At 68.0% G+C, this 55,208-nt stretch carries 57 protein-coding genes and 2 tRNA genes (2 of these 59 cut by a window edge); 23 read left to right on the plus strand and 36 right to left on the minus strand.

The annotated features are described in order from the left end of the window. Positions 1–424: the beginning of a GGDEF domain-containing protein gene (locus MJ605_RS04895; protein ID WP_243039917.1), read on the minus strand. The gene continues 1,301 nt to the left of window position 1, outside the view; 424 of the gene's 1,725 nt are visible here — the first part of the coding sequence; it begins with the start codon at positions 422–424; its stop codon lies beyond the left edge, outside the window. Between the two features lie 248 nt (positions 425–672). On the opposite strand from MJ605_RS04895, the gene MJ605_RS04900 reads away from it, so the two are divergent. Beyond that, the gene (locus MJ605_RS04900) at positions 673–1,230 is read left to right on the plus strand and encodes an NADPH-dependent FMN reductase (protein WP_243039918.1); all 558 of its coding nucleotides are present in this window, start codon (positions 673–675) and stop codon (positions 1,228–1,230) included. Between the two features lie 171 nt (positions 1,231–1,401). Here MJ605_RS04900 and ppk1 read toward each other — a convergent pair whose 3' ends face one another. Together ppk1 and MJ605_RS19335 are read right to left on the minus strand one after the other, a co-directional pair. Continuing rightward, positions 1,402–3,588 carry a polyphosphate kinase 1 gene (gene ppk1, locus MJ605_RS04905; protein ID WP_243039919.1) on the minus strand — a complete coding sequence of 729 codons (2,187 nt, stop codon included), beginning with the start codon at positions 3,586–3,588 and terminating at the stop codon, positions 1,402–1,404. A 271-nt stretch (positions 3,589–3,859) separates the two neighbouring features. Then, the gene (locus MJ605_RS19335) at positions 3,860–4,633 is read right to left on the minus strand and encodes an AraC family transcriptional regulator (protein ID WP_243039920.1); all 774 of its coding nucleotides are present in this window, start codon (positions 4,631–4,633) and stop codon (positions 3,860–3,862) included. A 126-nt stretch (positions 4,634–4,759) separates the two neighbouring features. Between MJ605_RS19335 and MJ605_RS04915 the strand changes: the two genes are divergently transcribed. Beyond that, positions 4,760–5,986, plus strand: a complete 1,227-nt coding sequence (locus MJ605_RS04915; protein WP_279237371.1) for an MFS transporter — start codon at positions 4,760–4,762, stop codon at positions 5,984–5,986. Positions 5,987–6,055: 69 nt separating this feature from the next. On the opposite strand, the gene murB is transcribed toward MJ605_RS04915, so the two are convergent. The 6 genes from murB to amaB all read right to left on the minus strand — a co-directional run bounded on the left by murB (position 6,056) and on the right by amaB (position 11,618). Beyond that, positions 6,056–7,096: a UDP-N-acetylmuramate dehydrogenase gene (gene murB / locus MJ605_RS04920; protein ID WP_425600966.1), complete on the minus strand. Its 1,041-nt coding sequence runs from the start codon at positions 7,094–7,096 to the stop codon at positions 6,056–6,058. Further along, entirely contained in the window at positions 7,086–8,129 is a 1,044-nt protein-coding gene (locus tag MJ605_RS04925; RefSeq protein WP_243039921.1) for a quinone-dependent dihydroorotate dehydrogenase, read from the minus strand. The genes murB and MJ605_RS04925 overlap by 11 nt, the downstream gene beginning before the upstream one ends. Further along, the gene (locus MJ605_RS04930) at positions 8,126–8,893 is read right to left on the minus strand and encodes a class I SAM-dependent methyltransferase (RefSeq protein ID WP_243039922.1); all 768 of its coding nucleotides are present in this window, start codon (positions 8,891–8,893) and stop codon (positions 8,126–8,128) included. Before MJ605_RS04930 ends, MJ605_RS04925 begins: the two co-directional genes overlap by 4 nt. Before the next feature lie 3 nt (positions 8,894–8,896). Beyond that, a complete protein-coding gene (locus MJ605_RS04935) occupies positions 8,897–9,670 on the minus strand; it encodes an SDR family NAD(P)-dependent oxidoreductase (RefSeq protein WP_425600967.1) in 774 nt (257 codons plus the stop codon). Further along, a complete protein-coding gene (locus tag MJ605_RS04940) occupies positions 9,667–9,987 on the minus strand; it encodes a hypothetical protein (protein ID WP_243039924.1) in 321 nt (106 codons plus the stop codon). Before MJ605_RS04940 ends, MJ605_RS04935 begins: the two co-directional genes overlap by 4 nt. A 95-nt stretch (positions 9,988–10,082) precedes the next feature. Continuing rightward, positions 10,083–11,618, minus strand: a complete 1,536-nt coding sequence (gene amaB, locus MJ605_RS04945) for an L-piperidine-6-carboxylate dehydrogenase (RefSeq protein ID WP_243039925.1) — start codon at positions 11,616–11,618, stop codon at positions 10,083–10,085. Positions 11,619–11,842: 224 nt separating this feature from the next. Between amaB and MJ605_RS04950 the strand changes: the two genes are divergently transcribed. Further along, positions 11,843–12,298 (plus strand): hypothetical protein, encoded by a 456-nt coding sequence (locus tag MJ605_RS04950; protein WP_243039926.1) that lies wholly within the window; start codon positions 11,843–11,845, stop codon positions 12,296–12,298. A gap of 108 nt (positions 12,299–12,406) precedes the next feature. After that, positions 12,407–12,483: transfer RNA gene (locus MJ605_RS04955), tRNA-Arg, on the plus strand. A gap of 58 nt (positions 12,484–12,541) precedes the next feature. Here MJ605_RS04955 and MJ605_RS04960 read toward each other — a convergent pair. Next, positions 12,542–13,177: a response regulator gene (locus tag MJ605_RS04960; RefSeq protein ID WP_243039927.1), complete on the minus strand. Its 636-nt coding sequence runs from the start codon at positions 13,175–13,177 to the stop codon at positions 12,542–12,544. A 229-nt stretch (positions 13,178–13,406) separates the two neighbouring features. Between MJ605_RS04960 and MJ605_RS04965 the strand changes: the two genes are divergently transcribed. Further along, positions 13,407–17,765 (plus strand): ATP-binding protein, encoded by a 4,359-nt coding sequence (locus tag MJ605_RS04965; protein WP_243039928.1) that lies wholly within the window; start codon positions 13,407–13,409, stop codon positions 17,763–17,765. Between the two features lie 32 nt (positions 17,766–17,797). Here MJ605_RS04965 and MJ605_RS04970 read toward each other — a convergent pair whose 3' ends face one another. Both MJ605_RS04970 and MJ605_RS04975 read right to left on the minus strand, forming a co-directional pair. Further along, positions 17,798–18,517 (minus strand): CC0125/CC1285 family lipoprotein, encoded by a 720-nt coding sequence (locus MJ605_RS04970; RefSeq protein WP_425600968.1) that lies wholly within the window; start codon positions 18,515–18,517, stop codon positions 17,798–17,800. Between the two features lie 192 nt (positions 18,518–18,709). Next, positions 18,710–19,183: a pilin gene (locus MJ605_RS04975; protein WP_243039930.1), complete on the minus strand. Its 474-nt coding sequence runs from the start codon at positions 19,181–19,183 to the stop codon at positions 18,710–18,712. Positions 19,184–19,446: 263 nt separating this feature from the next. On the opposite strand from MJ605_RS04975, the gene MJ605_RS04980 reads away from it, so the two are divergent. Then, positions 19,447–19,764 (plus strand): ArsR/SmtB family transcription factor, encoded by a 318-nt coding sequence (locus tag MJ605_RS04980; RefSeq protein WP_425600969.1) that lies wholly within the window; start codon positions 19,447–19,449, stop codon positions 19,762–19,764. A 46-nt stretch (positions 19,765–19,810) separates the two neighbouring features. After that, on the plus strand, positions 19,811–20,869 hold the full coding sequence (locus MJ605_RS04985; protein ID WP_243039931.1) for an alkene reductase: 1,059 nt from the start codon (positions 19,811–19,813) through the stop codon (positions 20,867–20,869). Positions 20,870–20,974: 105 nt separating this feature from the next. Here the strand turns inward: MJ605_RS04985 and MJ605_RS04990 are convergent. The 21 genes from MJ605_RS04990 to MJ605_RS05090 form a co-directional block, all read right to left on the minus strand. Then, positions 20,975–21,060: transfer RNA gene (locus tag MJ605_RS04990), tRNA-Leu, on the minus strand. A 25-nt stretch (positions 21,061–21,085) separates the two neighbouring features. Further along, positions 21,086–21,664 (minus strand): cysteine dioxygenase family protein, encoded by a 579-nt coding sequence (locus MJ605_RS04995; protein ID WP_243039932.1) that lies wholly within the window; start codon positions 21,662–21,664, stop codon positions 21,086–21,088. Between the two features lie 67 nt (positions 21,665–21,731). Continuing rightward, entirely contained in the window at positions 21,732–22,832 is a 1,101-nt protein-coding gene (metX, locus tag MJ605_RS05000; RefSeq protein WP_243039933.1) for a homoserine O-acetyltransferase MetX, read from the minus strand. Next, on the minus strand, positions 22,829–23,878 hold the full coding sequence (locus MJ605_RS05005; RefSeq protein ID WP_243039934.1) for a tetratricopeptide repeat protein: 1,050 nt from the start codon (positions 23,876–23,878) through the stop codon (positions 22,829–22,831). The genes metX and MJ605_RS05005 overlap by 4 nt, the downstream gene beginning before the upstream one ends. Next, positions 23,875–24,288 carry a cytochrome c-type biogenesis protein gene (locus MJ605_RS05010; protein WP_243040028.1) on the minus strand — a complete coding sequence of 138 codons (414 nt, stop codon included), beginning with the start codon at positions 24,286–24,288 and terminating at the stop codon, positions 23,875–23,877. Before MJ605_RS05010 ends, MJ605_RS05005 begins: the two co-directional genes overlap by 4 nt. A gap of 95 nt (positions 24,289–24,383) precedes the next feature. Then, a complete protein-coding gene (locus MJ605_RS05015; RefSeq protein WP_243039935.1) occupies positions 24,384–24,929 on the minus strand; it encodes a DsbE family thiol:disulfide interchange protein in 546 nt (181 codons plus the stop codon). Next, entirely contained in the window at positions 24,926–26,899 is a 1,974-nt protein-coding gene (locus MJ605_RS05020; RefSeq protein ID WP_243039936.1) for a heme lyase CcmF/NrfE family subunit, read from the minus strand. Before MJ605_RS05020 ends, MJ605_RS05015 begins: the two co-directional genes overlap by 4 nt. Beyond that, positions 26,896–27,363 (minus strand): cytochrome c maturation protein CcmE, encoded by a 468-nt coding sequence (ccmE, locus tag MJ605_RS05025; RefSeq protein ID WP_243040029.1) that lies wholly within the window; start codon positions 27,361–27,363, stop codon positions 26,896–26,898. The genes MJ605_RS05020 and ccmE overlap by 4 nt, the downstream gene beginning before the upstream one ends. 20 nt (positions 27,364–27,383) lie before the next feature. Beyond that, positions 27,384–27,584, minus strand: a complete 201-nt coding sequence (gene ccmD / locus MJ605_RS05030) for a heme exporter protein CcmD (protein ID WP_243039937.1) — start codon at positions 27,582–27,584, stop codon at positions 27,384–27,386. Beyond that, positions 27,581–28,345, minus strand: coding sequence for a heme ABC transporter permease (locus MJ605_RS05035; protein ID WP_243039938.1), 765 nt, complete (start codon positions 28,343–28,345; stop codon positions 27,581–27,583). The genes ccmD and MJ605_RS05035 overlap by 4 nt, the downstream gene beginning before the upstream one ends. A 5-nt stretch (positions 28,346–28,350) precedes the next feature. Then, complete coding sequence (gene ccmB, locus MJ605_RS05040) at positions 28,351–29,037, minus strand: heme exporter protein CcmB (RefSeq protein ID WP_243039939.1); 687 nt, start codon at positions 29,035–29,037, stop codon at positions 28,351–28,353. 140 nt (positions 29,038–29,177) lie between these two features. After that, positions 29,178–29,816, minus strand: a complete 639-nt coding sequence (ccmA, locus tag MJ605_RS05045; RefSeq protein WP_243039940.1) for a cytochrome c biogenesis heme-transporting ATPase CcmA — start codon at positions 29,814–29,816, stop codon at positions 29,178–29,180. A gap of 66 nt (positions 29,817–29,882) precedes the next feature. Next, on the minus strand, positions 29,883–30,293 hold the full coding sequence (locus MJ605_RS05050) for a DUF3293 domain-containing protein (RefSeq protein WP_243039941.1): 411 nt from the start codon (positions 30,291–30,293) through the stop codon (positions 29,883–29,885). Further along, positions 30,286–31,686 carry an FAD-dependent oxidoreductase gene (locus tag MJ605_RS05055; protein WP_243039942.1) on the minus strand — a complete coding sequence of 467 codons (1,401 nt, stop codon included), beginning with the start codon at positions 31,684–31,686 and terminating at the stop codon, positions 30,286–30,288. Before MJ605_RS05055 ends, MJ605_RS05050 begins: the two co-directional genes overlap by 8 nt. A 138-nt stretch (positions 31,687–31,824) precedes the next feature. Beyond that, a complete protein-coding gene (gene phbB / locus MJ605_RS05060) occupies positions 31,825–32,586 on the minus strand; it encodes an acetoacetyl-CoA reductase (RefSeq protein ID WP_243039943.1) in 762 nt (253 codons plus the stop codon). A gap of 104 nt (positions 32,587–32,690) precedes the next feature. Further along, positions 32,691–33,176, minus strand: coding sequence for a polyhydroxyalkanoate synthesis repressor PhaR (gene phaR / locus MJ605_RS05065; protein WP_243039944.1), 486 nt, complete (start codon positions 33,174–33,176; stop codon positions 32,691–32,693). Positions 33,177–33,265: 89 nt separating this feature from the next. Further along, positions 33,266–34,819, minus strand: coding sequence for a DHA2 family efflux MFS transporter permease subunit (locus MJ605_RS05070; protein ID WP_243039945.1), 1,554 nt, complete (start codon positions 34,817–34,819; stop codon positions 33,266–33,268). Between the two features lie 19 nt (positions 34,820–34,838). Then, on the minus strand, positions 34,839–36,038 hold the full coding sequence (locus MJ605_RS05075) for an HlyD/EmrA/EmrK family protein (RefSeq protein WP_243039946.1): 1,200 nt from the start codon (positions 36,036–36,038) through the stop codon (positions 34,839–34,841). Continuing rightward, entirely contained in the window at positions 36,025–37,521 is a 1,497-nt protein-coding gene (locus MJ605_RS05080; RefSeq protein ID WP_243039947.1) for an efflux transporter outer membrane subunit, read from the minus strand. The genes MJ605_RS05075 and MJ605_RS05080 overlap by 14 nt, the downstream gene beginning before the upstream one ends. After that, positions 37,518–38,033, minus strand: coding sequence for a MarR family winged helix-turn-helix transcriptional regulator (locus MJ605_RS05085; protein WP_345779514.1), 516 nt, complete (start codon positions 38,031–38,033; stop codon positions 37,518–37,520). The genes MJ605_RS05080 and MJ605_RS05085 overlap by 4 nt, the downstream gene beginning before the upstream one ends. 106 nt (positions 38,034–38,139) lie before the next feature. Beyond that, positions 38,140–38,907 carry a TatD family hydrolase gene (locus tag MJ605_RS05090; RefSeq protein WP_243039949.1) on the minus strand — a complete coding sequence of 256 codons (768 nt, stop codon included), beginning with the start codon at positions 38,905–38,907 and terminating at the stop codon, positions 38,140–38,142. A 138-nt stretch (positions 38,908–39,045) separates the two neighbouring features. Between MJ605_RS05090 and MJ605_RS05095 the strand changes: the two genes are divergently transcribed. Together MJ605_RS05095 and MJ605_RS19395 are read left to right on the plus strand one after the other, a co-directional pair. Beyond that, complete coding sequence (locus tag MJ605_RS05095; protein ID WP_243039950.1) at positions 39,046–39,633, plus strand: glycine zipper 2TM domain-containing protein; 588 nt, start codon at positions 39,046–39,048, stop codon at positions 39,631–39,633. An 11-nt stretch (positions 39,634–39,644) separates the two neighbouring features. Then, on the plus strand, positions 39,645–40,097 hold the full coding sequence (locus MJ605_RS19395) for an outer membrane lipoprotein (RefSeq protein WP_425600970.1): 453 nt from the start codon (positions 39,645–39,647) through the stop codon (positions 40,095–40,097). A gap of 74 nt (positions 40,098–40,171) precedes the next feature. On the opposite strand, the gene MJ605_RS05105 is transcribed toward MJ605_RS19395, so the two are convergent. Both MJ605_RS05105 and ygfZ read right to left on the minus strand, forming a co-directional pair. Continuing rightward, entirely contained in the window at positions 40,172–40,606 is a 435-nt protein-coding gene (locus tag MJ605_RS05105; protein WP_243039951.1) for a cell wall hydrolase, read from the minus strand. 457 nt (positions 40,607–41,063) lie between these two features. Continuing rightward, positions 41,064–41,864: a CAF17-like 4Fe-4S cluster assembly/insertion protein YgfZ gene (ygfZ, locus tag MJ605_RS05110; RefSeq protein ID WP_243039952.1), complete on the minus strand. Its 801-nt coding sequence runs from the start codon at positions 41,862–41,864 to the stop codon at positions 41,064–41,066. A 127-nt stretch (positions 41,865–41,991) separates the two neighbouring features. On the opposite strand from ygfZ, the gene MJ605_RS05115 reads away from it, so the two are divergent. The 14 genes from MJ605_RS05115 (at position 41,992) to lpxK (ending at position 54,968) form a co-directional block, all read left to right on the plus strand. Beyond that, complete coding sequence (locus tag MJ605_RS05115) at positions 41,992–42,159, plus strand: DUF1674 domain-containing protein (RefSeq protein WP_243039953.1); 168 nt, start codon at positions 41,992–41,994, stop codon at positions 42,157–42,159. Between the two features lie 85 nt (positions 42,160–42,244). Continuing rightward, positions 42,245–42,640 carry a succinate dehydrogenase, cytochrome b556 subunit gene (gene sdhC, locus MJ605_RS05120; protein ID WP_243039954.1) on the plus strand — a complete coding sequence of 132 codons (396 nt, stop codon included), beginning with the start codon at positions 42,245–42,247 and terminating at the stop codon, positions 42,638–42,640. Further along, a complete protein-coding gene (gene sdhD, locus MJ605_RS05125; RefSeq protein ID WP_243039955.1) occupies positions 42,637–43,050 on the plus strand; it encodes a succinate dehydrogenase, hydrophobic membrane anchor protein in 414 nt (137 codons plus the stop codon). The genes sdhC and sdhD overlap by 4 nt, the downstream gene beginning before the upstream one ends. A gap of 5 nt (positions 43,051–43,055) precedes the next feature. Further along, positions 43,056–44,843 carry a succinate dehydrogenase flavoprotein subunit gene (gene sdhA, locus MJ605_RS05130; RefSeq protein ID WP_243039956.1) on the plus strand — a complete coding sequence of 596 codons (1,788 nt, stop codon included), beginning with the start codon at positions 43,056–43,058 and terminating at the stop codon, positions 44,841–44,843. A 91-nt stretch (positions 44,844–44,934) separates the two neighbouring features. Continuing rightward, positions 44,935–45,717 (plus strand): succinate dehydrogenase iron-sulfur subunit, encoded by a 783-nt coding sequence (locus MJ605_RS05135; protein WP_243039957.1) that lies wholly within the window; start codon positions 44,935–44,937, stop codon positions 45,715–45,717. A 150-nt stretch (positions 45,718–45,867) separates the two neighbouring features. Beyond that, the gene (locus MJ605_RS05140; protein WP_243039958.1) at positions 45,868–46,116 is read left to right on the plus strand and encodes an FAD assembly factor SdhE; all 249 of its coding nucleotides are present in this window, start codon (positions 45,868–45,870) and stop codon (positions 46,114–46,116) included. Continuing rightward, the gene (locus tag MJ605_RS05145; RefSeq protein ID WP_243039959.1) at positions 46,088–46,534 is read left to right on the plus strand and encodes a protein YgfX; all 447 of its coding nucleotides are present in this window, start codon (positions 46,088–46,090) and stop codon (positions 46,532–46,534) included. Before MJ605_RS05140 ends, MJ605_RS05145 begins: the two co-directional genes overlap by 29 nt. Positions 46,535–46,622: 88 nt before the next feature. Continuing rightward, positions 46,623–47,870 (plus strand): lipoprotein-releasing ABC transporter permease subunit, encoded by a 1,248-nt coding sequence (locus MJ605_RS05150; RefSeq protein WP_243039960.1) that lies wholly within the window; start codon positions 46,623–46,625, stop codon positions 47,868–47,870. Further along, entirely contained in the window at positions 47,863–48,573 is a 711-nt protein-coding gene (gene lolD / locus MJ605_RS05155; protein WP_243039961.1) for a lipoprotein-releasing ABC transporter ATP-binding protein LolD, read from the plus strand. Before MJ605_RS05150 ends, lolD begins: the two co-directional genes overlap by 8 nt. Before the next feature lie 95 nt (positions 48,574–48,668). Further along, positions 48,669–50,963 carry a DNA internalization-related competence protein ComEC/Rec2 gene (locus tag MJ605_RS05160; RefSeq protein WP_425600971.1) on the plus strand — a complete coding sequence of 765 codons (2,295 nt, stop codon included), beginning with the start codon at positions 48,669–48,671 and terminating at the stop codon, positions 50,961–50,963. Between the two features lie 141 nt (positions 50,964–51,104). Then, positions 51,105–51,746: a MotA/TolQ/ExbB proton channel family protein gene (locus MJ605_RS05165; RefSeq protein ID WP_243040030.1), complete on the plus strand. Its 642-nt coding sequence runs from the start codon at positions 51,105–51,107 to the stop codon at positions 51,744–51,746. A gap of 3 nt (positions 51,747–51,749) precedes the next feature. Beyond that, positions 51,750–52,181 (plus strand): ExbD/TolR family protein, encoded by a 432-nt coding sequence (locus tag MJ605_RS05170; protein WP_243039963.1) that lies wholly within the window; start codon positions 51,750–51,752, stop codon positions 52,179–52,181. Further along, the gene (gene msbA / locus MJ605_RS05175; protein WP_243039964.1) at positions 52,178–53,956 is read left to right on the plus strand and encodes a lipid A export permease/ATP-binding protein MsbA; all 1,779 of its coding nucleotides are present in this window, start codon (positions 52,178–52,180) and stop codon (positions 53,954–53,956) included. The genes MJ605_RS05170 and msbA overlap by 4 nt, the downstream gene beginning before the upstream one ends. 10 nt (positions 53,957–53,966) lie before the next feature. Beyond that, positions 53,967–54,968, plus strand: coding sequence for a tetraacyldisaccharide 4'-kinase (gene lpxK, locus MJ605_RS05180; RefSeq protein ID WP_243039965.1), 1,002 nt, complete (start codon positions 53,967–53,969; stop codon positions 54,966–54,968). A gap of 30 nt (positions 54,969–54,998) precedes the next feature. Here the strand turns inward: lpxK and MJ605_RS05185 are convergent, their stop codons facing one another. Continuing rightward, a protein-coding gene (locus MJ605_RS05185) for a glycine zipper 2TM domain-containing protein (protein ID WP_243039966.1) crosses the window boundary here: on the minus strand, positions 54,999–55,208 show its final stretch. Its footprint extends 258 nt past the window's final position; 210 of the gene's 468 nt are visible here — the last part of the coding sequence; its start codon lies beyond the right edge, outside the window; it ends in the stop codon at positions 54,999–55,001.

A 55,208-nucleotide genomic window follows, 5' to 3' on the forward strand; every position in this document is an offset into this window, starting at 1 on the left:
GGATCGGCGCGGAAGCGGCCATGTTCGGAGTCATCCGGTAGGCGATGCGCCCATGGCCGTGCGCGGAGGCGGCGAAGTCGTCCAGCGACAGGGTGATGGCGGCGCCCCGGGCGTCGTACATCGTCACCGGCACCAGTGGCGGCGGGGCGATCGAGAGCACGCGCTCCTCGTCGACCAGTGGCGGCAGCGGCTGCAGCACCACCCAGGTGCCGTGCTGCTGCGAAGGGAAACGCTGCAGCCGATGGGGATCGAAGGCGGCCAGCTCGCCGCGATGGAACGCGGCCAGCACGGATGCCGGCGTGTCGCCCGGTTGCACCTCGCGGGCGGCGCCGGTAAAGGCGATGCCGGCGTGCGTGGAGGCAGGCAGCAGCAGGGCGAGGATGCACAGCATCCGCCACAGGCCATGCCTCGCTGTCGCAGCCATCCCCCTGCCCATCGCTTTCCCCTGTGACGCACTGCGTTCCCTTCCCAGAAGGCAGTGCGTATTGCCGTGTCGACTCCGGTCATGCCGCAGGGGCGCCCCCTGACTGGGCGGGTCCTGCCGGCCGGAAGCCTGGACGGTCGCCCAGCATGCCACAACGCCGCGGTACGGTGCGGTGGCCCCGCGATCACGGAGGATTAACCAGTGCGGCTGTCATGCTTTGAGCCTCCCTTTCCGACGGAGCACAAGGCATGAGCAAGATCCGCGTCGCCGTACTGGTGGGCAGCCTGCGCAAGGATTCCTTCAACCGGCAGCTGGCCCGGGCCGTGGAGAAGCTGGCGCCCGACGATTTCGGCTTCGAGCACCTGCGCATCGACAACCTGCCCCTGTACGACCAGGACTTCGACGGCGACTACCCCGCCGAGTGCAAGCGCCTGAAGCAGGAGATCGCGGCGGCCGACGCGCTGCTGTTCGTCACGCCCGAGTACAACCGTTCGATTCCTGGCGTGCTGAAGAACGCCATCGACATCGCCTCGCGGCCCTGGGGCACCAATTCGTTCGCGGGCAAGCCGGGGGCGGTGCTAGGCATCTCGGTGGGTTCCACCGGCACGGCGCTGGCACAGCAGCACTTGCGCAACGTGCTGGCCTATCTCGACGTGCCGACGCTGGGCCAGCCGGAGGTGTTCATCCAGCACAAGGAAGGCCTGATCGACGCCGAGGGCAACATCGGCGTGGAAAACACCCGCACCTTCCTGCAGGGTTTCGTGGACCGCTACGTGGCCTGGGTGAAGCTGCATCGGAAGAAGTAAGGCGACGTTGCCATGTTTGCGGGAGCGCACCCTGTGCGCGACCTCCTTTTGCCTCGGTCTCCATCGTTCGTCATCCTGGCCCTTGCCCCCTTTGGCGGGGTGCGCCGGGACGACGAGCCATGAGGCGAAAGGCGTCGCGCACAGGGGGCGCTCCCACAGGGTAGGCGGGTGTCAAACCTCGCTCGCCGCCCCGGTGCCGCACAGCTTGTCGAGCAGCTGCGTCTGCACGTTGCGCACCGGCTGGTTGGCGCTGGGCTTGGCGCGCACGTAGTGGCCATCGGCGTGCAGCAGCCAGGCGCTGGCGTTGTCGGCCAGGTACAGCTCCAGCTCTTTCTTCAGGCGGGCCTGCAGCTTCTTGCCCTCGACCGGAAAGCCGGTTTCCACGCGGCGGTCCAGGTTGCGCTCCATCAGGTCCGCGCTGGCGAGGTAGAACTGTTCCTCGCCGCCGTTGAGGAACCAGTAGACGCGGCTGTGCTCCAGGAAGCGTCCCACGATGGAACGCACGCGGATATTGTGCGATACCCCCGGCACGCCGGGCCGCAGGCAGCACATGCCGCGCACGATCAGGTCGACCTTCACCCCGGCCATGCTGGCCTTGTACAGCGCGCGGATCATCTTGGCGTCGGTGACGGCGTTGACCTTGATGATGATCTGCGCCGGCTTGCCCGCCGCCGCGTGCGCGGTTTCCCGCGTGATGAGTTCCAGCAGCGTCTTCTTCAGCGTGAACGGCGCATGCAGCAGCTTCTTCATCTGCAACAGCTTGCCCATGCCGGTGAGCTGGCTGAACAGCTTGTGCACGTCCTCGCACAGCGCCTGGTCGGAGGTGAGCAGGCTGTAGTCGGTATACAGGCGTGCGTTGCCGGTGTGGTAGTTGCCGGTGCCCAGGTGGGCGTAGCGCACCAGCTCCTCGCCCTCGCGGCGCTGGATCAGCATCAGCTTGGCGTGCGTCTTCACGCCCACCACGCCATAGATCACCATCGCGCCGGCCTGCTGCAGGCGCGAGGCCAGCGTGAGGTTGGATTCCTCGTCGAAGCGCGCGCGCAGCTCGATCACCACCGTCACTTCCTTGCCGGCGCGCGCGGCGTCCACCAGCGCATCGACGATCTCGGAATTGGCGCCGCTGCGGTACAGCGTCTGCTTGATCGCCAGTACGTTCGGGTCCTTGGCCGCCTGGTGCAGCAGGTCCACCACCGGCGCGAACGATTCGTAGGGGTGCAGCAGCAGCACGTTCTGGCGGCCGATCGCCGTGAACAGGTCCTCGGCCTTCTTCAGCGCCTTGGGAATCGCCGGGGTGAACGGCGGGTATTCCAGGTCCGGGTGGTGGGTCTTGCTGGCCAGCCCGAACAGGCGGGCCAGGTTCACCGGGCCGTTCACCTCGTACATCTCGGCGGCGGTCAGGCCGAACTGGCGCAGCAGGTAGTCGGTCAGCTCCGGCGGGCAATTGTCGGCCACTTCCAGCCGCACCGCATCGCCGAAGCGGCGGGAGTACAGTTCGCCGCGCAGCGCGCGCGCCAGATCCTCCACGTCCTCCGGGTCGATGGTGAGGTCGGCGTTGCGGGTGAGGCGGAACTGGTAGCAGCCGCGCACCGACATGCCGGGGAACAGCTCCTCGGTATGCGCGTGGATGATGGAGGACAGCAGCACGAAGCTCTCGTCGCCCTCGCTCACGTCGTCCGGCAGGCGGATCAGCCGGGGCAGCACGCGCGGCGCCGGCACGATGGCCAGGCCCGAGTCGCGCCCGAACGCATCGGTGCCTTCCAGCTGCACGATGAAGTTCAGGCTCTTGTTGACCAGCAGCGGGAAGGGATGCGTGGGGTCCAGCCCGATCGGCGTGATCAGCGGCCCCACTTCCTGGCGGAAATAGCGGCGCACCCACAGCTTCTGCTTGTGCGACCACTCGTTGCGCCGCACGATGCGGATGCCGTGGCGCGCCAGCTCGGGCAGGATGCGATCGTTGAGGATGGCGTACTGGCGCTCGATCTGCTTGTGCGTGATCTCGCTGATCTCGGCCAGTGCCTTGCGCGGCGCGATGCCGTCCGGCCCCACGATCTCGTGGTCGAAGGCGATCTGGCTCTTCAGGCCCGCCACGCGGATCTCGAAGAATTCGTCCAGGTTGCTGGAGAAGATCAGCAGGAACTTCAGCCGTTCCAGGATCGGCTTGCTCTCGTCCAGCGCCTGGTCCAGCACGCGGATGTTGAACTGCAGCTGCGACAACTCGCGGTTGATGTAGAGGCTGGGGTCGTTCAGGTCCGGCGCGGGCGTGGCCGCCTCGGTAACCGCGGGGGCAGGTTTGGCCGCGATGACGTCCGGGGCGTCGCTATCGCTGGCTTCGCTGGAACGAATGACGTCGTTGCTCATCGGCTCACCGTTCAGTGGGCGGGTGCGCATGCGATGCGCGGGTCCGCAAAGGGACATGGTACGGCGCCGATTGAGACGGGACCATGGCAGCGCCGTCGGTGACCGGGGCTGTCACGCGATGGACATGTTGCGCGGTTGGTTTGACGGATTCGTGACAGGGGGCGCTCCCACAATAGAATGCGCGCGCTTTTCTGTGGGAGCGCACCCTGTGCGCGACTAAAGATGCCAACCAGCCGTAAACGGCCTTCGCGCCCCCTTTGCCTACCCCCACTCACCCCCCAAGATACCGGCTCGGCGCCATCCCCAGCACGCGCCGGAACGCGGCGGTGAAGGCGCTGGGGCTGCCGTAGCCCAGGTCCAGCGCCACCTGAGTGATGGGCTCGCCGTTGCCCAGCCGCGTCAGCGCCGCCAGCAGGCAGGCCTGCTGGCGCCAGGCGGTGAAGCTCATTCCCGTTTCGGCGCGGAAGGTGCGCGTGAAGTGCCGGCGGCTCATGCCCGCGCGCTGGGCCATGCGATCGATCCTCGCCTCCTGTGAGGGCTGGTCCAGCAGCTCGCGGCACAGCGCGGCGAGACGCTTCTCGTGGGGCAGCGGCGCACTGAGCGGCAAGGCCGGCGCGCGGCGGATCTCGTCCAGCAGCAACGCCATGACGCGGCCGTCGCGGCCGTCCAACGCGTATTCCGCCGGCAGGTCCACGGCCACCTGCAACAGTTCGTGCAGCAGGGGCGACACCGCGATGACCTGGCAGTGCGGCGGCAGGGCGGCCGCGCGCGACGCCTCGGGCGTGACGTAGACGCTGCGGGTGGCGACCGGGCCGCCCATGTGCACCTCGTGCGCGATGCCGGCGGGGATCCACAGTGCGCGGCGCGGCGGCACCACCCAGCTGCCCTCGCTGGTGATGGTGGTGAGCACGCCGGTGGAGGCGTACAGCAACTGGCTCCGGCGGTGGGAATGGGCCGGCAGCACGTAGTGGGGCGGATAGTCGTTGCCCGTGGCGATCACATCGCGGGGCGTGTTGTCGTAGGCGTCGGCGCGGGCGTTACGCACGGGGTTGGCCCGGATTCGATAGAAAATGACCCATTGGCGTGTGCGGGCCGGAGCGAGTCACTTTAAGGTGGCGCCCCTGGCATCGCAAGCTGCGGCGCCTTGACGCACCCCATGACAAGAGTCCCCATGCAAACACGCGTTGAAGACTTGCCGCTGCCCACGGCACCCGCCGTCCGCGGCGAACACGGCACCGAGTACCGCATCCTGGGCGCGATCAGCTTTTCGCACCTGCTCAACGACATGATCCAGTCGCTGATCCTGGCCATCTACCCGATCCTGAAGAGCGGCTTCGACCTCAGCTTCGCGCAGATCGGCACCATCACGCTGACCTACCAGCTCACCGCCTCGCTGCTGCAGCCGGCGGTCGGCATGGTCACCGACAGGAAGCCGATGCCGTATTCGCTGCCGGTGGGCATGGGCTTCACACTGTGCGGCCTGCTGCTGCTGGCGGTGGCGCCGAATTTCGCCGTGCTGCTGCTGGCGGCGGCGCTGGTGGGCACCGGCTCGTCGGTGTTCCATCCCGAATCCTCGCGCGTGGCGCGCATGGCCTCTGGCGGCCGCCACGGGCTGGCGCAATCGCTGTTCCAGGTCGGCGGCAACGCCGGCGCCTCGCTGGGCCCGCTGCTGGCCGCCTGGATCATCGTGCCGCACGGCCAGGGCAGCATCGCCTGGTTCTCGCTGGCGGCACTGCTGGCCATCGCGGTACTGCTGCAGGTCAGCCGCTGGTACCGCGACCACCATGCCGTGCGCGGCAAGGGCAAGCCGCGGCACGCCGCGCTGGTACCGCTCACGCGCGGCAAGATCGCCTGGTCGCTGCTGATCCTGGGCACGCTGATCTTCTCCAAGTACTTCTACCTGGCCAGCATCAGCAGCTATTACACCTTCTACCTGATCCACAAGTTCGGCGTGTCCGTGCCGAACGCGCAGACCCACCTGTTCGTGTTCCTGTTCGCGGTGGCGGCCGGCTCGCTGCTGGGCGGACCCATCGGCGACCGCATCGGACGCAAGTGGGTGATCTGGGCCTCGATCCTGGGCGTGGCGCCGTTCACCCTGCTGTTGCCGCACGCCAACCTGTTCTGGACCGGCGCGCTCACCGTGGTGATCGGCCTGGTGCTGGCCTCGGCGTTCTCGGCCATCCTGGTCTATGCGCAGGAATTGATCCCCGGCCGCGTGGGCATGATCTCCGGCCTGTTCTTCGGCTTCGCCTTCGGCATGGGCGGCATCGGCGCCGCCGTGCTGGGGCATGTCGCGGATGCGCGCGGGATCGAGTATGTCTACGGGGTGTGTGCGTATCTGCCGCTGATCGGGGTGATCACGGCGTTCCTGCCGAACCTGGAGAGGAGGGAGGCGTGACGCTGGCGGGGGTAGCCTTCCTCCTTGCCCGTCATCCCGGTCTACGCTGGGGGACGGGGAAACCCGCCTTCAGACCACCACCGGCTCCGTCTCCAGCCCCACCCCGAACTTCTCCCGCACCTCGGCCATTACTCGCTGCGCGAACGCCCACAGTTCCGCACCGGTAGCCTGTCCATGGTTCACCAGTACCAGCGCGTGCCGGTTGGAAATGCCGGCGTCGCCTTCGCGCACGCCCTTGAAACCGCTGGCTTCGATCAGCCAGGCGGCGGAGAGTTTCCAGCGGCCGTCGGCGCCGGTCCAGGCCACCAGTTCCGGGTGTTCGCGCTTGAGCGCCTCGCCTACCGAGGCATCGACGATGGGGTTCTTGAAGAAGCTGCCGGCGTTGCCGATCACGGCGGGGTCGGGCAGCTTGCGGCTGCGCAGGTGCACCACCGCTTCGGCGACGTGGAACGGGGCTGGCTTGTCCACGCCCATGCGCACCAGTTCCTCGCGGATGCCAGCGTAGTCCAGGCGCAGTGCGTGGGTGCGGGGCAGGGCGAAGCGCACGGCGGTGACGATGTAGCGGCCGGGTTCGTGCTTGAACACCGAGTCGCGGTAGGCGAAGGCGCAGTCCCTGCGCGTGAGTATCGCCACGCGGCGCTCGCGCGTGTCCCAGGCTTCCACGCTCTCGACGAATTCGGCCACCTCGGCGCCGTAGGCGCCGATGTTCTGGATCGGCGCGGCGCCGACAGTGCCGGGGATCAGGATCAGGTTTTCCAGCCCCGCGTAGCCCTGGCCCAGGGTCCAGCGCACGAAGTCGTCCCAGCGCTCGCCGGCGGCCACGGCGATGCGGGTGACGTCGCCTTCCTGTTCCACCTGCACGCCGCGCGTGGCCATGGCCAGCACGGTGCCGTCGACATCGCCGGTGAGCAGCAGGTTGCTGCCTTCGCCCAGCACCAGCAGCTTGCCCTGGCGCACGGCGGGGAAGTCCAGCAGCTCGGGCAGCTTGGCGGCGTCGCGGACCTCGGCGAGCAGCCGGGCGCGGGCGTTGACGCGCAACGTGTTGCGCGCGCCCAGCGGGGCGTTCTCGATCAGCGTGTAGCCACCCATGTCCACGCGCTCAGCCACCATGGGCGACTCCCTGCTGGCGGCGGATTTCCTCCACGCATTCGGCGACCAGGGCGGGGCCGCGATAGACCAGGCCGGAATAGAGCTGCACCACCGAGGCACCGGCGGCCATCTTGTCTGCCGCGTCGCTGCCGTCGAGGATGCCGCCCACGCCGATGATGTCCAGCTTGTCGCCCACGCGCTGGCGCATGCCGCGCAGCACGGCGGTGGAGCGGGCGAACAACGGCTTGCCCGACAGTCCGCCCGTTTCATGGCCGTGCGGGTCGCTAACCACGGCGGCATGGTCAATGGTGGTGTTGGTGCAGACCACGCCGTCTACCCTGGCCGCCAGCAGCACCTCGGCGATGCCGTCCAGTTCCGCCTCGCCCAGGTCCGGCGCGATCTTCAGCAGCATCGGCTTGCGCGCGCCGCTCTGCGAGCCCAGGCGTTCCTGCGCCTCGCGCAGCGCCTCGACAAAGCGGCGCAGGGTGTCCTCTTCCTGCAGGTCGCGCAGGCCCTGGGTATTGGGCGAGGAGATGTTGACGGTGACGTAGCTGGCCAGCGCATGGACGCGCTCCAGGCAGAACAGGTAGTCGTCCACCGCCTTCTCGTTGGGCGTGTCCTTGTTCTTGCCGATGTTGATGCCGAGCACGCCGCGATAGCCGGACTTCTGCACATTGCGCACCAGCGCATCGACGCCGTCGTTGTTGAAACCCAGCCGGTTGATGACCGCCTCGTGGTTGGGCAGGCGGAACATGCGCGGCCTGTCGTTGCCCGGCTGCGGGCGCGGCGTGGTGGTGCCCACCTCGATAAAGCCGAAACCCAGCGCGCCGAGTGCGTCGAGATGGTCGGCGTTCTTGTCCAGGCCGGCGGCGAGCCCGACGGGATTGGGAAAGCGCAGGCCGAACGCGGTCGTCGGCAGCTCGGCCGGAGGCTTGGCGACCAGGTGCGCGAGGTTGCTGCGCCAGGCCACGTCCAGCCCGTACAGGGTCAGGCGATGGGCGCTCTCCGCATCGAGCGCGAACAGCAACGGGCGGATCAGCTCGTACGCGTTCAAGCCAGCGTGCCTACGTAGATGACGGTGTCGTAGTCGAAGCTGATGCGGCCATCGACCGCGCAGCGGTCGAACAGCTCGCGCAAGGCGCGCAGCATCGGCTCGTGCTGCGGATGGCCGGCGCGCGGCGCGTAGGAGGAGGACATCAGGCGTCCCTGCAGGCTGTCGTAGTCCAGCCACTGGCCATGGTCGAAGCGTCCCATGCCGCGATAGCCGGCGCCGAACCAGGCGCGCAGCTGCGGCTCGTCGCCGTAGCGCTCGGCCACGCTGGTGTAGTCGGTGCCGTAGGTCTTGAGCAGCGCCTCGTAGCCTTCCAGGAACGGCGTGCCGACCAGCCGCCGCGAGTTCCAGATGATCGCGGCCAGTCCGCCGGGCCGCAGGATGCGCTGGAACTCCCGCCGTGCCGCCGCCTGGTCGAACCAGTGGAAGGCCTGCGCCACGATGACCAGGTCCACGCTGCCGCCGTCCAGGCCAGTGGCGGTGGCGTTGCCATCGACGGCGCGGAAGCGCGGGTTGTCGCCCAGCCACTGTTCGGCGGCGCGGCGCATCGGCTCGTTGGGTTCCACCGCGGTCACGCGGTAGCCGCCATCGAGGAACAGCCTGGCGGAGATGCCGGTGCCCGCGCCGATGTCGGCCACGCGCCACTCGGGATTCACGCCGTGCTCGCGTTCCAGCCATTCCCGCATCGCCACGGGATAGTCGGGCCGGTAGCGCACGTAGTCGGCGACGCGGTCGCTGAAACGCTCGGTGGGCTTGAGGTCGGTCATGGGTCAGCCTGTCAGCAATTGGCCGCCGTCCACGCACAGCGTCTGGCCGGTGATCCAGCGCGCGAACGGCGAGGCGAGGAAAAGGGCGGCGTGGGCGATGTCCTCCGGCACGCCGTAGCGGCCGAAGGGAATCTTGGCCAGCGTGCGCTGGTACAGCTCGGGCGCCTCGCTGCGGCGGCGGTCCCACAGCCCGTCGGGGAATTCGATGGAACCAGGCGCGATGGCGTTGACGCGGATGCGGTGTTCCGCCAGCGACAGCGCCTGCGAGGTGGTGTACTGGCTCAGCGCGGCCTTCACCGCCGCATAGGCCGGCCCGCGCACCCCGGGATGGAACGCGGCGATCGAGGAAATGTGCAGGATGCTGCCATGGGCCGAGGCCTTCAGATGGGGCAGGGCATGGCGCGAGGCGCGCACGGCCGCCATCAGGTCCACGTTGAAGCCGGCCAGCCAGGCCTCGTCGGTATCGGCGAAGCCATAGCCGCTGGCGTTGTTCACCAGCACGTCGATGCCGCCCAGCACCTCGGCCGCCTCGCCGATATAGGCCTCGATGGCGGCGCCATCGGCAAGGTCGCAGGTGCGCGCATGCGCGGTGACGCCTTGCGCGGCGATGGCGCCGCGCACTTCATCCAGCGCATCCTGGCCGCGGGCGCACACCGAGACGGCGGCGCCGGCCTCGGCGAAGGCCAGCGCGATGCCGCGGCCGATGCCCTTGCTGCCGCCCGCGACGACGACGCGGTAGCCGCTGACACCGAGGGCGGACAAAGGCGGCAAGGTCATTTCGGTGCCGGGAAAACGACGTGGTGTACCAATACTGGAGATAGGATCAACGGGCTGAACAACAGCAATAGGGCGAGCAGGCTGTACTGCGTATAGGCCATGATCCGGGCCGCCTTGGCCAGTCCCTCGCCCCGCAGCAGGCCACCCGATGCGGTAATGATTTTCTGTGCCTTCCAGCCGGAGATCGAGGCGATGACGGATCCAGCCAGCGGCAGCACCATGGGAAGGACCGGATTGACCGGTCCGAGCACCAGCCCCATCACCGGCAGCAGCGTCCACGCGAGGATGGCGAAAACCAGGCTGTAGATCGCCAGCATGCTGTACGTCGGTGTTTCCTGTACCTGTCGTGCGCTTTCCATCGTCATACCCCCGTTGTCGATGTGATCCGCTTGCTGCCGTTGGCCTTGCCGTCTTACAGGTCGAACTTGATGCCCTGCGCCAGCGGCAGCGAGTTCGAGTAATTGATGGTATTGGTCTGCCGGCGCATATAGACCTTCCACGCATCCGAGCCGGACTCGCGGCCGCCGCCAGTCTCCTTCTCGCCGCCGAAGGCGCCGCCGATCTCGGCGCCGGAGGTGCCGATGTTGACGTTGGCGATGCCGCAGTCCGAGCCGGCCGCCGACAGATACTGCTCCGCCGATTTCAGGTTCTGCGTGAAGATCGCCGAGGACAGCCCCTGCGGCACGCTGTTCTGCTGTTCGATGGCCTCGTCCAGCGTCTTGAACGGCATCACGTACAGGATCGGCGCGAAGGTTTCGGTCTGCACCACCTCGTCGCTGTTCTTCACCCCGGTGACGAGGGTCGGCAGCACGAAGTTGCCCGGACGATCGCTGAGCGCGGCGCCGCCGGTGCGCACGGTGCCGCCGGCCGCCTTGGCCTTCTCGATGGCGGCGAGGTAGGCCTGCACGGCCTCCTTGCTGTTGAGCGGGCCCATCAGGGTGGTGGGCAGGGTCGGGTCGCCGATCTTGCTTTCCACCTGCTTATAGGCGGTGACCAGCTTGGCGGTGACGTCGTCGATGATCGACTCGTGCACGAACAGCCGGCGCGTGGTGGTGCAGCGCTGGCCGGCGGTGCCCACGGCACCGAACACGATGGCCGGGATGGCGAGCTTCAGGTCCGCGCTCTCGTCCAGGATGATGGCGTTGTTGCCGCCCAGCTCCAGCAGCGAGCGGCCCATGCGCCGCGCCACGCGCTCGCCCACCAGGCGGCCCACCCTGGTGGAGCCGGTGAAGCTGATGAGCGGAATGCGCCTGTCGTCCACGAAGGCCTGCGACAACTCGGTGCCGGCATCGTTGAACAGGAAGAAGATGTCGGGGAAGCCGCCGGCCTTCAGCGCCTCGTTGCAGATCCGCATCGTCGCGATGGCCGACAGGGGGGTCTTGGGCGAAGGCTTCCACACGCAGATATCGCCGCAGATGGCGGCCAGGAATGCGTTCCAGGCCCACACCGCGACCGGGAAGTTGAACGCGCTGATGATGCCGACCAGGCCCAGCGGGTGGTACTGGTCGTACATGCGGTGGCCCGGGCGCTCCGAATGCATGGTGTAGCCGTACAGCATGCGGCTCTGGCCCACCGCGAAGTCGGCGATGTCGATCATCTCCTGCACTTCGCCATCGCCCTCGGGCTTGATCTTGCCCATCTCCAGCGCCACCAGCGAGCCCAGCGCGTCCTTGTGTCTGCGGAGCGCCTCGCCGCACAGGCGCACGGCTTCGCCGCGACGCGGCGCCGGCGTGGTGCGCCATACCTTGAAGGCCGCCTGGGCGCGCTCGACGAGGGTCTCGTAGTCCGCCGCGCTGGAGGCATGCACCGTGGCGATTACCTCGCCGGTCGCCGGGTTGACCGGTTGCAGCGTGCCGGCGTCGGTGGTGCGGGACCACTCGCCGTTGCCCAGGTAGGTGCCCGACTGGGTGGCGCCGAGGCCAAGTGCGGTGAGGATGGCGTGGGACATGCGTGACTCCGGACCGTGGCGCGGCAAGGCCGCCAGTAGAGAAAACAGGCATTCTAGCAGGCCCCCCGCCATGGATCGCCTTGGCCGCCGGGCCATGCCAGAATCCCTGGCGTCGCCCCGGCCCGCGCCTGGATGCCATCCGGCGCCCCCGCTGGAACTTTTCCATCCATCAGCAAAGGATCTGTATGAAAAGGTTTGGCAGTGCGCTGACATTCGCAGTGGCGGTGGCATCGACCATTCCCGCTGCGGCGTTCGCCGGTGAGGTCGGGGATCCGGCCCTCCAGTCGTCGAAGCAAACATATGCGTTGACGCCCGGTTCCTCGGCCTATGCAGGATGGAGCGAATGGATACGGCAGCAGCAGGCGCGCAAGGATGTTTCGCCTGCGGTGAAGGGCGTCGGCCGCATCACCATCACGGCGGTATCGGATGGCGCCAGCGCGCCGGCTGCTTCGCCCGTACCCGTCATGCCGGACGTGGCGCCGGCGCCGCAAGGCTTGCTGCCGGCCGGCCTGCCTGCGGTGGGAACGACGGGGCAGCGGGTCACCATCTCGAACGAGATTCCGGACGGCGGCGAACAGCTCTGGACCTATGCCTGGGCGGACGCTCCCGGAGCCTGGGTATTGACGGGCCAGGGAGGCTGCGTGCAACCCCATTGTAGCGTCGCCATCGCCACCCGCTGACCTTGCCGGCGTGCTGGCGTGCGAAGGATCGGCGCCGTCGTGGCTCGCAGGCGCGGAAAGCCGCGTTCTTCTTCGGGGTCGCCATGTTTGTTATCCTTTCCGCTCGATGGCCCCGTGGCACAATTGGATAGCGCGCACCCCTCCTAAGGGTGAGGTTGTGGGTTCGAACCCCGCCGGGGCCGCCATCGATGCTTCGCACGACAAGAGACCGCCTTGGGGCGGTCTTTTCATGGACAGGCTCTCTCAGCCCAGCATGCCGTGCTCGCGGGCATAGGCGTAGACGCCCAGGTCGCTCTTGAGGCCGAGCTTGGACATGGCGTCCATCTTCTGCCGGCTGATGGTCTTGACGCTGCGGCTGAGCTGCGTGGCGATCTCGGACACCGTGAAGCCCAGCGCGAACAGACGCAGCACTTCCACCTCGCGCTTGGAAAGTACCGCCTGGACCGGAGCGGCGCCCGAGGCCTGGGCGGCATTCAGTGTCTTGCGGATGCCTGCGCCCAGGTAGCTTCGCCCGTGCGACACGGCCTGCACGGCCAGGGGCAATTCGGCCAAGGCATCGGACTTGCCCAGCAGGCCGCGCACGCCCGTCGCGAGAATGGCGCTGAGCACGCCCGCGTTGTTCACCATGGTCAGCACGATCAGGGGCAGCAGCGGCCAGCGGCGGCGTATCAGCCCCAGCATCTGCAGGCCGTCGGCCATCTCCCCGCCCGGCATGCTGAAGTCGGTGAGCACCAGGTCGCACGGATGGTCCTCGATCGCATCGAGCAGCTCCGCGGGCGAGCCGACGTCGGCGACCACGCTGGCCTGCGCACTGGCCTCCAGCACCATGCGCACCCCGTTACGCACGACGGGATGGTCATCCGCCAGAATGATGCGCATGGTCATGCCTTCACGATTCCGCTGCCTGCAAAAGTGCAAGGTTAGCCGATTCGACGTGGCAAGCAGATTAGGCGTTTTCCTACGCAATGCCGGGTGTTCTTCAGACGATTCTCATGGCAGATGGTGTAGCCGGCGCACTAGGCTGAACCTTTGCAGATCACGTTGGAACCTGGGCGCATCGATGGACGTATATACGGATTTATGCGGTGGCGCGTGGCCTTGCCGCCGGTTGCCGAGGGACAAGGAACGGCGGGGCTGGCGGGCGTATGGCCTGGCCCTTCTGCTGGCCTGTCTGGCCGGCGTGTGGGGGATCGCCCAGGCGACACAGGATGTTCCCGCACGCGGCGGCTCGGTATCGGCTGTCAGCGATCCGATAGACAGCCTGCTCTCCCTGGCGCCGGAGGAAGACGCATGGCGTCGCCAACATCCGGTGATCCAGGTGGGCGTCCTGGCCGGCGATCACCTGCCTGCCGAAACCTGGGTGGCGGGACGGCCCGATGGCTTTGGCGTGGACTACGCCCGGCTGCTTGCCGGCAAGGCCGGGTTACGGCTGAACTTTCATCCCTACAGCGAACCGGTGATGGTCGTCGGGACGGGCATGCCGTACGACCTGCTGACCGCGATGACGCCCGGCCAGGCGGCCGGGGCGGGCTTCGAGCTGCTCACGCCCTATGCCGCCGGCCGCATGGTCGCGGTGGCGCGCAAGGGCGACGAGCGTATCCACACGGAACGCGACCTCGCCGCCATGCGCATCGCCATCGCGAGCGATGCCCGTGACATCGCGGACGTGTTGTCGCGGCGCTATCCCCATGCGGTGCTGGTGGCCGCCGACGATGATCGCCAGGCACTGGACCTGCTGGCCTCCGGCCGTGCCGACGTCTACCTCGGCACGACCCTGTCGCGCATGCGCCTGTCGTTGCCCGACCGCCACGACGATGCCCTGGTCGTGCTGGAATCGCTGGAACTGCCGCCCCTGATGGTCGGCCTCGCCGTGCCGCGCGACCGCGGCATGCTGCTGGACATCCTGCGCAAGGCCGAGGCCGGCTTGTCCGCGGACGAGGTGACGCGCCTGCGCGCGCGCTGGGGCGTGCGCGCGGAGGCTGGGGCCGCGGCTTCCGTGCAGGCGCCGACCAGCGCCGAGCGTGACTGGCTGCACGGCTTGCCGCCGCTGCGCCTGGGGTTCGAGATCGACCGCTTCCCCTATACCTTCCTGGACAGCCAGGGCCAGTTGAGCGGCGTGGCGGCGGACTACGCGGAGATCGTGCAGGAAGCGCTGGGGCTGCGCGTACAGCCCGTGCCCGCCAAGGACTGGAACCAGCTCCGGCGCATGGTCCATGACGGCGAGGTCGACCTGGTGGCGGCGGCGACGCCCGACGACTTCAGTTCGCGCGACATGGTATTCAGCCGGGCCTACGAGCATTTTCCGCAGGTCATCGTGGCGCAGGTGCAAAGCCCGACCTTGTCGGGTCCGGAAGACCTGGCCCGCCGTACCGTGGCGGTACGCGAGGAGATGGGGTTGCTGTTCCGCCTGAAGGCGCTGTCGCCCACCACGCGCTGGCTATCGGTCGGCAGCGCCGAGGAGGGCATGGCGATGGTGGCGTCCGGCCGGGCCGATGCCTATGTCGGCGCCCTGCCGGTGGTCGATGCCCTGATTCGCGACCGCTATGCGGCCACGCTGCGCGTGACCGGGCCCGCGGATTTCGACCAGGATCTGTCGATCGGCGTGGTCAACCGCTACGAGCAGTTGGTGCCTCTCATCAACCGCGTGCTCACCGGCGTGTCGGACCGCCAGCGCCAGGCCATCCGCAGCCATTGGCTGACCGCGCAATACCACTATGGCGTGCCGTGGCGATGGGTGCGTACCGGCCTGCTGGCGGCCCTGCTGGTACTGGGGGGCATGGCCATCTCCTATTTCCGCCAGCGGCGCGCCATGCGCGCGCAGCATGCAGCGGAGCAGTCCCTGGCGGCCCAGCTGCGGTTCCAGCAGGCCCTGCTGGAAACCATTCCTTACCCGGTGTTCGTGAAGGACGACGCAGGGCGCTATATCGCCGTCAACCGCGCCTACGAGGCTATGTTCCATGCCTCGCGCGACGACCTGCTGGGTCATACCCTGGCCGAGACGCGGCATGTCGCCGGCCTGGATGCCGATGCCTTGCACGCCTCGGACATGCAACAGTTGGCCCGGGGCAGCGGCAGCCATCACGAGCTGCACGTCAGTCCCCCGGACGCTTCCGGCGGCACGCGCGACTCCCTGCTATGGCTGCACGTCTTCAATCGCGGCGGCGGGCAGGGCACCTGCCTGCTCGGCACCCTGGTGGACGTCAGCGAGCTGCGCAAGGCCGAGGCGCGCGCGCTCGCTTCCGAGCAGAAGCTGATCGACACCAACGAAAGCCTGCCCGGCGTAGTGCTGCGCGCGTGCTACATGCCGGATGGATCGAGCCGGTTTGACTATGTTGGCGGCGATAGCGAGGCCCTGTTCGGCCTGACCCACGGGGAACTCACGCAGGGGCGCCGCCGACTTTCAGACGTCATCCTCGAGGATGACCGGCCCGCGATGCGCCAGGCCGTCCAGCGCGCCAAGGAAGGCTTCGGGCCGCAAGGCGTGGAATACCGCATCGCCCTGCCGTCCGGCCTGCGATGGGGGCACGCCTCGTTCGGCCTGCCGCGCCGCGAGGACGACGGCACCGTCTTCTGCAGCATCTACTGCGATGACATCACCGCCGAGAAGGCGCAGGCGCAGGCCCTGGTCGAGGCCACCACCACGGCCGAGGCGGCGGTCGCCGCCAAGGGCGCCTTCCTCGCCATGATGAGCCACGAGATCCGCACGCCCATGGCCGGCGTGCTCGGCCTGATCGAACTGCTCGGCAAGACGGCGCTGGACCGCGAGCAATCGCACATGCTGGACATGGTGCGCGATTCGGCGAGCGCCTTGCTGCAGATCCTCGATGACATCCTGGACTTCTCGCGCATCGAGGCCGGGCGATTGACGCTGAGCGAGCATCCCTTCGACCTGCGGGCGATGACCGACGGCGTGCTCGGCCTGTTCGCCACGCTGGCGCGCGAAAAGGGCCTGGCCCTGTACGCCACGCTGGACTGGCGGCTGGCGGCGCAATACCGGGGCGACATGACACGCATCCGGCAGATCGTCACCAACCTCTTGAGCAATGCGCTGAAGTTCACTTCCAAGGGGCATGTCGAGCTGCATATGGAACTGCTCGAGGATGCCCCCGACGGGCAACGCATGGCCATTTCCGTCCACGATACCGGCATCGGCATCGCGCAGGAGCAGCTCGACCGGCTGTTCCAGCCCTTCGTGCAGGCCGACGCTTCTACCTCGCGCCGCTATGGCGGCACGGGACTGGGACTGACCATCTGCCAGCGGCTGGCCCACATGATGGAGGGCGAGATCCGCATCACCAGCTCGCTGGGCTTCGGCACCAGCGTGACGTTCGACGTGCGGCTGCCGGTGGCGCAGGCCCTGCGGCCGCAACCGGCGCTGGCCGGCAAGCGGGCGCTGCTGTGCACCGGCGACATCCTGCTGGAGCGCGAGCTGTCCAATACGCTGTCCGCGCTGGGCCTGTCCATCATCGGCGCCGACGCCAGGGACCTGCCCGAGAGCGACGCGCACAACGTCGATATCTACGTAGTCGATGCGGCCCTGGCGCGCGGCGGGGCGCTGCCTCCTGGTGTTCGCGTCATCCGCTTGCTGGATGCGCCCGATCCCCGCGGCTTTTTCGTGGAGGAAGGGCATGTCGCGCTCAGCGGCTATCCACTGCTGTGGCGCTCGGCCATGGAAGCCTGCCACACGGTCCTGGGCATCTCGCTGCCTGCCCGCCCGATGGTTCCCGGCGTGTCGCCGGTGCGCCACGCGGCGCGTATCCTCGTGGCGGAAGACCATCCGATCAACCGCGCCGTGCTCGGTCGCCAGCTCGATTGCCTGGGCTATGCGCATACCATCGTCGACAATGGCCAGGAGGCCTTGCGCACCCTGGCCAACGGCCATTACGACCTGCTGATCACCGATTGCCACATGCCGCTGCTCGACGGTTATACGCTGGCGCGCAGGATTCGCGAGGGCGAGGCGGGCAGCGATACGCACCTTCCCATCATCGCCTTGTCGGCGAGTGCGCTGCCGGAAGAGGTCGTGCGCTGCCACGAGGCGGGCATGGACGAATTCCTGGCCAAGCCCGTGCAGCTGTCCACCCTGGACGCCATGCTGTCCGCCAGCCTCGAAGGTCGTTCGCCCAAGGTCGGGCGGGAGACCCCGGAGGCCGACCCCGCCGTGGACGGGCGCCTACGCACCCTGAAGGAAGTCTTTGGTTCGGCACGGCAGGTGAGGGACCTGCTGCGAGGCCTGCTCGACACCACGCGCCAGGACCTGCGGGAGCTGGAGCACGCCCGCCTGGGCAACGACGCCGAGCGCCAGCGGGACATCCTGCACCGCATCCGGGGCGCGTTGCGGCTGGTGGACAACCAGTTGCCCGCCGGCAGCGGCAGCGTGGTGCAGCAGCGGGACGAACTGCTCCGCCACCTGCGGGCGCTCGAGGTCCTGCTGGCCCGGCTCGAATCGGGCATGGCCGATGCCTGACGCCGCCGGCATGTCGAATCCCGCCAGTCCGGTCAGTTCTGGATGGCCCGCAACGGGCGGCACGAACCGCCATCGCAATCGATCACCAGCGTGAACGTCGTGCAGGAGGCCTGGAACGTCGAGCCGCCCGTCGAGTGGACTTCGGCGCAGCCCTGCTGCGACGCGATCTGCTGGGCGGAGCGGACGACGGCGGCAATGTCCTGCACGGGCGCAGCCATGGCCATCCTGGATGCGGGAGTCTCGTCGGTTGCCGCCGGATTCGAATGCACCACGATGGTGGTCGAGTCGACGGGGCCACCCTTCATGCCGTACTTGGCGCGGATCGAGCGCGCTATGAAATGCGCATCGAAAAGATTCATGCCGGCCACCGGCTCGCGGAAGCATTTCACCAGCAAGACGGTATTCGGCGTCACGATCGGCACGGTATTGGAAAAGGCCCACGCGCTGTGCCGGCCCCAGCCCGCCGTGCCGATGGTGGCCGAACTTACCGTGGCGCTGTCGGCCTCGTTCATCACGCCGAAGTAATGGCAGCCCAGCTCCAGCGACTTGTCCGCCGCCCGCAGGATGGCGAAGTCCGAGGCGCGCTCCGCGCTGGTGAAGCCATTGCCGGCGAAATCGATCTTGAAGGTATCCGGCGACAGCGCCGTCTCGCTGAAACCGCCGCCAAAGCCCTTGGACTGATACGCCGTGGCGCAGCCGCCAAGCGCCAACGCCCATGCAAGCACGCAGGCGCGCACGATCCCCGTATTCATGGCTTCCCCCCTGGTTGCCTGGCTGGACCTCGCCGCTCGGCGAATCCATGCGCCGAACCTAGCAAACCAGGGCTACGCACCGTCACTGGCCAAATGGCCTCGGCTGGGTAGGTGGGGCGAGCATGCGCGGATCAATGGGCAGCCCATACGGACGCGAGCGGACCAAGCCGGAAACGTTGCTCAGCCGATCCGTCAGCCTCGACAATTGCTGGGCAGATACTTCATGAGCTGGGTGTCGGTGATGTTCGGGTTGTTGCACGTCCAGGAGATCGAGCCCTGGCTGGTTACCGCCGACAGGCCCAGTTGAAGGGTGGCGATGTGCGAATTGGCGTGTTGCGCACCCGTGTTATCGAAGCGTATAAGGATCATCCCTTGCCGTTCGGTCGCGTTGACGTGGCTGACGTACTTGCCCGAGATCAGCGAATCGTTGGGCAACCCCGCGGATGCCTGCGTCGAAGGAAAGTGCCCGTAGTTCGAGTAGTACTCGACGATGGCGGTCTTGGAGCCTTCCGCCAGCTCGAAGCCTTCGGCGACCTGCGAGCGGATCACATAGTCCTGGTAGGCCGGGATCGCGATAGCCGCGAGGATGGCGACGATCGCCACCACGATCATCAGTTCGATCAGCGTAAAGCCGGCTCCCTGGCGGGCCGTGGCTGGGTGCTTCATGGGATTCCCCCTGTGGAATACCGATGGCCTGAGCGCAGACCGGCGCCAAGTTTGCCTGAACCGCTACGTCAAAATGGGTGAAGGAGCACGCTTTTAGGCGGCGAGGGGAAGCATGGCAAGGTGTGCCTGCCGCAGGTGCATATCGTATTTGTACGATATATGATTCGCCGCATGACGATATACGACGCGGGTCCATCGAGACCGAAACCGCCGGGCGCATTGCACCCGGAAGGTTCGGTGCCCTCGTGCCCGATGCCTGCCCCATGCCAGCCCGTCTGACCCCCATGGACATCGACGCGATCCACAAGGCGCTGGCCAATCCGGTCCGGCGGGACATCCTGCAATGGCTCAAGGAGCCGGAGTCCCATTTCCCCGAGCAGGCGCATCCGATCGCCTATGGCGTCTGTGCGGGCCAGATCCATGGTCGTTGCGGGCTGTCGCAGTCGACGGTGTCGGCGCATCTGGCGACCCTGCAGCGCGCCGAACTCGTGACCACGCGTCAGGTCGGGCAGTGGGTGTATTTCAAGCGTAACGAAGACGTGATCCGGGCCTTCCTGGCCCATATGAACACCGGTCTCTGAGGCGCTAGCCGGACCGGGCAATCCCCGCATTCATTGGAAACGACACATGGCGAATCTTTTCGACCCCATCCAGATCGGCGACCTGACCCTGAAGAACCGCATATTCATGGCGCCGCTCACGCGCTCGCGCGCTGGCGAGGCGCGCGTGCCCAATGCCCTGATGGCCGAGTACTACCGCGAGCGCGCGTCCGCTGGCCTGATCCTGTCCGAGGCGACCTCGGTGACACCGCAGGGCGTCGGCTATGCCAACACGCCGGGCATCTGGTCGGACGAGCAGGTGGAGGGCTGGAAGCTGGTGACGAAGGCGGTGCATGAGGCGGGCGGCAAGATCTTCCTGCAGCTGTGGCACGTCGGCCGCATTTCCGATCCGATCTTCCTCAACGGTGAATTGCCCGTCGCGCCCAGCGCGATCGCGGCGAAGGGGCACGTGAGCCTGGTGCGTCCGGAGCGTCCCTACGTGACGCCACGCGCGCTCGACACCAGCGAAATCGCCGGTATCGTCGCGGCCTACAAGAAGGGCGCCGAGAACGCGAAGCGTGCCGGGTTCGACGGCGTCGAGATCCATGGCGCCAACGGTTACCTGCTGGACCAGTTCCTCCAGGACAGCACCAACCAGCGCACCGATGCCTATGGCGGCCCGATCGAGAATCGTGCCCGCCTGATGCTGGAAGTCACCGATGCCTGCATCGAGGTATGGGGCGCCAACCGCGTCGGCATGCACCTCGCGCCGCGCCGCGATGCCCATTCGATGGGCGACTCGGATCCGCTCGGCACGTTCGGCTACGTCGCCAAGGAACTGGGTAAGCGCAAGATCGCCTTTATCTGCGCACGCGAGGCCATCGGCGACGACAGCCTGGGTCCGCAGCTCAAGAAGCTCTTCGGCGGACCCTACGTCGCCAACGAATCGCTGACCAAGGAGACCGCCCAGCAACTGCTCGACCGTGGCGACGCCGATGCGGTCGCCTTCGGCAAGCTGTTCATCGCCAACCCCGACCTGCCGTTGCGCCTGGAACGCGATGCGCCGCTCAATCCCTGGGTATCGCAGACGTTCTATGCGGGCGGCGCGGAAGGCTACACGGATTATCCGTCGCTCGAAGTCGCCTGAGGCTTCGTTTCATGCCCGGAAAAGGCGCCAGCTTGCCTGGCGCCTTTTTCTTTCTTCGGTGGTGCTGCGGAAACGAAAAAGGCGCCACAAGGGCGCCTCAAACATTGGTACCGGTGATAGGACTCGAACCTACACTCTGTCGCCAGAAGCGGATTTTGAGTCCGCCGCGTCTACCATTCCGCCACACCGGCATTGCAGCCGTCGATTATGCCGGGTTCAGTGGACGGGGTCGAGTCCCAGCTGGCGGTCGGCGCGCTGGTAGTGGTCGTGGTCCAGGGGCTGGAAGGTGGCGCAGTGGGTCATGGGGCCGGAGTAGATGTGCAGGCTGACCGCCACGGCGTCGTCGCTGGGGTTGCGGATGGTGTGGTACTCGTGGGGCGGGATCAGGCTGCCGGCGGAGCCGGGGCCGGCCTGGATCGAGCCCACCGGCTGGAAGCGGTAGTAGCCGTCCTCGTCGGCCAGGCGCTCGTACTGCACCACTTCCAGCGCGCCGCTCCAGACACCTTCCACGCACCACATGCCGCAGTGATCGTGGATGGGCGTGCCCTGGCCCGGGCCCCAGGTCATCGCCACCACGCAGTAGCCGTGCTGTTCGCTGCGGTACAGTTCGCGGCGGGCGTAGCGGCCCTCGGCGGTCTCGAACACGCAGTCCGGCAATTTCACCTCCTGGCTGCGAATCAGTTTGCACAGGCTGTTGCGCAGGCTGTCGGTGACGGCGCGGGTATCGTCCTGGACCACGGCGGCGTCGATGGCGTCGATCAGTTGGCGGGAACCGGGGAAGTCGAGGGTGAGCATGGCGTTCTCGGGCTGCGGTGCTGCCGGGCCATCTTAGCAGCGTGAACCCAAGGGCGCCGAAGGCCGTTCAGAGTTGGCCGAGAAAGCCGCCGATGGCGCGGCTGTAGTTGGGAATGTCGACCAGGAAGGCGTCGTGGCCCTGCGGCGAGTCGAGCGCGACGAATTCCACCTCGGCGCCCGCAGCGCGCAGACCGTCGGCGATCTGTTCCTGCTGCTCCAACGGGAACAGGATGTCGGTGCTGACGCCGATCACCATCGCCTTCTGGATATGGATGCGCTTGAGGCCTTCCATCACGCTGCCGTTGCCGTATTCGGCGATGTCGAACCAGTCGCTGGCGCGCGAGAGATAGAGGTAGCTGTTGGGGTCGAAGGTGTGCACGAAGCGTTGCGCATGGCCTTCCAGGTACGACTCCACCTCGAATTCCAGGCCGAATGGGTTGTCGTCGCGCCGTTCCGGGTCGAGGCGGATGCGTGCGAAGCGGCCGTTCCATTCCATCGCGGAGCGGTAGGTGATGACGCCGAGCTTGCGCGCGATGCTCATGCCGGCCTCGGGATAGTGCTCATGGTCGTAGTGGCCGTTGTTCCAGTGCGGATCGAGCCGGATCGCCTCGCGCTGCAGCGAGCGGATGGCGATGGCGAACGGCTGCGCCTGCGGTGCGGTATCCACGCTGATATGGGCACGCACGCTGCCCGGGTGCAGCACCATGTAGGCCAGCGCGCTCATGCCGCCCATGGAGCAGCCGATCAGGCAGGCGAGCTGCCCGATGCCCAGGCCGCTTACCGCGGCGTGGGCGGCGTTGGCCACGTCTTCCAGCGACAGCTCGGGAAAATCGAGCCGGTACGGCTCGCCGGTCGCGGGGTTGATCGAAGCGGCGCAGGTGGAACCCTTGTCGCTGCCCAGCGAGTTCACGCAGATGACGAACCAGCGGTCGGTATCGATGGCCTTGCCGGGGCCGATCATCGCTTCCCACCAGCCGGGCGAGGGATCCTCGGCGTTCGAGGCGGCATGCGCGCTGGGCGAGAGGCCGGTGAGGATGAGGATGGCGTTGTCGTGCGCCAGACTCAATTCGCCCCAGGTTTCATAGGCGACGCGGGCGCCGTGGAGTTCTCCGCCGCGCTTCATCGCAAAGGGCGAGGGCAGGGCGAAGTAGCGGCGCGCGTCGGTCATCGGTGAACCTTGTCGATGCTGATCTTGATCGGCGTGTGCGTGTCCACGGCCACCACGCCGGCATCGCCCTCCAGGTCGCCTGCCTGGGCGATGGCCTGGCCGCTCTTGCTGATGCGGGCGCCGACGAACACGCGCTGCGCCGAGGATAGTTTGAACTGGGGCGTCATGCCCATCGCATCGGTGAGCGTGACACTGGCGGGCAGGGTGTTGGCGTCCAGCCGCGCCACCGCCAGCGGCATCGGCGGGCCCTGCTCGGCGCGCGCATAGACGAACAGCGTATCGCCCGGGGCGAGCCTGTCCTTCAGCGCGGGCGACAGCGAGACCTGCACTTGCAGGGCGGGGCCCCTGGCTTCGTCGTTCGCGGGCTTTTCTGGCGTGGACGGCGTGCCACCGTTGGCGCGCGCGTCGGCGACGGCGATCTGTTCGGCCACGGCCTTGGCCACGTTGGAATCCGGGTCGAGCTGCGGTTGCAGTTGGCGCCAGGTAGCGGCCGCTTCGGTATAGCGGTCGTGCTGGAACTGGCTGATGCCCAGCAGCCACAGGCCGCGCTGGCTCTGCGGGTCGAGCTTGACGGCGCGTTCCAGCAGGTCGAGCGCGCGGCCTTCGATGCGGTGGTCGTCGCGTAGCATCGAGTCGGTCTCGGCCCAGCCCACCATGGCGGCGCTGTTGTTGCCGTCCAGGCCCAGCGCGCGGTCGTAGGCGTCGCGCGCCGCGGCCGGCTGGCGCATCACGGTGTAGGTCTGGGCCAGCAACAGCCAGCCTTGCAGGTCGGTGGGCTGCTGCGCCAGGTGCGCCTTCAGCTCGTCGACGGCCTGGTCGATGCTCATGTTCTGTTGGCGCGGCACGCCGTTGAGCGCTACCGGCGTGCCCACCGCGAGGTAGAGTCCCACTGCCGCGATGGGCAACAGCAGGGCCAGCGCCAGGGCCAGGACGAACACACCGCGCGAGCGGCCTTGCGCTCGTCCGTGACGCAGCAGCGGCAACAGCAACAGCAGCAGGGCCACGGCGATCATCACCGCGGCGATCACAAAGAAAGCCAGCTTCACCAGTCGTCCCCTTCGTCGGCCGGCCTGTCGTGAGCGACGGCGGCGGTGGCGCGTCCGCGCCGGCGCACCGTGACCACCACCGCAAGAGCCCCGGCGATCAGTATCGCCAATGGGCCGAACCACAACAGCAGCGTGCTGGACTGCACCGGCGGGTCGTACAGCACGAAATCGGAATAGCGGTCGACCAGGTACTGCTTGATCTGTGCGTCGCTCTTGCCCTGCTGCATCAGGTCGAACACCTCGTGGCGCAGGTCGCGCGCCAGGTCGGCGTTGGAATCGGCCAGGTTCTCGTTCTGGCAGACCAGGCAGCGCAGCTCGCGCGTGAGGTTCTGGAAGCGGACTTCCTGCGCGTGGTCCTTGAACGGCAGCGGGTCGATGGCCTGGGCGAACGACACGCCCGCGAACAGCATCAGCGCCACCTGTAGGAGCGCACCCAGGGCGCGATTTCGGCGATGACGCAGCGCGCGGCTGTCGCGCACAGGGGGCGCTCCCACAAGGAGCCGGGTCATGGAGCGGGCTCCTTGGCCAGCGCCGCGATGGCAGGCTTCAGTTCCCTGGCGATCACCTCAGGTGTCAGCGGGCCGATGTGCTTGTAGCGGATGACGCCCTTGCCATCGACCAGGAAGCTTTCCGGCGCGCCGTACACGCCGAAGTCGATCGCGGTGCGGCCTTCCTGGTCGGCGATCACCAGGTCGTAGGGATTGCCATGCTGGGCCAGCCAAGCCTTGGCGTCCTCCGGTGCGTCCTTGTAGTTGTAGCCGACCAGGGGCACGCCGATGGCCTTGCCCTGGGTCATCAGCACCGGGTGTTCCTCGCCGCAGGCGATGCACCAGCTGGCGAATACGTTGATGAGGTAGGGCTTGCCCAGCATGGCCTCGCGGCTCACCGTCCGCGCGGGATCGTCCAGCCTGGGCAGCACGAAGGCCGGCGCGGGCTTGTCGATCAGTGGCGAGGGCACCTCGCGCTGGTCGTGCTGGGTGTTCCACCAGATGCCGAAGCCGAACAGCGCCACCAACAGGAGAAAACCGAGGAAAGGCAGCAGCCGGCTCATGCGCGCGACTCCCGCAGCGCCGGCAGCGGCTCCGCTGCCGACTCGACCGCGCGTTTGGCGCGGAAGCGCCGGTCGGCGGCGGCGAAGAAGCCGCCCAGCATCATCAGCAGGCCGCCGGCCCAGATCCAGCGCACGAACGGTTTGTCGTACAGGCGCAGCGCCCAGGCGCCTTCGGGCTGATTGCGGTCCATCGGCTCGCCCAGCGCCACGTAAAGATCGCGGAACAGGCCGGGATCGATCGCCGATTCGGTCTGCACCTGGCCGCGCGAATAGGTGCGCTTCTGCGGGTGCATCACGGCGATCTCGCGGCCATCGCGCAGCACCGTCACCATGCCCTGGTCGCCCTGCCAGTTCGGCCCCTGGGTCTGCTGCACGCCGTCGAAGCGGAAGTCATAGCCGCCGATGCTGGCCACCTGGCCCGGCGCCATGCGCACGTCGCGTTCCACGCTCAACGCATTGGTCAGCAGCACGCCCGCCAGGAACACGCCCACGCCGGCATGTGCCAGCAGCATGCCGGCCATCTCCGCCGGATAGCGGCGGCCGGCCGGCATCTCGCGCCAGCGCTTGGCCACGTAGAGCAGGGTGCCGACGATGCACCACACCGCGGCGGCGGTACCGGCGATGGCTTTGGATTCGCCGTTGGTGAGCAGGCCCGCCACGATGGCGCAGGCGACCGTGGCAAGGCCGGCACGCCACAGCAGCTTCTTCAGCACCGGCATGTCGCTCCTGCCCCAGCGCAGGTAAGGGCCGAACGGCAGCAGCACCACCACCGGGATCATCAGCAGGGTGAACAGGAAGCCGAAGTAGGGCGGGCCCACCGAGACCTTGCCCAGGTTCAGCGCGTCGCCTACCAGCGGGAACAGCGTGCCCAGCAGCACCATGGCGGCGGCCACGGTCAGCATCAGGTTGCCGATGAGGATGGCGGTCTCGCGCGACACCACGCCGAACGGCTTGCCGCCGGCCACCTTGGGCGCGCGCAGCGCATACAGCAGCAGCGAGCCGCCCACCACGATGGCGAGGAAGCACAGGATGAACAGGCCGCGCCGCGGATCGGAGGCGAAGGCGTGCACCGAGGTGAGCACGCCCGAGCGCACCAGGAAGGTGCCCAGCAGCGACAATGAGAAGGCGAAGATGGACAGCAGGATGGTCCAGGCGCGCAGCCCGCCGCGCTTTTCCGTCACCGCCTGCGCGTGGATCAGCGCCGCGCCCACCAGCCACGGCATGAAGCTGGCGTTCTCCACCGGGTCCCAGAACCACCAGCCGCCCCAGCCCAGTTCCGCATAGGCCCACCAGCTGCCGGCCACGATGCCGGCGGAGAGGAAGCCCCAGGCCACGTTGGTCCATGGCCGCGCCCAGCGCACCCAGGCCTGTTCCAGCTCGCCGCCCAGCAGCGCGGCGATGGAGAAGGCGAAGGCCACCGAGAAACCCACGTAGCCCATGTAGAGCACCGGCGGGTGAAAGGTCATGCCGGGATCCTGCAACACCGGGTTGAGGTCGCCGCCGTCCGGCGGCATCGGCAGCAGGCGCAGGAACGGGTTGGAGGTGAACACGATGAAGGCGAGGAAACCCACTGCCACCAGCCCCAGCACGCCCAGCACGCGCGAGACGAACACCTCGGGCAGGTTTCGGCTCAATGCAGCCAGCGCCAGCGTCCACAGGTTGAGGATGAAGATCCACAACAGCAGCGAACCCTCGTGCGCGCCCCACACCGCGGCGATGCGGTAGTACCAGGGCAGGGCGAGGTTGGAGTTGTCGGCGACGTACTGCACCGAGAAGTCGAAGCGCAGGAAAGCCCACACCAGCAGCGCGAAGGCCATCGCCACGAACACCGCCTGTCCGGCGGCGGCGGGGCGGGCCACCGCCATCAGCGCGCGGTTGCCGCGCCAGGCGCCAAGCAGCGGCAGGATGCCCTGCGCCAGCGCGAGCAGCAGGGCGAGGATCAGGGCGAGCTGGCCGAGTTCGGGGGTCATAGCGGCTTGTCCTGTCCGGCTTCCTCGTTCACCTGCTTGCCGGCGTGCGCCTTGGCCATGGCGTCCTTCAGCTCCTTGGGCATGTAGGTCTCGTCATGCTTGGCCAGCACCTCGGTGGCGATGAAGCGGGCGTTGTCCATATGGCCGGTGGCGATCACCGACTGGTTGTCGCGGAACAGGTCCGGCAGGATGCCGGTGTATTCGACGGGCATCGTGCCGCTGGCATCCACCACGGTGAAGGTGACCTTCAGCGAGTCGCTGCTGCGCTGGATCGAGCCGGCCTTGACCATGCCGCCCAGGCGGAAATTCTTGTAGCTGCGCGCCTCGCCCGACTGCACCTGGCTCGGGGTGAACAGGTAGTTCATGTTCTGCTGCAGGGCGAATACGGTCAGCCCCACCGCGACGGCGGCGGCGGCGATCACGAGAAGGACGATGGTGAGCCTGCGCTTGCGGGTGGGATTCATCATGGTTGGGTGAGTGCCCCTCAGGGTGATGAAGGGTTGCGTTGCTGGCGCGCGGCCTGCCGTGCCAGGCGGCCGCGCAGCTCGCGCAGGTTGCGCCGGCGGCGCAGTCCCGGGCTGAGGTAGTCGGCGACCAGCACGACGAAGAACACCGCATAGGCCGGCCACACATAGGCGGCATAGCCGCCCATGGCAAGGAAGTGGTCCCAGGAGAACGACGTCATCGGCGGCCTTCCTGCGCGCTTTCGGCGATCTGGCGCACCCAGTCCTTGCCGCTTTCCATCGCCAGCAGGTCCGTGCGCACGCGGCCGAACAGGCTGGCGACGTAGTAGCACTTGGTGGCGACCATCATGGTCAGCAGCGGCCACAGCATGTCGCCGCTGATCTTGGAGGGGCCGAGGATGCGGATGGTGGAGCCCTGGTGCAGGGTGTTCCACCAGTTCACCGAGAAATGCACGATCGGCACGTTGATGATGCCGATGATGGCGAGGAAGGCCGCGGCGCGCGCGCCCTGGCGGCGGTCCTCGAAGGAGTGGTACAGGCCGATCACGCCCAGGTACAGGAACAGCAGCACCAGCTCGGAGGTGAGGCGGGCGTCCCAGGTCCACCAGGTGCCCCACATGGGCTTGCCCCACAGCGAGCCGGTGACCAGGGTGATGAAGGTGAAGGCCGCGCCGATCGGCGCCGATTCCATCGCCACCACCTCCGCCAGCTTGATGCGCCACACCAGCGTGATGAACGAGGCCACCGCCATCACGCCGTAGATGAACAGTCCCATCCAGGCGCAGGGCACGTGGATGAAGATGATGCGGTAGGCATCGCCTTGCTGGTAGTCGGCCGGCGCCAGCACCAGGCCGCCGTACAGCGCGATGGCGCCCAGCAGCAGGGCCAGCACCAGCGCCCAGGGGCGCAGGGCACCGGCGAAGCGGTAGAAGTTCGGCGGCGAGCTGAGCTTGTGCACCCAGAGCGGGATCCAGTTGGCCATAACGTTCAGGCGTCCAAGGCAATGCGGAGTGCGGCGGCGCAGGCCAGCGGCGCCAGCACCAGGGCCATGACCAGCGCGGCCCCCAGCCAGGCGATGGGCGCAAGCCACGGCAGCCCTTGTTGTGCCGCGGCGACGGCGCCGGCGGCGAAGATCACCACGGGGACGCACAGCGGCAGCAGCATCAGTGCCAGCAGCATACCAGAGCGCCGCGTGCCGGCCGTCAGCGCCACCAGCACCGCGCCGAGCAGGCTGAGCAGCGGCGTGGCCAGCAGCAGTGCATACAGCAGCACCGGCATCACCGCCGTGGGCAGGTGCAGCATGGCGGCCAGCAGTGGAGCGATTACGATCAAAGGCAGCGCGGTGGTAATCCAGTGAGCCAGGATCTTGGTGCCCAGCATCAGCGCCAAGGGTTGCGGCGAGAGCATCAATTGTTCCAGCGAGCCGTCCTCGATGTCGCCGCGGAACATCGCATCCAGCGCCAGCAGCATGGCCAGCAGCATGGTCACCAGCACCACGCCGCCAGCGATGCGCTGCAGCAGGGCCTCCTCGGGGCCCAGCGCGAACGGGAACAGGGTGACGACGATCAAGGCGTACAACACCGGCATCACGATGTCGCCGCGGCGACGCCAGGCCAGGGTGAGATCGCGGCGCAGCACGGCGGCGCAGGCGGTGGAAAGCCGAGGGCTACTCATGCGCCCCCGCATGCTCTGCTCCCTTCCCTGCCTGGCAGGGGAGGGCTGGGCTGGGGGCATCCAAGAGGTTGGCGAAAGGGCTCATCCCCTCCCAGCCGCTCCCTGCGCGCCGGAGGCGCACCATCGACACATCCCGAGTGCTACGCATGCATGCGCACCCGGGTCGGCTCGCCATCGAGGAAGCTCACCGCGCCATGGCTGGTCACCAATGCGGCGCCGCCCTCGGTGGCATGCATCGCCAGCAGGCGGTTCACCAATTCGATGCCGGTGCGGTCGAGGTTGGCGTAGGGCTCGTCCAGCAGCCACAGCGTGCCCGGCAGCAGCAGCAGGCGCGCCAGCGCGGCGCGCTTCTTCTGGCCGGCGGAAAGGCGGCGCACCGGTTCGTCCTCGTAGCCGGCAAGGCCGATGTCGGCCAGCACGCCGGGTACGTCGCGGCCCGCACGGGTGCCATAGAGGCCGGCGGCCACGGCGAGGTTCTCCCGTGCGCTGAGATCGGCCTTCAGGCCCAGGTGGTGCCCGAGGAACAAGGTATCGCCCAGGTGTTCCGTCCGGCGCCAGGGCTGGCCGCGCCAGCGCAGCTCACCCTCGTCCAGGTGCAGCAGGCCGGCAAGGATGCGCAGCAGGGTGGTCTTGCCGCTGCCGTTGTTGCCCTCGACCAGCGCCACCTCGCCCGCATGCAGGGAAAAGTCCAGCGGCCCGAACACGGGCTCGTCCTGGCGATGGAAGGAAAGCGCCCGCGCTTCCAACAGAACCGGGGCAGTGGCGGACAGGGAGGTCATCGCGCGATTGTCCGCAATGGCCGACAGGCTTGTCCATGCGGCGCTGTGCCGCCAGTGAGGGGCGGCCTACGAAAACAGTCGGAGCTGCGCCGGGCCGCCATCCTGGCCATGGACATAGCCATGCTGGCCGAAGCGGCGGGCCAGGGCATCGAAGTCCGTCCGGGCCGGACCTACCGCGAACAGGCTGTGCTCCCTCCATCCATCCTCGCCCACGCCGACCGCCGCGCGGATGGCCTGGATGCCGGCAAGTTCGCGCAAGGCTCGCAGCAATTGCCGCTGCGCCTGCCGGTTGTGCTGGCGCGGCTGTGGCCGGGAGCGGGGATTCCAGGCGGTGAGGAAACCCCACTCACGCGTACCCACGATGGGTCGCAGGGCGGCGGGCAGTGCCTGCCCGATCCGGATGCCGGCCCAGCCGCCGCCATCCAGGCGTACCCGGTAGTCCGTGCGCAGGAAGGCGGCGAGCAGGCGTTCATCCATGCCGCGTGTCGGGCAGCGGGGGCAGGGTGGCGCGCAGCGCGGCGACGGCGGCATCCAGGTCGATCGTGCCGGCGTCCGTGGAGCCCCGCAGCAATTGCTCCAGCAACTGGTCCTGCGCGCGGCCGCGCTCGTAGGCGTAGGCATAAGGCAGGTGTGTGAAGGTGACCATGCGGTAGCGCGCCATGAAATGTTGCGGCGCGCGCTCGGCCAGCCGCACGCCCAGCTCTCGCTTGGCGAGGAAGTGCGGGTCGGCCACCGAATCGCGCATCTCCACGTAGTTCTCCAGCGCCATCGCCGCGATGGCATTGCTGTTGGGCTGGCGGATGCGCTGGAACTCGGCGAACACCTCGGGCGCATCGTCCGGTGCCTCGGCGAGCAGGGCGGCCAGCACCACGGTGTCCTCGAAGCCGCAGTTCATGCCCTGGCCGTGGAACGGCACGATGGCGTGGGCGGCATCGCCCACCAGCAGTGCCCGGCCGCCCAGGTGCCAGCGATCGAGGTAGAGCGTGGAGAGCGTACCCACCGGGTGGCCGTCGTAGTCTGTCGCGAAATCGGGAATCAGCGGCAGCAGGTCTGGGAAGTCAGCCTCGAAGAACGCATGCGCCGCGCGCGCGTCGGGCAGGGTGGCGAAGCTCGGGTGGGCGCCTTGTGCCGGCAGGAACAGGGTGACGGTGAAGCTGCCCTCGGTATTGGGCAGGGCGATGCACATGTAGCCGCCGCGCGGCCAGATATGCAGCGCGTGCGGTTCCAGCGCGAACTGGTCATGGCCGCCGCTGCGGCCCACCAGTTCGGCGGACAGGCCGCCGGCCGGCGGGATTTCCAGTTCCTTGTAGGCGTGGCCCAGCGCTTCCACCCGCTCGCCGAGCGGCGCGTGGGCCTGCATGGCGGCGCGCAGGGCGGAGCCGGCGCCGTCCGCGCCGATCACCACTGGCGCGTAGAGTTCGCGCGTGGCGCCGTGCTCGTCCGCCAGCCGGATGCGGCCGGCATCGAAATCCGCGCCAGCCAGCGACTGGCCGAAATGGAAGCGCACGCCGGCGGCCTCGGCCGCGTCGAGCAGCAGCATGTTGAGCGCGCCGCGCGATACCGACCAGATCACCTCGCTGTCGTCCACGCCGTAGCGCAGCAAGCCGGAGCGGCCATCGCGCGCGTGCACCATGCGTCCGCGCATCATCACCGCGCGCTGCAGCACGTCCTCGGCGAGGCCCGCCTGACGCAGCGCGTGCAGTCCGCGTTCGGCCAGCGCCAGGTTGATCGAGCGCCCGCCCGCGAAACCCGCCACGCGCGGATCGGGGCGCTTCTCGAACACATCCACCTGGAAGCCGCGGCCGGCCAGTTGCTGCGCCAGCAGCGCGCCGACCAGGCCGCCGCCGATAAGGGTGATGGGATGCGCCATGTAGCTCCGCTATGGGTTGGCAGTCGCGTGGGCGCCAAGAGTAGCGGGTCGCGGGTCAGTCGCGCACAGGGTGCGCCCCCGCACAGGCCGAATATCCTGTGGGAGCGCACCCCGTGCGCGACCCAACCTCGCGCCAGTTCAGAAGCTCATGAAATACCCGCCGTTGACCGGCAGGTTGGCGCCCGTGATATAGCCGGCGTCGTCGGCGGTGAGGAAGGTCACCGCGCGGGCGATGTCGCCGGGCGCGCCCAGCCGGCCCACCGGGATGTCCGCGACGATCTGCGCGCGGATCTCGGCCGGCACTGCCGCCACCAGCGCGGTATCGCAGTAGCCGGGCGAGACGGTGTTCACCGTGATGCCCTTGCGCGCCGTCTCGCGCGCCAGCGCCATGCCGAAGCCGTGCACGCCGGCCTTGGCGGCGGAATAGTTGGTCTGGCCGAACTGGCCGGTCTGGCCATTGACCGAGCTGAGGTTGACGATGCGGCCGAAGCCCCGCGTGCTCATACCCTCGACCACGTTGCGGCACATGTTGAACACGCCATCGAGGTTCACCCGCATCAGCTCGTGCCATTGCTGCGGGCTCATCTTGCGCAGGCTGGTATCGCGGGTGATGCCGGCGGCGTTGACCAGGATATCGACGCTGCCGTGCGCAGCCTCGACGCGGCCGACCAGTTCGGCGCAGCTATCGAACTGGCTGACATCGCCCGGCTCGAAAACCACCGCACCATCGAGATCGGCCAGTTCGGTGCGGAAGGCGTCGAGGCGCTCGGCGCGCGCGGGCAGGTCCACGGCGATCACCCGGCGGCCGGCCTGGGCCAGCTGGCGGCAGATCTCGGTGCCGAGGCCGCCGATGCCGCCGGTCACGACGGCGACGCGCGGAGTGCGGGCGGATGGACTCATGTGAAGGACTCGTGGACATGCCGCAAGGCAGCACGTGTTGTGCCGCAGCGGCGCATGGACGGGAAGGGGGCCGGCGCACGCTGGCGCGCGCCGGCCGGGATGGCTTAGCCGGGCTTCTTGGTGCCGCCGCGCGGCGAGTGCACCTGGGTGGCGGCGTCGATCAGCCCGCGCTGCATGGTGCGCCAGGCATCCATGTTGCGCTCGGTCAGGTCGTTGAGCATGGACCAGGGCGTCTGGCCGAGCAGGCTGTTGAGCTGGGTGCGGAACTGCTGCTGCTGATCCAGGAAGACCTGGAGGCTGCGTTCCAGGTAGGGCCCCATGAAGCCCTGCAGGGAGTCGCCGTAGAAGCGGATGATCTGGCTGAGCAGTTGCGGCGACAGCATCGGCTGCCCCTTTTCCTCGTGCTCAGAGATGATCTGCAGCAACACCGAGCGGGTCAGGTCCTCACCGCTCTTGGCGTCCCGGACCTCGAAGGTTTCGCCGTCCAGCACCAGCTGGCGGACCTCTTCCAGCGTGATGTAGCTGGAGATCTCCGTGTCGTAGAGCCGGCGGTTCGGATACTTCTTGATGATGCGGATCGTTTGTGCCATGCGACACAAGCTAGCAGAAGGTATTGCGCCGCACCAGTGATCCGTGGCGAAGGTCATGCTGCACTCTTGAGTGCAGCAATCGTTAAAGATCAGTGACCTACCGCGCCGCCTGCCGAGCCGAATGGCGGCCTGGCCAGCCAGATCACCGGGATCAGCAGGATGAACAGGATGGCGCACAACCAGAAGATGTCGTTGACCGCCAGGGTCAGCGCCTCTCGGTTGACCAACTGGTCGGTATAGCCCAGGGCCTGCATCTGGCTCATGCCGCCGTGGGTCAGCTGCCTGAGGATCTGGCCGGAAGCCGGGTTGGCCGGGGCGACGTTCTCGGTCAGCGTGGCGTGGTGCTGGATGCCGCGGTGCTGCCACAGCGTCACGGTCACCGCGGTGGAGACACTGGAGCCCAGCGTGCGGAAGAAATTGGCCAGGCCGCTCGCGCTGGCGATCTCATTGGCAGGGAGACCGGCCAGGTAGATCTGGTTGAGCGGGATGAAGAAGCAGGGGATGGCGATGCCCATCACGAAGCGCGGCAGCACCAGGGTGGCGAACGAGGCGGAGCTGTCGAAGGTGGAGAACCAGTACGCCGTGGCGGCGAACACCGCGAAGGCGAAGGTCACCACCATGCGCAGGTCCAGTCGCTGCATGTTGCGGCCGAGGATGGGCGAGAGCAGGAAGGCGAGGATGCCCACCGGCGCGGTGGCCAGGCCGGCCCAGGTCGCGGTGTAGCCCAGGGTGGTCTGCAGCCACAGTGGGAACACCACGTTGATGCCGAAGAAGGCGAACATGCCCAGCGACAGCGCGATCACGCCGGCGGTGAAATTGCGCTGACGGAACAGGCCGAGCTCGACCACCGGATGCCTGGCGTGCAATTCCCACACCACCAGGAAGGTGAGGCAGACCAGCGCGACCAGGCCCAGCGCCGTAATCATCGGCGAGGCGAACCAGTCATGGTCGTTGCCGTTGTCCAGCATGAACTGCAGGCAGCCCACGCCCGCCACCAGCAGCACCAGGCCGACCACGTCGATGGGCGACTGGAATGTCCGGGTCTCGCGCTTGCGCAGCAGGGTCCAGGTGATCGCGCCGGCTAGCACGCCCACCGGCAGGTTGATGTAGAAGATCCACGGCCAGGAGAAGTTGTCGGTCAGCCAGCCGCCCAGGATCGGTCCGAAGATCGGCGCCACCACTACCGTCATCGCCCACAGCGCCAGCGCGATGCCCTGCTTGGCCTTGGGGTAGCTGGCCAGCAGCAGGGTCAGCGACAGCGCCACCATCGGGCCGGAACCGGCGCCCTGCATCAGGCGCGCGAACACCAGCATCGGCATCGAGGTGGCCAGGCCGCACAGCATGGAGAACACCACGAACAGCATCACCGAGAAGACGAAGGTCCTGACCTCGCCGAAGCGGCGCGCGATCCAGCCGGTGAGCGGCTGCATGATGGCGCTGGCCAGCGAATAGGAACTGATCGTCCAGGTGCCTTCGCTGGCGCTGACGCCCAGGCTGCCGGCGATGTGCGGCACGGCGACATTGACGATGGTCATGTCGAGCACCTCCATGAAGGTGCTGAACGCGACCGCGATGGTCAAAAGGACCAGGGCCGTGCCATGAAGCGGCGGCAGCGGCTTGGCGTCATCGGGGGAAGTGGCCATGGCGGGTTCCGTGGGCGGCTCAGTCGGCGCCGCGCTGGCTCAGATTGGCCTGGATGATCTTCTCGGCTTCCTCGTCCGCCTTGCTCGCCATCTGGTCGTAGACGGTGGTCTGGGCGACCGGCTGGCCGCTGCCGGCGGGCGCCATCATCGGGCCCTTGTCGTCGGTGATATCCACCGTGACCTCGGTCGACAGGCCCACGCGCAGCGGATGCTGGTCCAGCTCCCTGTCGTCCAGCGCGATGCGCACCGGCACGCGCTGGACCACCTTGATCCAGTTGCCGGTGGCGTTCTGCGCAGGCAGCAGCGAGAACACGCTGCCGGTGCCGGCGCCCAGGCCGATCACCTTGCCATGGAACTCTACGCTGCCGCCGTACACGTCCGCCTCGATCCGGGCCGGCTGGCCCACGCGGATGTGGCGCAACTGGTTCTCCTTGAAGTTGGCGTCCACCCACAGGTCGTGCAGCGGCACCACCGTCATCAGTTGCTGGCCCACCTGCACGCTGTTGCCCACCTGCACGCTGCGCTGTGCGACGTAGCCGGTCACCGGGGCATAGATGGCATTGCGCTGGGCGGCGATCCAGGCGGCGCGGAAGTTGGCGCGGGCCTGCTGCACCGCCGGGTTGGTGGCGATCTCGGTGCCCTCGATGGCGGCGTGCGCGGAGGCGGCCTGTGCCTTGGCGGCATCCAGCGAGGCCTGCGCCTGGTCGACCGCGTCGCGCAGGTGCTGCACCGTTTCCGGCGCCTCGGCCTGTGCCGCGACCAGCGGCAGGCGGCGGGCCAGGTCGGCCTGGGCCTTCTTCAGGTCCACCTGCGCCTTGGCGACCTGCGCATCGGCGCTGCTGGCCGAATCGGTCTGTCCCCGTACCTGGCGCACCGCCTGCGCCAGCGTGCTGCTGGCCTGCTGCAGGCGTACCTCGGCATCGGTGGGATCGAGCTTCACCAGTACCTGGCCGGCCTCCACGCGCTGTGTGTCGTCGGCCAGGATGGCCACCACGGTGCCCGCGACCTGGGCCGAGATCGCGACCTGGTTGCCGCCCACGTAGGCATTGTCGGTCCTCTCGCGCCTGGAGAACACGAACAGCCACAGCAGCACCCAGGTGACCGCCGCGAGGACGAACACCAGGGCGACGATCAGCAGGGCGCGACGGCGCTTGGCCGGGTCCTTGGCGGCCATGCCGCTGTCGTTGTCCTGCGCTTTGGCGGAATCAGTGGCGCTCATGCGGGGCGTCTCCGGGGAGGTTCGTCGGGGAGGAAGGGGACGTGTCGCTGGATACCTGGTCCGGCGCGGTGGCGCGGTAGCCACCGCCCAGGGCCTTGATCAGCGCGATGTCGGTGGACAGCGCCTGCGCGTGCAGGCTGACCTCGTCGTCCTGCTGCAGCAGCAATTGCGCCTGGGCGCCCAAGGTTTCGCGCCGGTCGCTCACGCCGCGCTGCACGCGCGACTGCGCGCTGGCGAGCAATTGCTGGTTGGCGGCGATCTCGCGGGCCTGCTCCTTGCGCCGTCCCGCTAACTGCTGGGCGGTGAGGCTTTGCGTGGCCACGTCGCGCGCGGCGCCCAGCACGGTGCCGTTGTACTGCGCCACGGCGGCCTCCAGCTGCGCCTTGCTCACGCCGTAGTTGGCCTCGAGCAGGCCGCCGGTGAAGATCGGCAGGTGCAGCGCGGGCGTCAGCCCGAACACGCGGCTGCCGGAATGGAACATCTGGTCGAGGTCGATGCTGGACAGGCCGGCCATCGCGCTGATGCTGACGTCGGGATAGAACTGCGCGCGCGCCACGTCGGTCTGGCGTAGTGCGGACTCGACCTGCCAACGGCTGGCGGCGATGTCGGGGCGGCGGGCGATCAGGTCCACGCCCACGTTGTCCGGCAAGCCGGCGGCGGCGGCGGGCAGCGGGCGGGGCCGCAGCGGCGGCAGTTCGGCCGGCGACACGCCGACCAGGCTGGCAAGCGCGGCCAAGCGGATGCGCGCCGAGCTTTCGATGGTTACCTGCGTCTGGCGCGCGGCGGCGAGCTGCGCCCGCGCCGACTGCACCGTGTCGGGGCGATCCACGCCCTGGCGCACGCGCAGTTCGGCGATGGCAAGCAACTGTTTCTGCGTCTCCACGGCCTGCCGGGCGATGCCGATGCGCGTCTGGTCGGCGAGCCAGCCGAGGTAGGTGTCGGCCACCGTGGTCTGGATGGCCAGTGCCGCCGCGCTGTGCTGCGCCTCGGCGGCGTGCGCCTGGTCGATGGCGGCCTCGATGGTGTTGCGCTTCTTGCCCCACCAGTCGAAGTCGTACTGCGCCTGCACGCCCAGGTCGCCCTGGTTGTACCAGGTGAAACCCAGGAACTTGGGCGGGATCAGCCCGGTATCGCTCAGGCGCTGGCGCTCGACCTGCGCGCTGCCACTAACGCTGAGCCCGGCCTGCGCGGTGGCGGCGCGGATCGACTGTTCGGCCGACGCCACGCGCGAACGCGCCTCGGCGAGATCGGGCGAGCCCTTCATGGCCAGGGCGATCAACTGGTCCAACTGGGGATCGCCGTACTGGCGCCACCACTGGGCGTCGGGCCAGCCGGCGCGGGCGGCCACGTCGAGTCCCGCCAGCGACACGTCGTCGCGGATGGCGGGGCGGTCCAGCTTCGCGGGAATCGAACAGCCGGCCAACGCCAGCGCGATGGCGCAGGCAAGCGCGGCGTGGCGACGAATCGGAACGCGTGGAGTCATGGACGGGAGTCCGTTGGCTGCAAGGAATCGAGGTTGAGGGCGACCTGGCGCAACAGGCGTTCCAGCGCGCGCTTGTCGGAGGCGCTCAGGGAGGCGAAAGCGCCCAGCACCTTGGGGAACAGCGGCGGGAGCATCTTGCGCACCAGGCGCTTGCCGGCCGGCGTGATGCTGAGCACGATGCGGCGCCGGTCCTGCGCGCTGGGCACGCGCGTCGCCAGCCCGGCTTTCACCAAGACATTGCCGATGCGCGTCATGTTGGTGGCGCCTTGCTGCGCGAACCCGCACAACTCGCTGGGCGTGGCGCCTTCCGGACTGCTGTACAGGATCATCAGCGTGCGGAAATCGCTGTCATTGAGACCATGCGGCTTGAGGTTGCTTTCCAGCACGTCGAGCAGCGAGCCGCCCACCAGCAGCAGCAGGCGGGTCATGCGCACTTCCTGCTGGGGCACGTCCGGCAGCATGCCGGCCACGCGGGCGATGCCGGCATCCATATGGTCCAGGCAGGTCTGCATCCGACTCATTTCATCAAAGAATAATTCGCTGGTGAACTATCAGGCTAGCACCGTGGCGGCGACGGGCACAAGCCTCCCCGCTGCGATGGGGCGATCGGGTTCCGCGTCAGGCGAAGCCGAACAGGCGGCGGGCATTCGCCGTCGTCGCGGCCGCGACATCCGCCTCGCTTTCCCCGCGAAGCCGCGCCACTTCGCGCAGCACCTCGGTGAGGTAGGCCGGTTCGTTGCGCTGCCCGCGATGGCCGGCGCCGGGCTGGTCGGGCGCGTCGGTTTCCAGTAGCAGCCGCTCGATCGGCATGCCGGCCACGATGCGACGAAGGCGTTGCGCCCGCTCGTAGGTCACCGGGCCGCCGATGCCGAGATGGAAGCCCATGTCCCACAGCCGCCCGGCCTGCTGCAGGCTGCCCGAGAAACTGTGCACGACGCCGTGCAGTCCGCCGATCCGCTTGATGGTGGAGGTGACCTCGTCCATGGCGCGTCGCGCATGCACGATCACCGGTAGGTCCAGTTCGCGCGCGATGCGCAGCTGCCTTGCGAAATAGTCCCGCTGCCGCTGGACATCCAGTTCGGGAAGAAAGAAATCCAACCCGATTTCGCCCACGGCGACGGCGCGATGCGCCTTCAATTGCGCGGGCAGCGCGTCGAGGTCGGCGGCTTGGTGGCGGTCGATGTAGATCGGATGCAGGCCATAGGCGGGATGAATGTGCGCGTGGCGCTCGCCGAGGTTTGCGATGCGTTCCCACGACGCCCGGTCGATGCCGGGCACCACGATGTGCCTGACGCCGGCCTCGGCGGCGCGGGCGAGCATGGCTTCGCCGTCGCCTTGGAAGCTGTCGTCGTCGAGATGGGCGTGGCTGTCGGTGAGTTCGAGCACAGATTGCAGGGTCCTGTCCCGTGAGAATGGCCGGCTTCGGTCTAAGCGAATATTCAGTGAATCGAGGGTTCAATGAAGCGCGTTCGGATCGAATCGGGCGGAAGCGGGGTGCTCCGCCGATCCAGACAGGAGAGCATTATGAGCAGGTTGGTCGTTTCAGCGCTGAATTTCGGACTTGGCGCGGCGCTGGTTCTTGGTCTTTCGGCATGCAACCGCGATGCGAATGCCGATGGCGGCGTGGGCGCCGCGCCGTCGGCGCAGGCCGCCGCCCAGGGCGGTCCCAAGTACGCCCGCGTGGTGAGCGTGACTCCGGTGCACGAGGCGCCCAGTGCGCCGCAGCAGGTTTGCCATGACGAGGTGGTCACCCAGCACAAGCCCGTGCAGGACACGCACCAGATCGCAGGTACGGCGATCGGCGCCATCGCCGGCGGTTTGCTCGGCAACCAGGTCGGCAGTGGCAAGGGCCGGACCCTGGCCACCGTGGCCGGCGCCGTGGGTGGCGGCTATGCGGGCCACGAGATCCAAGCCAACCACCAGCAGAACGCCACCGTTTCCAGCACGCAGCGTCGCTGCACCACCGTTCCCGGCAATGGAGGGGACAAGGTCGTGGCGTACGACGTCAGTTACGAGTACAACGGCGTTACCCGCACCGTGCGGATGGACCACGATCCGGGCGACAGGCTGCAGGTGCAGGAAGGGGTGATTGCCGTTTCCGACGCTCATTGAGGATTTACGCCATGCAAACACTGCTTAGACAATTGACTGTCATGGGCCTGGTCTTGGCCATCGCGCTGGTTTCCGGTTGTACGCCGCCGCCGCAGCGGCAGGTGGTCTACAGCGGTTATTCCAATCGTTGCGAGCAGTGCGGCGTGGTGAGCGACGTGCGGCAGATCCAGACCCAGAAGGGAGCATCGCCGCTGGGCATGGTCATCGGCGGCATCGCCGGCGGCGTGCTGGGCAACCAGGTGGGCGGCGGCAGTGGCCGGACCCTTGCCACCGTGGCCGGCGCGGTCGCCGGCGGCGCCGTCGGCAACCAGGTCGGCAAGAACGCCAGCGGCCCGGACATCGCCTGGCAGGTCACCATCAAGCTGGACGACGGGCGCTATGCCACGGTCACGCAGGCGGCCGATCCGCAGGTTCGTCCCGGCGACTACGTGCAGATCCGCAACAACCTGGTCTATCGACTCTGACGTAAAGACGTCTGGGCGTCCAAATGAAAAGGCCCTCTTGCGAGGGCCTTTTTTTATGCGCGATGGCGATGGCTTCAGTTCACCGCATAGAAGGCGTGATCGCCAATGGTCCTGACGATGCGTCGCGTCGACCAGGCGGGCGCGACGGCCAGTGTGGCGAAGTGATCGGCTTGCGGCACGTAGACCGTGCGTTCGCCCGTGGGCAGGCTCCAGTTGCTGATGGAGTCGCCGGCGATCTTCCATGCCTTGGTCCAGGAATTGAGATCGGTCACTTCGAAATTTTGCGCGGTCGTCGTCAACGCGAACTGACGCGGTGAGGTGACGACCTCACAGACGCTGCCGCCCCAGGTGCCGCGGTCGCGGCGACGGAGGGCGACTTCGGCCACGGCGTACTGGCCGATGGTCGACTCACTGCGTGCCTCGAGATATACCGTCGTGGCCAGGCAGGTCTGGTCCGCGAGGGGTTGGGGCAGCACGGACGCTAGCCACAACAGCATGGAAAGTTTCATTGTCTGCCTCCAGCGTGCTGTACGCGCGAGGCCGATGCGGCTGGCATCACGCGCCGTTGCGGTGGACGGGCGGGCAGGCCGTTCCACCTGGATTGAAACACCTCGGCCGAAACTTGTGGCCAGGCGGTTTGCCACGGGATTGTGGCCAGTCGAACGGCTGATCCGGTGCCGCTCTCAACTTGTCTGCTGCAAAGCACTGCTCGGGTACTGACCACCGAGTGGCTGCAACTGCATTCCGCACGAAGGCGGGGGATACGCCGGCATCGCTGCCGGGTCGCGCCGATCCGGACCCCTCCGGTTCGTCGCGTATGTCGACATCCATGGGCAGGGATGTCGTCGAATTGGCTGGCGGAGACTAGTGGCCGGTTTCCGATCTGGCAAGTGCCTGGCCGTTCAGGTTCACGTCGTGCTCACCTTTGCCGTGATGCGTTCGTGAAACCTTGCGCGGCCACGCGAGTCATGCCGGCCAACTCTCCGCGATGCGAAGAGAGACGTCCATATCGCCATGGCGCAATACGCTGGTTTCCAGCGAGTGAACGGCGTCGTCGTCGATCACCGCGAGTGCGGCGACATCCTTGTCGCCTGGGGCGACGTCGAGCAACTGGATGGCTGCCTTGTCGCCCTGGCGCAGCACGGTGCCTCCGGGCAAGGCTTGCGGCAATACGACGCAATGCATATGCCGCTTGAGTCCCCCGCGGTAATGCAGCCGCGCCACGATCTCCTGGCCGGGATAGCAGCCCTTGTCGAAGGCGACGGCCTGCAGGCGCTCCAGCGAAAGCGCGGGCGGCAACAATGCGCCCAGGACGTCGTCCGGCAGCCAGGGCCATCCCGCTTGGATTTGTGGAAGGCGCCAGGACGAGTCCGGATGCCCGGCGCCGGCGACCATGCTGTGGTCGCCGCAGCCGAGGATGTAGGCATCGCCTTCGCGGTCGAAGGCATGGGCCTCGAGCGCAGGGCCGGTGCCGAGCGTGCGTGCATCGAGGACGGTGAGCTTGACCTTGGCGCGGAACACGAAGCGCTGCAGCGACTGCGCCATCGATGCCGCGTCGCCGCCGCGCAGCAACAGCAGCAGGGCGTCGTCGGCCAGCCGGGCCAGGTGGAACAATGCCAGCACGCGTCCCTGGGCATCCAGCCACGCGCTGAACTGCCACCGGCCAATGGCCAGCGTGGGAACCTGGCTGCTGAACTGGGCCTGCGCGAACGCGTTGGTGTCGGCGCCTTCGATCAGCAGGATCTGTGCGGAGTGGTGAGTGGTCATAGGCGGACGAGGTGAGGGCGGCGCCGGCGCCATGCAAGAGTGGTCGGCCTACTGGCAGACGATCGCGTCGCCGTCAAGGTTGTGCTGAATTTACGCAAGTATTACGCTTCTGGGGCTTTCACATACCATGTCCGATACGTCCTCCCAACCAAAGTCCACGCCTGTTCCCGTCCCCGCGGAGCAAGCCGCCGTGCCCGCCGTTCCGGACGCGGAGAAGGCCTTGGTGGAGCGGCCGGCGCCCGACCCCACCCGCTACGGCGATTGGGAAAAGAACGGGCGCTGTATCGACTTCTGATCTGCCGCGCCGGCTCTGCGCCGGCGTCGTCGGATAAGGGGAAGAGCGGTAAAGGGCATCAGCGATTCCACCCAGGATAGCCGCCATGGCAAACACGCAACGACCGCTCTCTCCCCACATGGGCATCTATAAGTGGCAGGTACAGATGGTGACCTCCATCGTGCATCGCGCCACCGGCATCGCCCTTTCCGTTGGAACCCTGCTGGTGCTGTGGGGGGTGTTCTCCCTGGCCCATGGCGAGGACAGCTATAACCAGTTCAAGGCCTGCGTCGGCAGCCCGATCGGCCTGGTGCTGCTGCTGGGCTGGACCTGGGCGCTGTTCTACCACCTGTGCAATGGCGTCCGTCACCTGTTCCAGGACGGCGGCATGGGCTATGCGATCCCGCAGTTCGTCCGTTCCAGCTGGCTCTCCATCATTGGCAGCATCGTGCTGACCATCATCGTGTGGGCCTACGTCCTGACCTCCGGAGGCGCGGCATGAGCGAGAACGGCCAGCAATTCGACGTGCGCAGCCAGATGCGCAATCCCCTGAAGCGCGCCCGCGGCCTGGGCTCGGCGCAGTCCGGCGTCGGCCACTGGTGGACGCAGCGCGTCACCGCGACGGCGCTGGTGTTCCTCGCCCTGTGGTTCGTGGTGACCGTGCTGGGCGCGCTGCACGCGGACTATGCGACGGCGCGCAGCATCGTCGCCAAGCCGTGGAACGCGGTGCTGCTGGTGGCCTTCGTGCTCACCATGTGCTGGCACGCGGTGCTCGGCCTGCAGATCGTGATCGAGGACTACGTCCATACCCGCTGGAAGGAGGTCGCCCTCCTGGTGCTGGTGAAGTTCATTGCGGTACTCGGCACGCTGGCGACGTTGATGGCCGTGCTGCGTCTGGCGCTGGGAGCCTGAAGTCGATGGAAAGCTACAAGATCCAACAGCATAAGTACGACGTGATCGTGGTCGGCGCCGGCGGCGCGGGCCTGCGCGCCACCTTCGGCCTGGCCGAGAAGGGCCTCAAGGCCGCGTGCATCACCAAGGTGTTCCCGACCCGCTCGCACACCGTGGCGGCGCAGGGCGGCATCTCGGCCGCGCTCGGCAACATGGGCGAGGACGACTGGCGCTTCCACTTCTACGACACCATCAAGGGTTCGGACTGGCTGGGCGACCAGGACGCCATCGAGTACATGTGCCGCGAGGCGATCCCGGCCATCATCGAGCTGGAGCACTACGGCGTGCCGTTCTCGCGTACCGAGGAAGGCAAGATCTACCAGCGCCCGTTCGGCGGCATGACCACCCACTACGGCAAGGGCACCGCGCAGCGCACCTGCGCCGCCGCCGACCGCACCGGCCACGCCATCCTGCACACGCTGTACCAGCAGGCGCTGGCGCATGACGCCACCTTCTTCATCGAGTACTTCGCCATCGACCTCGTGTTCGACGAGGAGGGCGTGTGCCGCGGCGTGCTCGCGCTGGACATGAACGAGGGTACCTTGCACTTCTTCCGCGGCCACGCGGTGGTGCTGGCCACCGGCGGCTACGGCCGCGCCTACTTCAGCGCCACCTCGGCGCACACCTGCACCGGCGACGGCGGCGGCATGGTGCTGCGCGCGGGCCTGGCGCTGCAGGACATGGAGTTCGTGCAGTTCCACCCGACCGGCATCTACGGCGCCGGCTGCCTGATTACCGAGGGCGTGCGCGGCGAGGGCGGCTATCTCACCAATTCCAACGGCGAGCGCTTCATGGAGCGCTACGCGCCCAACGCCAAGGACCTGGCCTCGCGCGACGTAGTCAGCCGCGCGATGACCATGGAGATCCGCGAGGGCCGCGGCGTCGGCGAGCACAAGGACCACATCTTCATCAACCTGATGCACCTGGGCGCGGGCGTGATCCACGAGCGCCTGCCGGGCATCGCCGAGTCGGCGCGCATCTTCGCCGGCGTGGACGTGACCAAGGAGCCGATCCCGGTCATCCCGACCGTGCACTACAACATGGGCGGCATCCCGACCAACTACCACGGCGAAGTGGTGCAGAAGCGCGGCGACGACGTCGATGCCGTGGTGCCGGGCCTGTTCGCCATCGGCGAGGCGGCCTGCGTGTCGGTGCACGGCGCCAACCGCCTGGGCTCCAACTCGCTGCTCGACCTGGTGGTGTTCGGCCGCGCAGTGGCGCACCGCTGCGCCGAGATCATCAAGCCGAATGCGCCGCACAAGGACCTGCCGGCCAGCGTGCTGGACAAGGCGCTGGGCCGCTTCGACGGCCTGCGCCACGCCAAGGGCGAGCTGCCGACGGCGAAGATCCGCGCCGACATGCAGCGCACCATGCAGACCGACGCGGCGGTGTTCCGCACCGGCGACTCGCTGCGCGAAGGCTGCGAGAAGCTCTCGAAGATCTACGACTCCTTCCAGCACGTGGGCGTGAGCGACCGTTCGCTGGTGTGGAACTCCGACCTCACCGAGACGCTGGAGCTGTCCAACCTGCTGTCGCAGGCGGTAGCGACCATCTACTCGGCCGAGCAGCGCACCGAGAGCCGTGGCGCGCATGCCCGCGAGGACTTCCCGGACCGCGACGACGCCAACTGGCAGAAGCACACGCTGGTGTCGGTCGACGAGGCGGGCAAGGCGAATTTCGATTTCCGTCCGGTGCACATGTACACCATGACCAAGGACGTCGACGTCGTGCCGCCGAAGAAGCGTACCTATTGATCCAAGGCCGGAACCCTCGTGGTTCTTTCAATGTTGTACCGGCGCTCGCCAGGCGAGCTGTTACGGCAAGCACGAGATAAGTGAGGCAAACGTGGCCGAGTTTTCGCTACCCAAGAATTCCAAGGTCCAGCCAGGCAGGCATTACCCGGCGAAGGACGCCAAGAAGCCGCGCACCTTCCGCATCTATCGCTGGTCGCCGGACGATGGCCAGAACCCGCGCATCGACACGTACGAGGTCGACATGGCCTCGTGTGGCCCGATGGTTCTGGACGCGCTGCTGAAGATCAAGAACGAGATCGACTCGACGCTGACCCTGCGCCGCTCGTGCCGCGAAGGCATCTGCGGCTCGTGCGCGATGAACATCGACGGCACCAACACGCTGGCCTGCACCAAGGCCATCGCGGACTGCGCCTCGGGCGACGTGAAGATCTATCCGCTGCCGCACATGCCGGTGGTGAAGGACCTGGTGCCGGACCTGACGCATTTCTATGCCCAGTTCGCCTCGATCAAGCCGTGGCTGCGCACGCAGAGCCCGGCGCCGGCCGACAAGGAGCGCCTGCAGTCGCCGGAGGACCGCAAGAAGCTCGACGGCCTGTACGAGTGCATCCTGTGCGCCTGCTGCTCGACCAGTTGCCCGAGCTACTGGTGGAACGGCGACCGCTACCTCGGTCCGGCCATCCTGCTGCAGGCCTACCGTTGGATCGTGGATAGCCGCGACGAGGACACCGGCGCCCGCCTGGACGACCTGGAAGATCCGTTCAAGCTCTACCGCTGCCACACCATCATGAACTGCGCGCGCACCTGCCCGAAGGGCCTGAACCCGGCCAAGGCGATCGCGGAGATCAAGAAGCTGATCGTGGAGCGCCGGGCGTAAGCGCCGCGCTTTTCCCTCTCCCCTCCGGGGAGAGGGTAGGGTGAGGGGTGGGTGCTCGCGAAAGAGCTTCCATTGCCAAGACTGAGGCAAGATGGGCCCCTCACCCCGGTCCTCTCCCCGGAGAGGAAGAAAGCAGGAGGCAAAACCGCTATGGACGAAGCCCGCATCAAGCGCCTGCGCTGGCGTACCCGCCGCGGCACCCGCGAACTGGACGCGCTGTTCGGCGGCTGGCTGGAGGAGCGTTTCGCCGATGCCGACGAGGCCCAGCGCCAGGCTTTCGACGAATTGCTCGACGTGCAGGACCCGGACCTGTGGGACTGGGTGATGGGTCATGCTAAGGCCCACCGTGCCGACTGGCAGGCGATCATCGATGACATCCGCGCCCGCCATCGGCTTTGAATACCGGCCATCCCGCTGGTTGCGGCGCGTCGTGTGGCCGCTGGCCCTGCTGGCGCTGTGCTCCCTGTGGCTGAGCGCCGTGCCGATGGCTGCCAAGATCACGCTGTCGCTGGCTGCCGTCGCCGCGGTACGGCGCGCCCTGGCCCGCTTCGGGCGCACGGCCGTCAGCGCGGTGGGGTTGGGACGCGACGGCAACTGGACCCTGCATACCCGCGACGGCCAGGACGTGCCCGCCACCCTGGTGGGCCACCGCGTCCTGGCGAGCCAGTATGTGTGGCTATGGTTGCAGGCGTCGCAGCTGGGCAGGGTGCCGCTGCTGCTCGGGCCCGACAACAGCGATGCGGATATCCGCCGCCGCCTTCGCATGCGCCTGGCCGTCGCGGCGGCCGCCGAGGTTCCCAGGCACTCTTTCCGCTGAACGCGGTCCTACGGTTTGGCCGCGTCTCGGGCGATAATCGCGCCGACCGGGCGGCCCGCCCCCAAGAACTCCACAAGCGACCGCCCTAATGTTTCGACCGCTAGAGCTTTTCGTCGGCCTGCGCTACACCCGCGCCAAGCGTCGCAACCAGTTCATCTCCTTCATCTCCACCGTCTCCATCGTGTGCATCGCCATCAGCGTGACCGCGCTTATCACGGTGATGTCGGTGATGAACGGCTTCGACGACGAGCTGCGCTCGCGCATCCTCGGCGCCATCTCGCACGCCACGGTGTCGGGCATGCCAGGACAGAGCGTGCAGGAATGGCCGCGCGCGGTGCAGATCGCCGAGGCCAACCGGCACGTGAAGGGAGCCGCGCCCTACGTGGAGTCGGAGGCCTTCCTGCAGGCGCGCCGTTCCACCGGCGGCCTGCTGCGCGGCATCGAGCCGGCCGAGGAGCCGAAGGTATCGGACATCGACCGGCACATGGTCGAGGGCCGGCTGGATTCCCTCACGCCCGGCAGCTGGAACGTCGTGCTGGGGCGAGAGCTGGCGCTGCAGCTGGGCGTGGCGGTGGGCGACAAGGTGATCGTGGCGGTGCCCACCTTCAAGTCCTCGCCGATCACCGGCAGCGTGCCCAACCTGCGCTCGTTCACCGTGTCGGGCGTGTTCGAGATGGGCATGCAGGAATTCGATTCCGGCCTGGCCCTGGCCAACATGCGCGACGCCGAGCGGCTCAACGGCCTCGACGGTCCCACTGGCATCCGCCTGCGACTGGACGACATGTTCAACGCACGCGAGGTGGCGCACGAACTGGCCGACCAGTTGGGCCAGGTCTATCGCGTGGATACCTGGATGGACAGTCACGCCAATTTCTTCTCCGCCATCTCGATGGAGAAGAAGGTGATGTTCATCATCCTCTCGCTGATCATCCTGGTCGCGGTGATCAACCTCATCTCGATGCTGATGATGCTGGTGACCGACAAGCAGGCCGACATCGCCATCCTGCGCACGCTGGGCTCCACGCCGCGCAGCATCATGGGCATGTTCATGGTGCAGGGCGTGCTGGTGGGTTTCGTCGGCATCGGCTTCGGCGTGGGCCTGGGCTCGCTGCTGTCGTGGAAGCTGCCCGGCATCGTGAAGTGGATCGAGCATGTCACCGGCGTCACCTTCCTCTCGCCGGACGTCTATTACATCAGCGAACTGCCGAGCAAGCTGCAGGCCGGCGACGTGGGCTGGGTGGCGCTGATCACCTTCATATTCTCGCTGCTGGCCACCCTCTATCCCGCCTGGCGCGCCTCGCGCACCCAGCCGGCGCAGGCGCTGCGTTATGAATAAGCCCCAGAACCATTCCACCGGCATCGTGCTGCGCGCCAGCCATATCGCCAAGACCTACGAGGAAGGCGACCTGAAGACCGACGTGCTCGCCGATGTCAGCTTCACGCTGAAGCGCGGCGAGACGCTGGCGATCGTGGGCGCCTCCGGCTCGGGCAAGAGCACTCTGCTGCACATCATCGGCGGCCTGGACACGCTGACGCGCGGCGAGGTGGAAGTGGAGGGCCAGAACCTCTCCCGCCTTTCCGACGCCGACCGCGGCCGCGTGCGCAATCGATCGATGGGCTTCATCTACCAGTTCCATCACCTGCTGCCAGAGTTCACCGCGCTGGAAAATGTGTGCATGCCGCTGCTGATCCGCGGCATGGCCATCGCCGAGGCGCAGCGGCAGGCCAGCACGCTGCTCGGCCGGGTGGGCCTGGACCGGCGCCTGCACCACAAGCCCGCTGAGCTTTCCGGCGGCGAACGCCAGCGCTGCGCCGTGGCGCGCGCGCTGGTGACGCGTCCCGCGGTGGTGCTGGGCGACGAGCCCACCGGCAACCTGGATGAAGGCAACGCCGCGCAGGTCTACGACCTGATGCTGGAACTCAACCGCGAGATCGGCACCAGCTTCATCCTGGTGACCCACGACAACCGCCTGGCCTCGCGCATGGACCGCACGCTGGAACTGCACAACGGCATGCTGCTGGACAAGGTCCACGCCTGATTGCCGCCGGCGGCGGCCGGAACCTACACGTTTTTCGGTCCCCGCGTACGGGGGATGGTCCTAACCTGAACCCTTTCTCCAGGAGAGGGGCGAGGGTGTGCAGGGACGGTGCGGTGTGGCCTGGCCTCCTGTTGCTGCTCGGCGTGCTGCCGGTGCAGTGGCTGGTGGCGTTGCCGCCCCGCTGGCTATGCCTCGCGACCGTGGCGGCCGCCGGCACCCTGGTATGGCGTGGCGGTTACGCCCGCATGCTGGGCTGGTGCCTGCTGGGCTTCGCATGGGCCTGCTGGCGCGGCGGCGGCGCGATGGATGCGCGGCTGCCGCGCGAGCTGGAAGGACAGGACATCCAGGTGGTTGGCACCGTCGCCGACCTGCCGCAGGCGCGCGCGGACGCCACCGCCTTCCTGCTGGCGGTGGAAAGCGCGGCCTGGCGGGATGCGCCCCTGGACCTGCATGGCCGCCTGAGGGTGAATTGGTACGAGGGGGCGCCAGCGCTGGCGCCTTGCTCCCGCTGGCATTTGACGGTGCGCGTGAAGCGGCCGCGGGGCCTGGTCAATCCCGGGGGCGGCGATGGCGAGCGCGGTGCGCTGGAGCGGGGCCTCGTGGCGACCGGCTATGTGCGCAGCCACGGTGGCGAGAAAGGCGCGGCGCCGGCTTTTTGCGTCGATGGCCTGCGCGATGCAATCAGCCGCGCCATTGGCGCGCGCATCGCCGAGCCGCGTGCCGCCGCCTTCGTGCGTGCGCTGGCCGTCGGCGATACGCGCGGGTTGACCGCGCAGGATTGGGAGGTCGCCCGCGCCAACGGCATCTCGCACCTGATCGCGATCTCAGGCTTCCATGTGGGCGTGGCGGCCATCTTCGGCGCATGGCTGGCGCGATTGTTCTATGCATGCTTCCCCGGTTGGGCCCTGCGCGTGCCGAGGCCGCCGGTGGAGGCGATCTCGGCCCTGCTGCTGGCGACGCTCTACAGCGCGCTGGCGGGCTTCGGCCTGCCTACCTCGCGCACCTTGCTGATGATCGCCACGGTGGCGCTGGCGCGGTGCCTGCGGCGTCCGGCGCACGGGCTGCAATCGCTGTCGCTGGCCCTGCTGGCGGTGCTGCTGTTCGACCCGCTGTGCGTGCTGTCGGGCGGCTTCTGGCTGTCCTTCGTCGGGGTGGCCTTGTTGATGCTGTGCATGGATGGGCGAAGGCAAGGCTGGCGCGGGTTCCTGCACGAGCTCACCGCGACGCAACTGCTGATGTCCGTGGCCCTGCTGCCGTTGACCCTGTGGTTCTTCGGCCAGGCGTCGCTGGTCGGTGCGCTGTCCAACCTGGTCGCGGTGCCGCTGGTGAGCCTGGTGATCGTGCCGATCACGCTGGCCGGCGTGCTGCTGCTGGGCCTGTGGCCGCCGCTGGCCGCACCCCTGTTGTGGTTGGCGGGGCAACTGGCGCGGGCGCAATGGTGGTTGCTCGACCACATGGCCGGCTGGCCGGGCGCGCACTGGTACCTGCCTGAAGTGCGCCTGTGGGCGTTGCTGCTGGCCATGCTCGGTGCGTTGTGGCTGTTCGCGCCGCGTGGCGCGCCGGTGCGCTGGCTGGGCGGCCTGCTGTGCCTGCCGCTGCTGTTTCCCGCGCGGGAGCCGCCCGCGCCGGGCGGTTTCCAACTGTGGATGCTGGACGTGGGGCAGGGGCTCTCGGTGCTGGTGCGTACGCGGCACCACGCCTTGCTCTACGACGCGGGCGCGCGCTACCCGTCCGACTACGACCTGGGCGAGGCGGCGGTGTTGCCGTCGATCCACGCGCTGGGCCTGACGCGGCTCGACCTGCTGGTAGCCAGCCATGCCGACAACGACCATGCGGGTGGCATTCCCGCCGTGGCGGCGGCCTTTCCCTCGGCGGCGCGCTATTCGGGAGAGCCGGAGCGGCTGCCGATCGGGATGGCGCCATGCGCGGCGGGGCAGTCGTGGTCCTGGGACGGCGTCGAGATACGCGTGTTGCCGTCCGGCTCGCCGACGGGGGCGAGCAACGACCGCTCCTGCGTGCTGCTGGTGGAAGGGCGGGGCGGCCGCGCATTGCTGACCGGCGACATCACCGCCCGCATCGAGCCGGCAGTGGCGGCGGCCCTGTCCGGCGGGCCGCCGCTGGTGCTGGTGGTGCCGCACCATGGCAGCCGCAGTTCATCGAGTGCGGCCTTCATCGAGGCCGTGGCGCCGTCGCAGGCGCTGGTTTCCTCTGGCTGGCGCAATCGCTTCCGCCATCCGCACCCGCGGGTGATCGAGCGCTACGAGCAGGCCGGCGTGCCCTGGCTGAACACCGCGACGGCCGGGGCGATCCAGGTCGATGCGCCACCGGATGGGCCGCCCAGGGTGACGGCGCAGTGGCGGCAGCGACAGTCTCGCTACTGGCGCGAATGAGGCCAGGCAAGGCGTTGCGGGTAGTGACCGGACGGATCGCGGCAACTGCCACCGGCGCCGCGGAATGGCGAAGCGGGACTGTTATGATGCGCGCTTCCTAAACGATCTAAGTGTCGCGGAGTCGTTGTGCTGGAAATCCTGATGGCTGGTGGCTGGGCGATGCTGCCCATCCTGATCTGTTCGGCGGTCGCCCTGGCGATCGTGCTGGAGCGGTGCTGGACCCTGCGCCGCCGTTCGGTGCTCCCACCCGGCCTGGGCGAGGAAGTGCGCAACTGGGCCCGTTCGGGCCAGCTCGATCCCGGCCATCTCGCCACGCTCGCCAACGGCTCGCCGCTGGGCGAACTGCTGGCTTCCGCGCTGGCCGTGCGCAACCGTCCGCGCGAGCTGATCAAGGAGCGCATCGAGGACACCGGCCGCCATGTGGTGCATCGCATGGAGCGCTACCTGAATACGCTGGGCACGATCGCGCTGATCGGCCCGTTGCTCGGCCTGCTGGGTACCGTGATCGGCCTGATCCGTATGTTCATGGAGGTGATGCGCGGCGGCGTGGGCGACCCGATGAAGATGGCCGGCGGCATCGGCGAGGCGCTGATCTGCACCGCCACCGGCCTGGTGGTGGCGATTCCCGCCTATGTGCTGCACCGCTATTTCCGCTCCAAGGTGGCCGGCTATTGCGTGGAGATGGAGAAGCAGGCCACCGCGCTGCTCGACGAGCTGACCGTCAACCAGCCGGCCCCTGCGCGCCCGCGCGCCGCCCGCACCACCGAGTCGAGCGCGGGCTGAGCGATGCGTATCGGTAACGACCGCCGGCAGGACGACTTCGAGATCAACGTGATCTCGCTGATCGACGTGCTGCTGACCCTGCTGATGTTCTTCGTGCTCACCACCACCTTCATCCAGCACTCGCGCATGCAGGTGACCCTGCCCCAGGCCAGCGCCGAGGAACGCGACATGCAGGTGCCCGCGCTCACCGTGGTGGTGGATCGCGACGGCCACTTCTACGTGGGCAGCGACGAGGTGATGGGGCAGGGCATCGAGCCGCTCAAGCAGGCCATCGCCAGCGCGGCCGGCGACGACCGCGACCGCCAGGTGACCATCCGCGCCGATGCCATGACGGCGCACCAGAACGTGGTCACCGCCATGGACGCGCTGGGCCAACTGGGCTTCACCAAGCTATCCATCGCCACCACGCCGACGCAGTCGGGCACGGGGCCATGAGCGAAGGCAAGAAGAAAGTCGCGTTGTGGGATGCGAACAGCCGGCGGGTCTACAAGCGCCTGCTCGGCTATTCGGCCCGCTACTGGCCGGTGATCCTGATTTCCATCATCGGCTTCGCCGTGGACGGCGGCGCGCTGGCGCTCTTCACCAGCAAGCTGCAGCCGATCATGGACAAGCTGCTGCAGCAGAAGGATCCCTACCTCATCCGCTGGATGCCGCTGTGGATCATCGGCATCTTCATGGTGCGCGGCGTGGCCATCCTGATCAGCAACTACGGCATGGGCTACGTGTCGCGCAACGTGGTGCAGGCCATGCAGCGCGACGTGTTCGCCGCCTACCTGCGCCTGCCGGCGTCCTTCTTCGGCAGCGAGCATTCCGGCCACCAGGTCTCGCGCATCACCTATACCAGCGAGCAGGTCGCCGGGGCATCCACGGATGCGCTGAAGGTGACTGTGACGGAGAGCATCACCGTCATCGGCATGTTCGTGGTGATGCTGTACAAGAGCCTCTACCTCACCACCGCCCTGCTGATCCTGGTGCCCGCCATCGTGCTGATCGCTTCGGCGGTCAGCCGCCGCTACCGCGTGGTCAGCCGGCGCATCCAGGGCATGATGGGCTCGGTCACCGGCACCGTGGACGAGATGCTCAAGGCCCACCGCGAAGTGCGCATCTACGGCGGGCAGCAGCAGGCGGCCGAGCGTTTCAAGGAAGTGTCCGACCGCGCGCGCTACCTCAACCTCAAGATCGTCGCCACCAGCGCCATCTCCGGTTCGTCGATCCAGACGGTGGCTTCGCTGGCGCTGGCCGGCATGGTGTACCTGGCTTCGCGCCCGGCCGAGATCGACCATATCTCCCCCGGCGTGTTCATCGCCGTGCTCACCGCCATGGGCGGCATGCTGTCGTCGCTGAAGCGGCTCACCAACGTGCAGTCCACCATGCAGACCGGCATCTCGGCGGCGGAGAACCTGTTCGCGGTCATTGACCTGCCGCCGGAAGTGGACCATGGCACCAAGGTGCTGGAGCGCACCCAGGGCGACCTGCGCTTCGACAAGGTGGGGCTGGTGTATCCGCGCGGCGATGCCGTGGCCTTGGCCGACGTGGATCTGCATTGCGCGCCGGGCACGGTAACCGCCCTGGTGGGGCGCTCGGGCAGCGGCAAGAGCAGCCTGGCCAGCCTGTTGCCGCGCTTCAACGAGCCGACCAGCGGGCGCATCCTGCTCGACGGCGAGGACTACGAAAGCTACACGCTGGCCTCGCTGCGCCGGCAGATCGCCTGGGTGGGACAGCACGTGGTGCTGTTCGACGGCACCGTGGCCCAGAACATCGCCTATGGCGAACTGGCCGGCGCCAGCGAGCGGGACATCATCGCCGCCGCCGAGGCGGCCCATGCGATGGAATTCATCGCCGGCATGCCCGAGGGCATCCACAGTCCGATCGGCGAAGGCGGCAACCGGCTCTCCGGCGGCCAGCGCCAGCGCATCGCGATCGCGCGCGCCATCCTCAAGAACGCGCCGATCCTGGTGCTGGACGAGGCGACCAGCGCACTCGACACCGAGTCCGAGCGCCTGATCCAGCAGGCGTTGCAGGACCTGATGCGAGACCGTACGACGCTGGTGATCGCCCATCGCCTGTCCACCATCGAGCACGCCGACCAGATCGCGGTGATGGACCAGGGGCGCATCGTGGAGCGCGGCAGCCATGCCGAGCTGCTGGCCCTGGGTGGGCAGTATGCCGCGCTGCATCGCATGCAGTTCCATAGCCAGAACGGTGACTGAGGCCCATGGCATGAGTGTGGCCGGGCGCATCGAATCGGCCTGGTACGGCAAGGGGCGCGCGCCCTGGTGGACGCGGCCGCTGGCATGGCTCTACGGCGCCCTGGGCGCACTGCGGCGTGCCCTGTATCGCGCCGGGCTGCTGCGCAGCACGCGGTTGCCGGTGCCGGTGGTGGTGATCGGCAACCTCACCGCTGGCGGTACCGGCAAGACCCCGCTGACCATCGCCGTGGCGGAGGCGTTGCGCAGACGCGGCCATGCGCCGGGCGTGGTGAGCCGGGGCTATGGCGGCAAGCAGAAGCGGCCGCGGCTGCTGGACGAGACGCCTGATCCTGCGGTGGTCGGCGACGAGCCCTGCCTGATCCGCGCCAGCGGCGTGGCGGTGGCGGTGGGGCGCGATCGTCCCGCCGCGGCCCGGCTGCTGATCGATGCGGGTTGCGATGTGGTGATCGCCGACGATGGCCTGCAGCACTACGCCCTGGCGCGCGACGTGGAGATCTGCGTGATCGACGGCGTGCGCCGCTTCGGCAATGGCCGCCTGCTGCCGGCCGGACCGCTGCGCGAACCGCTGTCGCGGTTGCGCAAGGTCGATTTCCGCATCTGCAACGGCGGCGTGATGGAACCCGGCGAGGTGCCCATGCATTTGCAGGGTGGCACCGCGCGGGCGCTGGTCGGCCAGCGAACGATGCCGCTGGCCGATCTCGCCGGACGGACCGTGCACGCCGTGGCCGCCATCGGCCATCCGCAGCGTTTCTTCGCCGGCCTGCGCGCCCAGGGCCTGCACGTGATCGAACATGTTTTTCCCGACCACCATGCCTTCAACGCGCAGGACCTCGGCTTCGGCGACCGCCAGCCGGTGCTGATGACCGAGAAGGATGCCGTCAAATGCCGCGCCTTCGCCAAGGCGAACTGGTGGGCGGTGCCGGTGCAGGCGTCGCTGCCAAAGTCTTTCTATGACGAACTGGAAGGGCGCGTGCGACGCGCGTCCTTGGGCATGAAAAAAGCCGGCCCTTGAGAGCCGGCTTTTTTTGAAGGGGGCGTCCGCTTACTGGATGCGGGTGATGTTGCCGTTCGGGTCGATCTGCACCAGGTCGCCGGTGCGGATCGCGCTGGCGTCCGGCACGGTGACGTTGGCGTAGCCGCCGTTGCCCATGCGGATGCGCAGCGTGAAGCTCTGGCGCGCGCCGCCGCTGTTGGCGCCGATGCGGTTGCCCGCGTAGCCGCCGCCGACCGCGCCGGCCACGGTGGCCAGGGT

This window comes from Dyella sedimenti (assembly GCF_022760995.1).
GTDB lineage: Bacteria > Pseudomonadota > Gammaproteobacteria > Xanthomonadales > Rhodanobacteraceae > Dyella > Dyella sedimenti.

Excerpts from the sequence above, each read along its gene's own strand:
- lpxK (WP_243039965.1), top strand. The coding sequence starts at position 53,967 with ATGAGTGTGGCCGGGCGCATCGAATCGGCCTGGTACGGCAAGGGGCGC.
- MJ605_RS04915 (WP_279237371.1), top strand. The coding sequence starts at position 4,760 with ATGCAAACACGCGTTGAAGACTTGCCGCTGCCCACGGCACCCGCCGTC.
- MJ605_RS05050 (WP_243039941.1), bottom strand. The coding sequence starts at position 30,293 with ATGGATGAACGCCTGCTCGCCGCCTTCCTGCGCACGGACTACCGGGTA.
- lolD (WP_243039961.1), top strand. The coding sequence starts at position 47,863 with ATGAATAAGCCCCAGAACCATTCCACCGGCATCGTGCTGCGCGCCAGC.
- MJ605_RS05015 (WP_243039935.1), bottom strand. The coding sequence starts at position 24,929 with ATGAGCCGGCTGCTGCCTTTCCTCGGTTTTCTCCTGTTGGTGGCGCTG.
- metX (WP_243039933.1), bottom strand. The coding sequence starts at position 22,832 with ATGACCGACGCGCGCCGCTACTTCGCCCTGCCCTCGCCCTTTGCGATG.
- sdhD (WP_243039955.1), top strand. The coding sequence starts at position 42,637 with ATGAGCGAGAACGGCCAGCAATTCGACGTGCGCAGCCAGATGCGCAAT.
- murB (WP_425600966.1), bottom strand. The coding sequence starts at position 7,096 with ATGGTGGCTGAGCGCGTGGACATGGGTGGCTACACGCTGATCGAGAAC.
- MJ605_RS05055 (WP_243039942.1), bottom strand. The coding sequence starts at position 31,686 with ATGGCGCATCCCATCACCCTTATCGGCGGCGGCCTGGTCGGCGCGCTG.
- MJ605_RS04940 (WP_243039924.1), bottom strand. The coding sequence starts at position 9,987 with ATGCTGGCGATCTACAGCCTGGTTTTCGCCATCCTCGCGTGGACGCTG.
- MJ605_RS04900 (WP_243039918.1), top strand. The coding sequence starts at position 673 with ATGAGCAAGATCCGCGTCGCCGTACTGGTGGGCAGCCTGCGCAAGGAT.
- MJ605_RS05085 (WP_345779514.1), bottom strand. The coding sequence starts at position 38,033 with ATGCAGACCTGCCTGGACCATATGGATGCCGGCATCGCCCGCGTGGCC.
- MJ605_RS05145 (WP_243039959.1), top strand. The coding sequence starts at position 46,088 with ATGACATCCGCGCCCGCCATCGGCTTTGAATACCGGCCATCCCGCTGG.
- msbA (WP_243039964.1), top strand. The coding sequence starts at position 52,178 with ATGAGCGAAGGCAAGAAGAAAGTCGCGTTGTGGGATGCGAACAGCCGG.
- MJ605_RS05140 (WP_243039958.1), top strand. The coding sequence starts at position 45,868 with ATGGACGAAGCCCGCATCAAGCGCCTGCGCTGGCGTACCCGCCGCGGC.
- sdhC (WP_243039954.1), top strand. The coding sequence starts at position 42,245 with ATGGCAAACACGCAACGACCGCTCTCTCCCCACATGGGCATCTATAAG.
- MJ605_RS04995 (WP_243039932.1), bottom strand. The coding sequence starts at position 21,664 with ATGCTCACCCTCGACTTCCCCGGTTCCCGCCAACTGATCGACGCCATC.
- MJ605_RS05150 (WP_243039960.1), top strand. The coding sequence starts at position 46,623 with ATGTTTCGACCGCTAGAGCTTTTCGTCGGCCTGCGCTACACCCGCGCC.
- ccmA (WP_243039940.1), bottom strand. The coding sequence starts at position 29,816 with ATGACCTCCCTGTCCGCCACTGCCCCGGTTCTGTTGGAAGCGCGGGCG.
- MJ605_RS05070 (WP_243039945.1), bottom strand. The coding sequence starts at position 34,819 with ATGGCCACTTCCCCCGATGACGCCAAGCCGCTGCCGCCGCTTCATGGC.
- MJ605_RS04960 (WP_243039927.1), bottom strand. The coding sequence starts at position 13,177 with ATGCGCATCATTCTGGCGGATGACCATCCCGTCGTGCGTAACGGGGTG.
- MJ605_RS05080 (WP_243039947.1), bottom strand. The coding sequence starts at position 37,521 with ATGACTCCACGCGTTCCGATTCGTCGCCACGCCGCGCTTGCCTGCGCC.
- MJ605_RS04970 (WP_425600968.1), bottom strand. The coding sequence starts at position 18,517 with ATGAATACGGGGATCGTGCGCGCCTGCGTGCTTGCATGGGCGTTGGCG.
- amaB (WP_243039925.1), bottom strand. The coding sequence starts at position 11,618 with ATGTCCCACGCCATCCTCACCGCACTTGGCCTCGGCGCCACCCAGTCG.
- ppk1 (WP_243039919.1), bottom strand. The coding sequence starts at position 3,588 with ATGAGCAACGACGTCATTCGTTCCAGCGAAGCCAGCGATAGCGACGCC.
- ccmB (WP_243039939.1), bottom strand. The coding sequence starts at position 29,037 with ATGAGTAGCCCTCGGCTTTCCACCGCCTGCGCCGCCGTGCTGCGCCGC.
- phaR (WP_243039944.1), bottom strand. The coding sequence starts at position 33,176 with ATGGCACAAACGATCCGCATCATCAAGAAGTATCCGAACCGCCGGCTC.
- ygfZ (WP_243039952.1), bottom strand. The coding sequence starts at position 41,864 with ATGACCACTCACCACTCCGCACAGATCCTGCTGATCGAAGGCGCCGAC.
- ccmD (WP_243039937.1), bottom strand. The coding sequence starts at position 27,584 with ATGACGTCGTTCTCCTGGGACCACTTCCTTGCCATGGGCGGCTATGCC.
- MJ605_RS04985 (WP_243039931.1), top strand. The coding sequence starts at position 19,811 with ATGGCGAATCTTTTCGACCCCATCCAGATCGGCGACCTGACCCTGAAG.
- ccmE (WP_243040029.1), bottom strand. The coding sequence starts at position 27,363 with ATGAATCCCACCCGCAAGCGCAGGCTCACCATCGTCCTTCTCGTGATC.
- MJ605_RS04975 (WP_243039930.1), bottom strand. The coding sequence starts at position 19,183 with ATGAAGCACCCAGCCACGGCCCGCCAGGGAGCCGGCTTTACGCTGATC.
- MJ605_RS04935 (WP_425600967.1), bottom strand. The coding sequence starts at position 9,670 with ATGACCTTGCCGCCTTTGTCCGCCCTCGGTGTCAGCGGCTACCGCGTC.
- MJ605_RS05165 (WP_243040030.1), top strand. The coding sequence starts at position 51,105 with ATGGCTGGTGGCTGGGCGATGCTGCCCATCCTGATCTGTTCGGCGGTC.
- MJ605_RS04980 (WP_425600969.1), top strand. The coding sequence starts at position 19,447 with ATGCCAGCCCGTCTGACCCCCATGGACATCGACGCGATCCACAAGGCG.
- MJ605_RS05115 (WP_243039953.1), top strand. The coding sequence starts at position 41,992 with ATGTCCGATACGTCCTCCCAACCAAAGTCCACGCCTGTTCCCGTCCCC.
- sdhA (WP_243039956.1), top strand. The coding sequence starts at position 43,056 with ATGGAAAGCTACAAGATCCAACAGCATAAGTACGACGTGATCGTGGTC.
- MJ605_RS05075 (WP_243039946.1), bottom strand. The coding sequence starts at position 36,038 with ATGAGCGCCACTGATTCCGCCAAAGCGCAGGACAACGACAGCGGCATG.
- MJ605_RS19395 (WP_425600970.1), top strand. The coding sequence starts at position 39,645 with ATGCAAACACTGCTTAGACAATTGACTGTCATGGGCCTGGTCTTGGCC.
- MJ605_RS05095 (WP_243039950.1), top strand. The coding sequence starts at position 39,046 with ATGAGCAGGTTGGTCGTTTCAGCGCTGAATTTCGGACTTGGCGCGGCG.
- MJ605_RS05020 (WP_243039936.1), bottom strand. The coding sequence starts at position 26,899 with ATGACCCCCGAACTCGGCCAGCTCGCCCTGATCCTCGCCCTGCTGCTC.
- MJ605_RS04930 (WP_243039922.1), bottom strand. The coding sequence starts at position 8,893 with ATGACCGACCTCAAGCCCACCGAGCGTTTCAGCGACCGCGTCGCCGAC.
- MJ605_RS05035 (WP_243039938.1), bottom strand. The coding sequence starts at position 28,345 with ATGGCCAACTGGATCCCGCTCTGGGTGCACAAGCTCAGCTCGCCGCCG.
- phbB (WP_243039943.1), bottom strand. The coding sequence starts at position 32,586 with ATGAGTCCATCCGCCCGCACTCCGCGCGTCGCCGTCGTGACCGGCGGC.
- MJ605_RS05170 (WP_243039963.1), top strand. The coding sequence starts at position 51,750 with ATGCGTATCGGTAACGACCGCCGGCAGGACGACTTCGAGATCAACGTG.
- MJ605_RS05010 (WP_243040028.1), bottom strand. The coding sequence starts at position 24,288 with ATGCTGTTCGCGGGCGTGTCGTTCGCCCAGGCCATCGACCCGCTGCCG.
- MJ605_RS05105 (WP_243039951.1), bottom strand. The coding sequence starts at position 40,606 with ATGAAACTTTCCATGCTGTTGTGGCTAGCGTCCGTGCTGCCCCAACCC.